This window comes from Streptomyces sp. WAC 01529, from assembly GCF_003945545.1.
Lineage (GTDB): Bacteria > Actinomycetota > Actinomycetes > Streptomycetales > Streptomycetaceae > Streptomyces > Streptomyces anatolicus.
Window position 1 is genome coordinate 7,542,671 of the sequence record NZ_CP029617.1, and the last position, 57,671, is coordinate 7,600,341.

The 57,671-nt window shown below is 70.8% G+C and carries 47 protein-coding genes, 1 tRNA gene and 1 pseudogene (2 of these 49 running past the window's edge); 31 read left to right on the plus strand and 18 right to left on the minus strand.

What is annotated here, in order from left to right:
- A protein-coding gene (locus DMA15_RS33470) for a GAF domain-containing SpoIIE family protein phosphatase (RefSeq protein ID WP_125516417.1) crosses the window boundary here: on the minus strand, positions 1-675 show its 5' portion. Its footprint begins 810 nt before the window's first position; 675 of the gene's 1,485 nt are visible here — the first part of the coding sequence; the start codon lies at positions 673-675; its stop codon lies beyond the left edge, outside the window.
- 252 nt (positions 676-927) lie between these two features.
- Here DMA15_RS33470 and DMA15_RS33475 point away from each other — a divergent pair, with 252 nt between their 5' ends.
- Complete coding sequence (locus tag DMA15_RS33475) at positions 928-1,785, plus strand: SigB/SigF/SigG family RNA polymerase sigma factor (protein ID WP_125516418.1); 858 nt, start codon at positions 928-930, stop codon at positions 1,783-1,785.
- Positions 1,786-1,876: 91 nt separating this feature from the next.
- Here DMA15_RS33475 and DMA15_RS33480 read toward each other — a convergent pair whose 3' ends face one another.
- Complete coding sequence (locus tag DMA15_RS33480) at positions 1,877-2,233, minus strand: STAS domain-containing protein (protein WP_125516419.1); 357 nt, start codon at positions 2,231-2,233, stop codon at positions 1,877-1,879.
- 702 nt (positions 2,234-2,935) lie between these two features.
- Here DMA15_RS33480 and DMA15_RS33485 point away from each other — a divergent pair.
- Positions 2,936-6,913: a SpoIIE family protein phosphatase gene (locus tag DMA15_RS33485; RefSeq protein WP_240660319.1), complete on the plus strand. Its 3,978-nt coding sequence runs from the start codon at positions 2,936-2,938 to the stop codon at positions 6,911-6,913.
- Entirely contained in the window at positions 6,913-7,200 is a 288-nt protein-coding gene (locus tag DMA15_RS33490) for an STAS domain-containing protein (RefSeq protein ID WP_125516421.1), read from the plus strand. Before DMA15_RS33485 ends, DMA15_RS33490 begins: the two co-directional genes overlap by 1 nt.
- Before the next feature lie 42 nt (positions 7,201-7,242).
- On the opposite strand, the gene DMA15_RS33495 is transcribed toward DMA15_RS33490, so the two are convergent.
- Positions 7,243-8,052, minus strand: coding sequence for an SDR family NAD(P)-dependent oxidoreductase (locus DMA15_RS33495; RefSeq protein WP_125516422.1), 810 nt, complete (start codon positions 8,050-8,052; stop codon positions 7,243-7,245).
- A gap of 475 nt (positions 8,053-8,527) precedes the next feature.
- Here DMA15_RS33495 and DMA15_RS33500 point away from each other — a divergent pair, with 475 nt between their 5' ends.
- Positions 8,528-10,060 (plus strand): PqqD family protein, encoded by a 1,533-nt coding sequence (locus DMA15_RS33500; RefSeq protein WP_240660074.1) that lies wholly within the window; start codon positions 8,528-8,530, stop codon positions 10,058-10,060.
- A 5-nt stretch (positions 10,061-10,065) separates the two neighbouring features.
- Complete coding sequence (locus DMA15_RS33505) at positions 10,066-11,334, plus strand: ATP-grasp domain-containing protein (protein ID WP_125516423.1); 1,269 nt, start codon at positions 10,066-10,068, stop codon at positions 11,332-11,334.
- Here DMA15_RS33505 and DMA15_RS33510 read toward each other — a convergent pair.
- Positions 11,304-12,266 (minus strand): carbon-nitrogen hydrolase family protein, encoded by a 963-nt coding sequence (locus DMA15_RS33510; RefSeq protein WP_125516424.1) that lies wholly within the window; start codon positions 12,264-12,266, stop codon positions 11,304-11,306. The two genes, DMA15_RS33505 and DMA15_RS33510, sit on opposite strands and share 31 nt — an antisense overlap.
- 76 nt (positions 12,267-12,342) lie before the next feature.
- Between DMA15_RS33510 and DMA15_RS33515 the strand changes: the two genes are divergently transcribed.
- The 4 genes from DMA15_RS33515 (at position 12,343) to DMA15_RS33530 (ending at position 16,803) form a co-directional block, all read left to right on the plus strand.
- Positions 12,343-12,834 carry a YbaK/EbsC family protein gene (locus tag DMA15_RS33515; RefSeq protein ID WP_125516425.1) on the plus strand — a complete coding sequence of 164 codons (492 nt, stop codon included), beginning with the start codon at positions 12,343-12,345 and terminating at the stop codon, positions 12,832-12,834.
- 138 nt (positions 12,835-12,972) lie between these two features.
- Positions 12,973-13,794: a GNAT family N-acetyltransferase gene (locus DMA15_RS33520; protein WP_346428937.1), complete on the plus strand. Its 822-nt coding sequence runs from the start codon at positions 12,973-12,975 to the stop codon at positions 13,792-13,794.
- Between the two features lie 27 nt (positions 13,795-13,821).
- On the plus strand, positions 13,822-14,955 hold the full coding sequence (gene menC, locus DMA15_RS33525; RefSeq protein ID WP_206302890.1) for an o-succinylbenzoate synthase: 1,134 nt from the start codon (positions 13,822-13,824) through the stop codon (positions 14,953-14,955).
- A gap of 345 nt (positions 14,956-15,300) precedes the next feature.
- Positions 15,301-16,803 (plus strand): UDP-N-acetylmuramoyl-L-alanyl-D-glutamate--2,6-diaminopimelate ligase, encoded by a 1,503-nt coding sequence (locus DMA15_RS33530; RefSeq protein WP_125516426.1) that lies wholly within the window; start codon positions 15,301-15,303, stop codon positions 16,801-16,803.
- A 14-nt stretch (positions 16,804-16,817) separates the two neighbouring features.
- On the opposite strand, the gene DMA15_RS33535 is transcribed toward DMA15_RS33530, so the two are convergent.
- The 3 genes from DMA15_RS33535 to DMA15_RS33545 form a co-directional block, all read right to left on the minus strand.
- Positions 16,818-17,240: a hypothetical protein gene (locus DMA15_RS33535; RefSeq protein WP_125516427.1), complete on the minus strand. Its 423-nt coding sequence runs from the start codon at positions 17,238-17,240 to the stop codon at positions 16,818-16,820.
- Positions 17,241-17,375: 135 nt separating this feature from the next.
- Positions 17,376-18,317, minus strand: a complete 942-nt coding sequence (locus DMA15_RS33540) for a cation diffusion facilitator family transporter (protein ID WP_125516428.1) — start codon at positions 18,315-18,317, stop codon at positions 17,376-17,378.
- A gap of 74 nt (positions 18,318-18,391) precedes the next feature.
- On the minus strand, positions 18,392-19,483 hold the full coding sequence (locus DMA15_RS33545) for a mechanosensitive ion channel family protein (protein ID WP_125516429.1): 1,092 nt from the start codon (positions 19,481-19,483) through the stop codon (positions 18,392-18,394).
- A 344-nt stretch (positions 19,484-19,827) separates the two neighbouring features.
- Here DMA15_RS33545 and DMA15_RS33550 point away from each other — a divergent pair, with 344 nt between their 5' ends.
- The 4 genes from DMA15_RS33550 to DMA15_RS33565 all read left to right on the plus strand — a co-directional run bounded on the left by DMA15_RS33550 (position 19,828) and on the right by DMA15_RS33565 (position 24,182).
- Positions 19,828-20,961 carry an amidinotransferase gene (locus tag DMA15_RS33550; protein WP_125516430.1) on the plus strand — a complete coding sequence of 378 codons (1,134 nt, stop codon included), beginning with the start codon at positions 19,828-19,830 and terminating at the stop codon, positions 20,959-20,961.
- Positions 20,962-21,128: 167 nt separating this feature from the next.
- Entirely contained in the window at positions 21,129-22,385 is a 1,257-nt protein-coding gene (locus tag DMA15_RS33555) for a sugar ABC transporter substrate-binding protein (RefSeq protein WP_164551882.1), read from the plus strand.
- Positions 22,382-23,317, plus strand: coding sequence for a sugar ABC transporter permease (locus tag DMA15_RS33560; RefSeq protein ID WP_125516431.1), 936 nt, complete (start codon positions 22,382-22,384; stop codon positions 23,315-23,317). Before DMA15_RS33555 ends, DMA15_RS33560 begins: the two co-directional genes overlap by 4 nt.
- Complete coding sequence (locus DMA15_RS33565; RefSeq protein ID WP_240660075.1) at positions 23,310-24,182, plus strand: carbohydrate ABC transporter permease; 873 nt, start codon at positions 23,310-23,312, stop codon at positions 24,180-24,182. The genes DMA15_RS33560 and DMA15_RS33565 overlap by 8 nt, the downstream gene beginning before the upstream one ends.
- A 231-nt stretch (positions 24,183-24,413) precedes the next feature.
- On the opposite strand, the gene DMA15_RS33570 is transcribed toward DMA15_RS33565, so the two are convergent.
- Entirely contained in the window at positions 24,414-24,728 is a 315-nt protein-coding gene (locus DMA15_RS33570) for a hypothetical protein (RefSeq protein WP_125516432.1), read from the minus strand.
- 926 nt (positions 24,729-25,654) lie between these two features.
- Positions 25,655-25,914: pseudogene (locus DMA15_RS38165) on the minus strand (IS630 family transposase); the annotation flags it as partial.
- A 155-nt stretch (positions 25,915-26,069) separates the two neighbouring features.
- Between DMA15_RS38165 and DMA15_RS33580 the strand changes: the two are divergent.
- Positions 26,070-26,801 carry an alpha/beta hydrolase gene (locus DMA15_RS33580; protein ID WP_125516433.1) on the plus strand — a complete coding sequence of 244 codons (732 nt, stop codon included), beginning with the start codon at positions 26,070-26,072 and terminating at the stop codon, positions 26,799-26,801.
- Between the two features lie 376 nt (positions 26,802-27,177).
- Here the strand turns inward: DMA15_RS33580 and DMA15_RS33585 are convergent, their stop codons facing one another.
- From DMA15_RS33585 to DMA15_RS33595, 3 genes are all read right to left on the minus strand, one after another.
- Positions 27,178-27,453, minus strand: coding sequence for a S1 RNA-binding domain-containing protein (locus DMA15_RS33585; RefSeq protein ID WP_240660076.1), 276 nt, complete (start codon positions 27,451-27,453; stop codon positions 27,178-27,180).
- A 76-nt stretch (positions 27,454-27,529) separates the two neighbouring features.
- Positions 27,530-28,243: a DUF6083 domain-containing protein gene (locus DMA15_RS38170; protein WP_346428938.1), complete on the minus strand. Its 714-nt coding sequence runs from the start codon at positions 28,241-28,243 to the stop codon at positions 27,530-27,532.
- Positions 28,150-28,716 carry a hypothetical protein gene (locus DMA15_RS33595; RefSeq protein ID WP_125516435.1) on the minus strand — a complete coding sequence of 189 codons (567 nt, stop codon included), beginning with the start codon at positions 28,714-28,716 and terminating at the stop codon, positions 28,150-28,152. Before DMA15_RS33595 ends, DMA15_RS38170 begins: the two co-directional genes overlap by 94 nt.
- A gap of 263 nt (positions 28,717-28,979) precedes the next feature.
- Here DMA15_RS33595 and DMA15_RS33600 point away from each other — a divergent pair, with 263 nt between their 5' ends.
- From DMA15_RS33600 to DMA15_RS33610, 3 genes are all read left to right on the plus strand, one after another.
- Positions 28,980-30,338 (plus strand): radical SAM protein, encoded by a 1,359-nt coding sequence (locus tag DMA15_RS33600; RefSeq protein ID WP_125516436.1) that lies wholly within the window; start codon positions 28,980-28,982, stop codon positions 30,336-30,338.
- 346 nt (positions 30,339-30,684) lie between these two features.
- The gene (locus DMA15_RS33605; protein WP_125516437.1) at positions 30,685-31,413 is read left to right on the plus strand and encodes an SDR family oxidoreductase; all 729 of its coding nucleotides are present in this window, start codon (positions 30,685-30,687) and stop codon (positions 31,411-31,413) included.
- A 69-nt stretch (positions 31,414-31,482) separates the two neighbouring features.
- Positions 31,483-32,037: a GNAT family protein gene (locus DMA15_RS33610; protein ID WP_125516438.1), complete on the plus strand. Its 555-nt coding sequence runs from the start codon at positions 31,483-31,485 to the stop codon at positions 32,035-32,037.
- Between the two features lie 12 nt (positions 32,038-32,049).
- On the opposite strand, the gene DMA15_RS33615 is transcribed toward DMA15_RS33610, so the two are convergent.
- Complete coding sequence (locus tag DMA15_RS33615; RefSeq protein WP_164551883.1) at positions 32,050-33,585, minus strand: amino acid permease; 1,536 nt, start codon at positions 33,583-33,585, stop codon at positions 32,050-32,052.
- 67 nt (positions 33,586-33,652) lie between these two features.
- The gene (locus DMA15_RS33620; RefSeq protein ID WP_125516439.1) at positions 33,653-34,639 is read right to left on the minus strand and encodes a hypothetical protein; all 987 of its coding nucleotides are present in this window, start codon (positions 34,637-34,639) and stop codon (positions 33,653-33,655) included.
- 269 nt (positions 34,640-34,908) lie between these two features.
- Between DMA15_RS33620 and DMA15_RS33625 the strand changes: the two genes are divergently transcribed.
- The 9 genes from DMA15_RS33625 to DMA15_RS33665 all read left to right on the plus strand — a co-directional run bounded on the left by DMA15_RS33625 (position 34,909) and on the right by DMA15_RS33665 (position 45,831).
- Positions 34,909-36,372, plus strand: coding sequence for an FGGY family carbohydrate kinase (locus tag DMA15_RS33625; protein WP_240660077.1), 1,464 nt, complete (start codon positions 34,909-34,911; stop codon positions 36,370-36,372).
- Positions 36,369-37,805, plus strand: a complete 1,437-nt coding sequence (locus DMA15_RS33630; protein ID WP_125516440.1) for an FAD-dependent oxidoreductase — start codon at positions 36,369-36,371, stop codon at positions 37,803-37,805. The genes DMA15_RS33625 and DMA15_RS33630 overlap by 4 nt, the downstream gene beginning before the upstream one ends.
- Complete coding sequence (locus DMA15_RS33635) at positions 37,802-39,025, plus strand: FAD-dependent oxidoreductase (protein WP_125516441.1); 1,224 nt, start codon at positions 37,802-37,804, stop codon at positions 39,023-39,025. The genes DMA15_RS33630 and DMA15_RS33635 overlap by 4 nt, the downstream gene beginning before the upstream one ends.
- A 107-nt stretch (positions 39,026-39,132) precedes the next feature.
- Positions 39,133-40,182, plus strand: coding sequence for a hypothetical protein (locus DMA15_RS33640; protein ID WP_125516442.1), 1,050 nt, complete (start codon positions 39,133-39,135; stop codon positions 40,180-40,182).
- 2 nt (positions 40,183-40,184) lie between these two features.
- The gene (locus DMA15_RS33645; protein WP_125516443.1) at positions 40,185-41,294 is read left to right on the plus strand and encodes a hypothetical protein; all 1,110 of its coding nucleotides are present in this window, start codon (positions 40,185-40,187) and stop codon (positions 41,292-41,294) included.
- A gap of 493 nt (positions 41,295-41,787) precedes the next feature.
- Positions 41,788-42,285 carry a hypothetical protein gene (locus tag DMA15_RS33650; RefSeq protein ID WP_125516444.1) on the plus strand — a complete coding sequence of 166 codons (498 nt, stop codon included), beginning with the start codon at positions 41,788-41,790 and terminating at the stop codon, positions 42,283-42,285.
- 87 nt (positions 42,286-42,372) lie between these two features.
- The gene (locus DMA15_RS33655) at positions 42,373-42,972 is read left to right on the plus strand and encodes a MarR family transcriptional regulator (RefSeq protein WP_125516445.1); all 600 of its coding nucleotides are present in this window, start codon (positions 42,373-42,375) and stop codon (positions 42,970-42,972) included.
- A 36-nt stretch (positions 42,973-43,008) separates the two neighbouring features.
- Positions 43,009-44,196: a thiolase family protein gene (locus DMA15_RS33660; protein WP_125516446.1), complete on the plus strand. Its 1,188-nt coding sequence runs from the start codon at positions 43,009-43,011 to the stop codon at positions 44,194-44,196.
- 120 nt (positions 44,197-44,316) lie between these two features.
- The gene (locus tag DMA15_RS33665; protein ID WP_125516447.1) at positions 44,317-45,831 is read left to right on the plus strand and encodes a long-chain fatty acid--CoA ligase; all 1,515 of its coding nucleotides are present in this window, start codon (positions 44,317-44,319) and stop codon (positions 45,829-45,831) included.
- 28 nt (positions 45,832-45,859) lie between these two features.
- On the opposite strand, the gene DMA15_RS33670 is transcribed toward DMA15_RS33665, so the two are convergent.
- Together DMA15_RS33670 and DMA15_RS33675 are read right to left on the minus strand one after the other, a co-directional pair.
- On the minus strand, positions 45,860-47,935 hold the full coding sequence (locus tag DMA15_RS33670; RefSeq protein WP_125516448.1) for an MDR family MFS transporter: 2,076 nt from the start codon (positions 47,933-47,935) through the stop codon (positions 45,860-45,862).
- Between the two features lie 112 nt (positions 47,936-48,047).
- Positions 48,048-48,584: a DUF309 domain-containing protein gene (locus DMA15_RS33675; RefSeq protein ID WP_125516449.1), complete on the minus strand. Its 537-nt coding sequence runs from the start codon at positions 48,582-48,584 to the stop codon at positions 48,048-48,050.
- 107 nt (positions 48,585-48,691) lie between these two features.
- Here DMA15_RS33675 and DMA15_RS33680 point away from each other — a divergent pair.
- Positions 48,692-48,765 (plus strand) — tRNA-Pro (locus DMA15_RS33680).
- A 209-nt stretch (positions 48,766-48,974) separates the two neighbouring features.
- On the opposite strand, the gene DMA15_RS33685 is transcribed toward DMA15_RS33680, so the two are convergent.
- Positions 48,975-49,496 carry a snapalysin family zinc-dependent metalloprotease gene (locus DMA15_RS33685; protein ID WP_240660078.1) on the minus strand — a complete coding sequence of 174 codons (522 nt, stop codon included), beginning with the start codon at positions 49,494-49,496 and terminating at the stop codon, positions 48,975-48,977.
- 163 nt (positions 49,497-49,659) lie between these two features.
- On the minus strand, positions 49,660-50,460 hold the full coding sequence (locus DMA15_RS33690; RefSeq protein WP_125516450.1) for a trypsin-like serine protease: 801 nt from the start codon (positions 50,458-50,460) through the stop codon (positions 49,660-49,662).
- A 203-nt stretch (positions 50,461-50,663) separates the two neighbouring features.
- Between DMA15_RS33690 and DMA15_RS33695 the strand changes: the two genes are divergently transcribed.
- From DMA15_RS33695 to DMA15_RS33715, 4 genes are all read left to right on the plus strand, one after another.
- Complete coding sequence (locus DMA15_RS33695) at positions 50,664-51,683, plus strand: LysR family transcriptional regulator (protein ID WP_125516451.1); 1,020 nt, start codon at positions 50,664-50,666, stop codon at positions 51,681-51,683.
- Positions 51,684-53,048: 1,365 nt separating this feature from the next.
- Positions 53,049-54,257: a cytochrome P450 gene (locus DMA15_RS33705; RefSeq protein ID WP_125516452.1), complete on the plus strand. Its 1,209-nt coding sequence runs from the start codon at positions 53,049-53,051 to the stop codon at positions 54,255-54,257.
- Between the two features lie 100 nt (positions 54,258-54,357).
- Entirely contained in the window at positions 54,358-55,740 is a 1,383-nt protein-coding gene (locus DMA15_RS33710) for a serine hydrolase domain-containing protein (RefSeq protein WP_125516453.1), read from the plus strand.
- Between the two features lie 462 nt (positions 55,741-56,202).
- Positions 56,203-57,671: the 5' end (the start) of a non-ribosomal peptide synthase/polyketide synthase gene (locus DMA15_RS33715; protein ID WP_240660079.1), read on the plus strand. 17,563 nt of this gene lie beyond the right edge of the window; 1,469 of the gene's 19,032 nt are visible here — the first part of the coding sequence; it begins with the start codon at positions 56,203-56,205; the stop codon falls past the right edge of the window.

A 57,671-nucleotide genomic window follows, 5' to 3' on the forward strand; every position in this document is an offset into this window, starting at 1 on the left:
GAACGCCGCGATGGCCGCCTTGTCCTTCTCCGCCTGCTCGCGCGCCGCCCGTTCCGCCTCGGCCCGCGCTCGTTCCCTCTCGGCGTGCAGGCTCTCCGCCGTCCGCCGCTCCTGCTCCTCGCGCAGTGCGTTCAGCGCGGACAGCCGCAGCTCCATCTCGTCCATGACGATCGCCGCCAGGTCGGACAGGGTGGCGATGTCGTCCTCGGTGATGGAGCGCGGCTTGGTGTCGAGGATGTTGACGGTGCCCAGCCGGTGGCCCTCGGGAGTGGTGATCGGTGCGGCGGCGTAGAAGCGCACCCCCATCTCTCCGGCGACCAGCGGATTGTCCGCCGCCACGGGGTCGTGGAGGGTGTCGGGTATCACCAGGGCGTCGTCGCGCAGGATCGCCGAGCCGCACAGGCCGGGATCGCGGCCGATCTCCTTGACCCCTTCGAGGCCGTGGGTCGCCTTGAACCAGATGCGGTCGCTGTCGACGATCGTGACGGTGGCCACGGGTACGTCGAAGAGGCGACCGGCCAGCGCCGCGATGCGGTCGAACGCGCCGTCGGGCGGCGTGTCGAGGATGTCGTAACGGCGTACCGCCGACAGACGGCCCGCCTCCACATCCGGGTCGGGGACCCGCCCGGCGCCCCGCCCGGGCGGCGGGTCGGCCGCCGAAGCCTGTGAGGTCATCGGCTTTCCTCTCCGTCGATGGCCGCGGCGAGCGGCAGGACCGACGCACCCTAGACCGAATGGAAGACCGAATGCTAATTGCCGGGGCCGACGGGTTCAGCCGCGGCGCCGACGGTTTCAGCTGCGGCGGAGCACCGACCAACCGCGCGTGTGGTCACGGACTCAACTCGTCACATGTCTCCTGTTTGGGCAGCCGATGGCGGGGAAGACGCGGGAGGCGACAGAGCCGGCGACTAAGTAAGGGTGGGGCGCATGATCACCGTGACCGACACGGAACAGACCGCGACGCAGACCGAGCAGGACCTGGTGGAGCGTTCGTACCTGGACCCGGCGTCGGTCGCGCCGCGGGACGCCAGGGCCATCTCCAAGCGCTTCTTCGACCGGCTCGGAGAGCTGGAGGAGGGCACGCACGAATACCAGTACGTGCGGAACTGCCTGATCGAGATCAACTTGTCCCTGGTGAAGTACGCGGCATCGCGGTTCAGGCACCGGGGCGTGCAGGAGATGGAGGACATCGTCCAGGTCGGCACGATCGGATTGATCAAGGCGATCGACCGGTTCGAACTCTCCCGTGAGGTGGAGTTCGCGACCTTCGCCGTCCCGTACATCACCGGTGAGATCAAGCGGTTCTTCCGTGACACCAGCTGGGCGGTGCATGTGCCGCGCCGCCTTCAGGAAGCCCGCCTCGAACTGTCCAAGGCGACCGAGGAACTGCGCACGCGCCTGGGCCGCACGCCCACGATCGCGGAGCTCGCGGAACTGATGCAGCTGGACCCGGCCGAGGTGAGCGAGGCGCAGAAGGCGTCGAACGGCTACGCGTCCGTCTCGCTGGACGCCGCCATCGGCGGGGAGGACAGTGACACCGAGTCGGCCCTGACCGACTTCATCGGCGTCGAAGAGGACCGCTTCGACCTGATCGACAACTTCCACGCCCTGGCCCCGCTGATCGCCGGACTCGACGACCGGGAGCGCCGGATCATTCACCTGCGCTTCGTCGAGGAGCAGACGCAGACCCAGATCGGCGAGCTGCTGGGCTGCTCGCAGATGCACGTCTCCCGTCTCATCACCCGGATCGTCGCCAAGCTCCGCGCGGGCCTGAACGCGGCCTGACGGCCTGGCGCCCCTGCCGAGATGCGCCGCGCCTAGCCGCCTTCAGTGGCCCGACAGCCGCCCGCTCCGCCCCGTGCGGAGCGGGCGGCGATCAGTGGCGTGCTGCGGCGAGCGCGGCCTCGGTGGTGGGGTAGAGGCTGAGCACCTGGTCGAGCCCCACGATCTGGAAGACGCGGGTGAGACTGTCGCTGAGACCGGCGAGCTTGAGGGAAGACCCGGCGGCTCGGGCACGGTGATAGGTGGTGACGAGCACCGTGATGCCGGTGGAGTCGCAGTAGGTGAGGCCCGAGAGATCGATCACCAGAGGGGCGCCGGGGGAGAGAGGGGCGTCTGCCAGTGTCCGGGTGAGCTGGGGCGCGGTGTGGTGGTCGAGTTCGCCGGTCGCCGTCAGCAGGACGGGACCGTCCTCATGGATCAGCTGTTCGACGGTCAGGGTGCGATCGGTCACCGGTTCTCCTGCTGGGCGAGGCGGGTGGTACGGGTACGGAGAGGGCGAGCGGCGCGGCGAGCGGCGCTCGGAAAAGCGCGCCGGGAAGCGCGGGACGCGTGTCCGGCCTCGGCGCGTCGTGCCTGTGCGGCGACGACCGGGCGCGGAGCGGACAGGCGCAGTCGAGTTCCGCCGTGACCGGCGACGCCAGGTCCCGGGCGCCGAGTCGGCCGGTGGTGGGACGGCAGGGCAAGGAGACGTGCCGACGCACTCGCAGTCATGGGCTGGCCTCCGTTCAGGGGGGATTGTCCACCAGTCGAGTGCTGGCGCCCCATCTCGTCCGCCTATCCTACGAAGCGCTCCTCTGTACGAGGGCGGGACGGCCACGCTACCCGAACGCGACGGCACGCCGGCGGGCTGATTCACGCGACGGTCGGCGGGGAAACGGCACCTCGTCGGCGGACACGAGGCCGCGGGCCGCTACGGTGCGGTCGACGCGGTGGCCGGACTTCGACGGTGTGTACGAGAGGGTTTCCTGTGGCGCGACTTGCAGATGCTGAGCACCCGTCGCCCTCCGCGTCAGCCGGGGTCTTCGCCGCCGACGCGGAGGTCGGTGCGGACCTTGCCGCGGTGGACTGGGCCGCCACTCCGCTCGGTCCACCGGCGGACTGGCCGCAGAGCCTGCGGACGGCGGTCAGCATCCTGCTGTCGTCCCGGTTCTCCATGTGGATGGCGTGGGGCCCGGAGCTGACGTTCTTCTGCAACGCCGCCTACCGCCGGGACACCCTGGGGCAGAAGTACCCCTGGGCCCTCGGCCGGCCGGCGAGTGAGGTGTGGGCGGAGATCTGGGACGACATCGGCCCCCGGATCGACGCGGTGCTGGCCACGGGCGAGGCCACGTGGGACGAGGCGCTGCTGCTGTTCCTGGAACGCTCGGGGTATCCGGAGGAGTCGTACCACACGTTCTCCTACAGCCCGCTGTGGGATGACTCCGGCGCGGTGGTCGGGATGCTGTGCGTGGTCAGCGAGGAGACCGAGCGGGTCATCGGCGAACGGCGCATGGCGACGCTGCGGGACCTGGGCTCGGACCCGAGCGTCGTGCGGACCGAGGAGGAGATGCTGGCCTTCGCCGGTCAGCAGCTCAGCCAGAACCCGCGGGATCTGCCGTTCACGCTGACGTACCTGTTCCAGCCGGACGGCACCGCGCGGCTTTCGCGCTGTACCGGGCTGACGGAGGCGCACCCCGTGGCGCGGGCAGAGCTGCCGTCCGACGCACAAGGCGCTGCTCCCTGGCCGATCGCCGCCCTGGCCGCCGGTGGGTCCGGGGTGATCGACCTCGACGGCGTCCTGACGACCGCCCTGCCCGCCGGGCCGTGGCCCGAGCCGCCCGCCCAGGCGCTGACCGTGCCCCTGCCGCAACAGGGCGGCGCTCCCTACGGGTTCCTGGTGGCGGGCCTGAACCGCTACCGCCCGCTGGACGCGGGCTACCGCGGCTTCGTCGAACTGGTCGCCGGGCACATCGCGGCCGGGATCTCCAGCGCGCGCAGCTACGAGGCACAGCAGCGCCGGGCCGAGGAGCTGGCGGAGCTGGACCGGGCGAAGACCACGTTCTTCTCCAACATCAGCCATGAGTTCCGTACCCCCCTCACCCTGATCCTGGGACCGGTGGAGGAACTGCGCGCCCAGTTCGAGGGGGGCGACCCCCGGGTGCGCGAGGAATTGGAGGCCGTCCACCGCAACGGTCTGCGGCTGGGCAGACTCGTCAACAGCCTGCTCGACTTCTCCCGCATCGAAGCGGGCCGGATGCGGGCCAGGTACGAGCCGGTCGACCTGTCGGCGATCACCACAGAACTGGCCAGTGTCTTCCGCTCGGCCGTGGACAAGGCCGGTCTCGCTTACGAAGTCGACTGCCCCACGCTGGACGAGCCGGTGTACATCGACCGGGGCATGTGGGAGAAGGTGGTCCTCAACCTGCTCAGCAACGCGTTGAAGTTCACCTTCGAGGGATCCATCCGCGTCGCGGTTCGCGCGGAGAGCGATCATGCCGTGGTCACGGTCTCCGACACCGGGATCGGCCTGCCCGCCGAGGAGATGCCGAGGCTCTTCGAACGCTTCCACCGCATCGAGACCGCCCGTTCCCGTTCCAACGAGGGCAGTGGCATCGGTCTCGCGCTCGTCAAGGAGCTGGTCGTTCTGCACGGCGGCACCATCAGCGCCGACAGCACGCCGGACGAGGGCACCCGTTTCACGCTCCGGCTGCCCTTCGGAAAGGAACACCTGCCGGCCGACGCGGTGGAGACGGCCGCCTCCACCGCGGCTGTTTCCGCCACCGCCGAGCCCTATGTCCTGGAAGCCCTGCGCTGGCTCCCCACCGACACGCCCGACACGCAGGCACCCCCGATGCCCACACCGGGCGACACGGCCTATACCTCGGGCCCCGAAGTACCGGCGCGGGTGCTGATCGCCGACGACAACGCCGACATGCGCGAGTACCTCACCCGGATCCTGCGAGGCGCCGGATACCACGTGGAGACGGTCACTGACGGACACGAAGCCCTTCAGGCCGTCCGCGCGGACCCGCCCGACCTCATGGTCAGCGACGTCATGATGCCCCGCCTGGACGGGCTGTCCCTGGTGCGAGAGCTGCGCCTCGACCCCCGCACCGCGGCCGTGCCCGTACTGCTGCTGTCCGCCCGGGCCGGACAGGAAGCCTCCATCGAGGGCCTCCAGGCCGGAGCCGACGACTACCTCGTCAAGCCGTTCGCCGCGGCCGAACTCCTTGCCCGGGTGCGGGCCAACGTGGAACTGTCCCGCCTGCGCACGCACCACGCCCGCTGGCGCACCGCGCTCGTCGACTCCTTGCAGGAAGCGTTCTTCGTCTGCGACGAGGAGGGCACGGTCGTCGAGATCAACGCGGCATTCTCCGACATCCTCGGATACGGCCCCGACGAGCTGCCCTACCGACCGATCCACCCCTGGTGGCCCAAGGCCGACAGCGACCCGGAAGGCCATCGGCAAGTCGCCCTCGCCTTCGCCGGCCTGATGGAGGAGGGGCAGGGGCGCTACACCATTCCCGCCACCCACCGCGACGGACGGCGGCTGTGGATCGACGCCGCCTTCAACCAGACACAGGACCCCGACACCGGACGCCGCGTGGTCGTCGGTACCTTCCGGGACGTCACCTCCGAGCACCACGCCATCCAGCGCGAAAGCGCCCTGGCGGCGCTCAGTCTGAGGGTGTCCCAGGCCACCAGCCTGCCCGAGGCGTTGACCGGCGCCCTGAGCGAGCTGAAGGAACTGTGGCGCGCCCGGCAGGTGACGGCCGTCGTCTTCGGGCATCGCGCGGAACCGGCGGTCACCGCCACGGACGCCGCACCGGAGTGGCGGGATGTGCCCGCCGACCGGCGCGCGGCACTCACCGCCCTGCGCGAACAGCCGCTGTTGGCCCCGGTCACCGATCACACCGGCGCGGGGATCACCGTGGAGCACCCCGAAGGCCCCATGGCGCTGTGGGTGGACGTGGGCTCCGGCCGGCCCTTCACGGACGAGGACCAGCTGCTGCTCTCGCTGCTGGCGGGACGCCTGGCCCAGGGTCTGGTGCGTGCCCACCAGATCGACCAGCAGCGCGAGACCGCCATCGCTTTGCAGCGGGCCATCCTCGGCCCCTCCCACCTGCCCGCCGGCTTCGCCGTCCGCTACGAACCGGCCACCCAGCCACTGGAGGTGGGCGGGGACTGGTACGACACCGTGGCGCTGCCCGATGAACGGATCGGCATCGTCGTCGGCGACTGCGTGGGCCGGGGACTGGAAGCGGCCAGCGTCATGGGCCAGCTGCGCAGCGCCTGCCGCGCCCTGCTCCTGCAGGACGCCGGCCCCTCCCGGACCCTCATGGCCCTGGACCGCTTCGCCGCCGGCATCCCCGGCGCGCTGTGCACCACTGTCTTCTGCGGCGTACTCGACCCCGAGACCGGCCGGCTGACGTACTCCAGCGCCGGACACCCGCCGGGCATCCTCGCCCACCACGACGGCACCACCCACCTGCTGGAGGACGGGCGGTCCCTGCCCCTGGCGGTGCGGCCCGGCAGGGCGCGCCCGGAAGCGGAGTGCACGATCCCCGCCCGCGCCACGCTGCTGCTGTACACCGACGGTCTCGTCGAACGCCGCCGACGCCCGCTGAGCGAGGGCATCGACAAAGCAGGTGAAGCCGTCCAGGACGGCAGGGACGTCACCGTCGACGACCTCGCGACCCAGGTGATGTCCCGCCTGGCCCCCGAGAACGGCTACGACGACGACGTCGCCCTGCTCCTGTACCGGCACCCCGCCCCCCTGGAGGTGACCTTCCCCGCCGAATCGTCACAGCTCGCACCGGTCCGCCAGGCCCTGCGCACCTGGCTCGAACGGTGCCAACTGCCCCCGCAGACGGCCCAGAGCGTCCTGGTCGCGGCCGGCGAGGCCTGCGCCAACGCGATCGAACACGGCCACCGGCACACCCCCGGGGAGCCCGTGCGGCTGCGCGCCGAGGCGTACGTGGACGACCTGCGTCTGGTCATCACCGACTCCGGGCAGTGGAAGATCCCCCAACCCGAGGCCAACGCCCACCGCGGCCGCGGCATGCCCCTGATGAAGGCCATGATGCAGCACGTCACTGTCACCTCCGGCGCGGCAGGAACCACCGTCCAGATGCGCACAAGGATCGCGTGATGACCACCCCGCTCACCCTCACCCCGGGCCGACGGCCCGACGGCACCGCGCTGCTCACCGCCGTCGGCGAGATCGACATGACCAACACCGAGGCCCTCTGCGAGGCACTGGACGCCACGTACGGCCCGGTCGTCCTCGACCTCACCGCCGTCGAATACCTGGACAGCGCCGGACTGAACGTCCTGTTCGCCCGCGCCGACCGGGTCGAACTGGTGGCCACGGCTCTCCTGGCCCCCGTACTGACGATCTCCGGACTCGCCGACCTCACCACCGTCCACGGCCTGTAGCGGCAGCGGAGGCTGCCGGGCCGGCGGCCCCACCCCGACCCTTCAGGCGGCGTGGCCGACGAGCAGCGCGGCCAGCTTGTTGAGGCGCTGGACGGTCCGGACCTCGGTGGCGGCCGCTGCCGGGGCGAGGCGCTCGTCGCGGTCGTAGTAGGCGCCGTTGACGATCTCGGTGGCCGGATCGCAGAGCCGTACCACGTGCGCGGCACCTTCCGCGGGGGAGGTGCCCTGGTGGGCGTAGAGGGGCAGGAGCGCGGTGTCGCAGACCCCGGGGTGGACGGAGACGGCCGTCACACGCGGGTCGGAGGCGAAGACGGTGAGCGCCAGCTGCGACTGGGCGTACGCGGCGAGGCGGGAGTAGCGGCGGGTGCGGTTGGGGTCGCTCCACTGGATGGAGGCGGTGCGGTGCAGGGAGGAGGAGACGTTGACGACCCGGCCGCCGGGGTCACTGGTGAGGGCGGGCTCCAGAAGGCTCGTGAGGAGGTAGTGGGCGAGGAAGTTGACCTGGAACGCGACCTCGTTGCCGTCGGCGGTGACGGTGTGGCGTTCGGGGGCGGCGATGCCCGCGTTGTTCACCAGGACGTCCAGGCAGGGGTGTTCGCCGACCACTTCGTGGGCCATCCGCTCGACCTCGTCGAGACGGGTGAAGTCGGCGGCGAACGCGCGGAGCCGCGTCGCGTCGATGCGGCCGGTGGCGATGAGCCGGCCGACGGCGGCCTGCGCCTCCACGGCGGTACGGCCGTGCACGAGAACGGTGGCACCGCGTTCGGCGAGCTGCCGGGCGGTCTCGTGGCCAATGCCGGAGGTGGCTCCCGTCACCAGGACAGTGCGGGACGAAAGGTCTGCTGCGGGCATGGTTGATCCTTGGGCTCAGGGGTGTGCGGATGCTTGGGTGTACGGATACGGAGAAGGGGCGCCGAACGGAAATCACGGCGCCCTCGTGGCTACGGAAAGCGCGTCAGCGGAGAGCGGACGCTTCCGGGCAGCGGGGCGCACGACGGGGCGATGCCTGATGAGGCGGCCGGTCGAGCAGGAGCCACGCGCTGTTCACGGGACCATGCAACGTGCCGCGACGCTGGGCCACAAGACCGGCCTCCGTTCCCTGACGCCCTTCTGACGAGCGCGAACCGCGAGCAGGCCCGCCCGCAGCGCCCTCATATCCACCCGAATGGAGTAACCACGGACTGTGTGAGGACGGATTTGAGGCCACCACCTCAGTGCTCCGCGGTCTAAACCACCCTGCCGACATGCGGGCGAGATGCACTGGTACGACCGTTGAACCGTTCCGTCCGGGCCCGTTCGCCTGAATGGCCGAACTGGAGGAGGAATCATGGATCCTTCAACGACCGCACGACTCGCGCCTTCCAGCGGCGATGTGGCCGCGTTGCGCAGGCAGGCATTGGACGGATTGCTCAGCTTTCTCTCGCCTTCGGACCAGGAGGCCGCGCGGTCCACGGTGCGGCGTCTTGAGTCGTGTCTCCGAGAGCAAGGAGCCCGGAACGGTGGCACGGTGTTGGTCGCCTACGGCGGAGGGAAGGACAGTAGTTACACGCTGGCCTTCGTGCGCGCGGTGCAACTGCTGTTCACGCGGAGATATGGACGGCCCTTCTTGCTGAGGTCCGCCACGAACCGGCACGCGGGCATGCCCGCAGCGGTGATGGAGAACATCGACCGGGCCTACCGCGCGCTGGGCATGCACCAGGATCCGGCCTGTGAACTCCTGACCATCGACGGCAACAGGGTGCGGCCTTTCCAGGTCGACGCACCGCAGTCGGAGGCGGTGGCGGCCCGTAACCGGGCGGACATCCTGATGACAGGGCACCGCACGGCAGCCGAGGCCCGGCCGACCTTCTGCAACGCCTGCAACCTGAGCATGGCCAACGCTTTCGGGCTGGCCGCCGCCTACCGCGACGGAGCCGACCTGATCGTCACCGGCGACTCGGCCGATGAACAGCGTGCCTACACGGCATGGATCCACCGCCTGGCGCGGCAGGTGCCCCGCGGTGGTGACGGGCGGGAAAGGCGCGGCTTCCCGGCGGTGCTGGGTGCGCTCGACGACGTGGCCAAGGCCTATTTCCGCGACATCCACGGCGATGACCCAAGAGGTACCGAGCCGGAACACGGTGTCGCCTTCGACGTGCCCGCACGACTGCGATTCTTCTCCATCTACGGAGAGACGTCCTACGACGCGGGCAGTCACTGGAAACTCCTCACCGAACACCTGGGATTCGTCTTCGACGACCTGGCGTTCAGCTTCACCGAGTCCGACTGTGCCAATCCCGCGCTGATGGCACATCTCAGAGGGCTCAAGGCGGAGCACATATTCGGCAGGAAGTATCGGGAGGGGTTGCAGGAGTACGCCGATTTCGCCCTGCGTCTGATGCGAAGGAAGGAATTCCCGCAGCACCTGATCGATGTCATGGCCGAACGGTACGCAAGGCCCGAATCCCACGAACTGCTGCGCGCGAGGGTCAACTCCTTTGCCCGGGACGCGTACGGAATCAAAGAAGAGCAGCTCGTCTGTATGGTGCACTCGCCCTTCACGTCCCGCGGGAGCGGACTCGGCCGCTACCTGAAAGGGCAGGCCCCGCATCTCGTGAGGCACCAGCCGGCCATCCATGACCTGCTGCGGCACCCATCAGCGGACGGAAACGCCCACGCGCCGCACGGTCGGCAGGGGCTGGAGCAGGAGCTGGAGAAGCTGAGCGGTCTCACGCTGGCTCAGCTGCGATGGCTGTACGCGAGCGACATGTTGCCGTCGTTGGTGCTCAGTATCCTCAAGGGCGATCCGCACAAGGCGCCGATACGTACCCGGCACTCCCCGGACGGCCCCGAAGTCACCGAAACCATCTCGGGGCGGTGACCACGATGAGCGACGCGATCAACGCCTTCGTCCAGCTCGGCGCCGCACGCGACGGACTCGACCCCTACCTGGAGTGTGCCCGCCGCCGGGGCATGCCCGCCGTGCTCGTGGACACCCCCGCGTTCCTGAAGTGGCGCCGGCACCTCGGTCTGAAGCCGTTCGACATCGAGATCCCGGTGGCCGTCCCCGAATCCGCCGACCAGGTGTCGCTCGCACTGCGTGCTGCCCGCGTCCTACCGGCGTTCACCCTGGCCGGCTTCGAGCGCTACGCACAGAGCGCTTTCCTCCTGGCCGGCCAGGAACGCATCGCCCCGTGGCCGCACTGCGGAATGAGTTTCACGCCGCCGGACAAGGCGTCCCAGCGAGAGGCACTGGCCCTGCGGGCACCTGAAGTGCTCCAGCCCGCATACGTACACCTGGGTCTCGACGCCCCAGTTCACTGCCTCGACCACTTGGCTTTCCCGCAGGTGGTCAAACCGGTGGACGGCGCCGGAGGACTCGGGGTCTACCTCGTGCGGGACGAGTCGGAGCGCGACCGTGCGCTGCGCGAGGCCGCCGCTACCCGCAACTACGGAGGGGCCGCCTTCACCGGGCTCCTGGTGGAGGAGTGCGTGCAGGGCACCGAGTACTCCCTGCAGTGCCTCGCCTTGGAGGGAAAAGCGCGAATACTGTCCGTATGCGAGAAGGTCGTGCTCCCGGAACACGAAGGTGTGCTGCCGGGTTTCAGGGAAGCCGGCCACATGGCGGCGCCCGGAGACCACGCGCCCTGTGAAGTGAAGGCGCTCGCGCAGTCATGCCTGGACGCGACCGGCTACGAGGAAGGCCCCTTCCACGTCGACCTCATCCGGGGCGGGCGGGGGCCGTACTTCCTGGAAATGGGGTTCAGGCTCTCCGGGTTCGGCCTGGTCTCCCTCGTCGAGCGGGCTACCGGAGTCTCCTGGGCGGAAGCCACCTTCACCGCTCACCTCGACCGCCGAGAACCCCTCTGGCTGGATTCGGGAGGCACTCGGCAGGCCGCCGGTCAGCTCGTCGCCACGGACCCCCGCCAGCTGGCGCGCGCTCACGAACTCGCCGCCAATCACCCGGGCGTCCACGTACAGGCCGCCCCTGCCCTTCCGGACCAGGGACAGTTCTCCGCGCGTGAGCTGGAGACCCTCGCCTCGGACCGCCGACGCCATGCCGCGATCCTGGGGCGGGTGACGCTGCGGGCCGACAGCGAGGACGAGGTGCGCGGCCTGCTGCGTCACTGCGCGGCGGGCGGGCAGGGGGGCTGATCACCGTGGTCACACAGGACAATGCCCTCCTTCGCGCGCTCGTCGACGTGCAGGGAAAAGATGTCGGGCCTGCCGTAGTGGCCGGTCACGTCGAGGTCGAAACGTGCCCGGGCGAGTTCGCCGAGATCCAGTTCGGCGGTGAGGATGCCCTCTCCGTCACGCAGCGGACCGGCGAGCACCTCACCGAGCGGCGAGACGATGACGCTGCCCCCGCCGATGAGCACCGTATCCGGGTCCTCACCCTGCACCGGGTGGACGTCCGCGGGCAGGTCGGCGCGGAGCAGGTACTGGCAGGCGCTCAGAACGAAGCATCGCCCCTCCAGCGCCACGTGCCGCATCGTCGCCTGCCAGTTGTCCCGGTCGTCCACCGTCGGCGCGCACCACACGTCCACCCCCTTCGCGTACATGGCCGTACGGAACAGCGGCATGTAGTTCTCCCAGCAGATCGCCGAACCCAGGCGCGCACGGCCGTTGTCGACGACCGCGAGCGAGGCTCCGTCGCCGAACCCCCAGATGAAGCGCTCGGCGCCCGTCGGCATCAACTTGCGGTGCTTGGCGAGCAACCCTCCCGGGCCGAAGAACAGGGCGACACAGTGCAACGTACGACCACTGCGTTCGACGGCTCCCACGACCACGTGGCAGCCCAGCTCCCGGGTCAGCGCCGCCACGGCGTCCGTCTCGGGTCCGGGCACGTCGACGGCTGAGTCCCAGTAGCGACGGAACTCCTCCCGTCCCGGAGCGGACCGTTGGCCCACGGTGACCCCGAAGTCCAGACCCTTCGGGTAGCCCCCGAGGAACGCTTCGGGGAGCACGATCACTTCCCCGCCCTGCCGTGCGGCCGCCCGGATCAGATCCAGGGTCTTCCGCAGCATCTCGGAGGTGTCGAAGAGGCGGGAGCCCGCTTGCACAACAGCCACTACCAGACGATCCATACCAGAACGTTACGGATCGACCACCGCTGCCGCCACATGGCAATGGAATCGGCCTCTCGCCGAAGGGACCCGGACCATGACCACGACCAAGGACAGCCACGCCCAGCTGATCGAGTACCTGGAGAGGAGCGACGTCAGGTACCGTCTCATCGAACATCCGCCCGAAGGGCGTACCGACAGGGCCAGCGCGGTACGCGGACACCGGCTTGAGCAGGCCGCCAAGTGCCTGGTGGTCCGGGTGGGGTACGCCGACCGTCGGCGCCGCTACCTGCTGACCGTCGTCCCGGGCCACTGCCGAATCGGCTTCCACCGGCTCAAGCACCTGTACGGGGGCACCGATGTCGCGCTCGCCGCACCGGACGTCGCCGAACGTCTGACAGGCTGCGTCCGCGGCTCGATCACTCCGTTCAACTTCAACCCGGACCTCGAACTCCTGGCGGATCCGCGACTGCTGGAGCACCCCGAGATCTACTTCAACGCGGCGTGCCTCGACCGCTCACTGGTCCTGTCGACCCGGGACTACGTGCACCTGGCCCGACCACGGCTGGTATCCCTGGTGGCCCTCTGACACCACCGGCCCGTGTGAGGGCGGTGGGGCGCCGCGACCTAACACCCAACACGGGAGACCGCACGGTCGGTGTGCACGTCATCATTGGCGAAACGCCCCCGCCCAGCTGCTCGCCGCACTCGTCCAGGAGGCCACCCAGTGAACGCCGCCGACATGCCCAAGTCGCCTTCACCGCACGGTCTCGTCGTACGAGAGCTGCACGAGCTGCGCGAACTCGCCGACGTCAACGCCCTGTTCGAGAAGATCTGGGGCAGCGCCCCCGGCAGCTCGCCCATGGGTGTGGAACAGATGCGGGCACTCTCCCACGCGGGCAACTACGTCGCCGGAGCCTTCAAGGACGGTCAACTGGTGGGCGCGTCCGTGGCGTTCTTCGCGGCGCCCGTCGGGGAGTGCCTGCACTCGCACGTCACTGGCGCGCTCCCCGGCCACCGGGCGGGCCTGGCCCTCAAACTCCACCAGCGCGAGTGGGCGCTGGAGCGCGGGCTGCGACGGATCACGTGGACCTTCGACCCGCTGGTGCGGCGCAACGCGCACTTCAACCTCGCCAAGCTCGGCGGGCGCCCGGTCGAGTACCTCACCAGCTTCTACGGGGCGATGGGTGACGTGATCAACGGCGGTGACGACACGGACCGGGCCCTGGTCGCCTGGGAGCTGCGCCATCCCTCGGCGATCACCGCCCCGGCCTCGCACTCCGCTCCCGTGGCGGTCCCCGACGATGCCGCGACCGTGCTGTCGGTGCGCGACGACGGCCTGCCCGTCGTCGGCCGCGATGACGCCGGGACCGTACTCGTCGAAGTGCCGCCGGACATCGAGGCGTTGCGGCGTGTCGATCCGGGCGCGGCCAAGGCGTGGCGTCTGGCGATGCGCGAGGTGCTAGGCGGCCTCCTCGCCGAAGGGGCCCGCGTCACCGGCTTCCACGACCGCACCAGCTATGTCGTCATACGCGACACCAGCGCGTGACCCCGACCTCTCCAGGAGCCAAACACCTTGAAGATCAACGGAATTGAGCTGCGCCGGATAGCGATGCCCCTGCGGGCGCCGTTCCGCACCTCCTTCGGCGTGGAGACCGCCCGCGACGTCCTGCTCGTACGCGTGGTCACGCCCGACAGCGAGGGGTGGGGCGAGTGCGTGGCGATGTCGGAACCGCGCTACTGCTCCGAGTACGTCGAGGGGGCCGCCGACGTGCTGCGCCGCTTCCTTGTCCCCGCGCTGCCCGCCGTGGCGGACGCGTGCGCGGTCAAGCGCGCCCTGAAGCCGTTCAAGGGCCACAAGATGGCCAAGGCCGCGCTGGAGACGGCCGTGCTCGACGCCCAACTGCGCACCACGGGCCAGTCCTTCGGCGGCTTCCTCGGCGCCGGGCGCGAGCGCGTGCCGTGCGGGGTCTCGGTCGGCATCATGGACTCCATCCCCGAACTCCTCGACTCCGTGGGCGGCTTCATCGACGAGGGGTACGTCCGCATCAAGCTCAAGATCGAGCCCGGCTGGGACATCGCACCCGTCCGCGCGGTACGGGAGCGGTTCGGCGACGACCTGCTCCTCCAAGTGGACGCCAACGCCGCCTACACCCTGGCCGACGCCCGGCAACTCGCCAAGCTCGACGCCTTCGACCTGCTGCTCGTCGAGCAACCGCTGGCCGACGACGACCTCGTCCAGCACGCCGCCCTCGCCAAGCAACTGCGTACGCCTGTCTGCCTCGACGAGTCGATCGAGTCCGCCGAGGACGCCGCCGCGGCCATCACGCTCGGCGCCGCCTCCATCATCAACATCAAGCCGGGCCGCGTCGGCGGCTACCTGGAGGCCAAGGCCATCCACGACCTGTGCGTCGCCCACGGCGTGCCGGTGTGGTGCGGAGGCATGCTGGAGACCGGCATCGGCCGCGCCGCCAACGTGGCGCTTGCCGCCCTGCCCGGCTTCACCCTGCCCGGCGACACCTCCGCCTCCCGCCGCTACTTCGCCACCGACATCACCGAGCCCTTCGAACTCGCCGACGGCCACCTCGCCGTCCCCACCGGCCCCGGACTCGGCGTCGAACCCGTCGACGAGATCCTTGAGCGGATGACCACGGCCAAGGAGTGGATCCAGCTCCAGCGGAACTCTCCAGCGGAACTGGAGGGGAGCTGAAGGCCCCAGGCGGCCGATGTGGGCCGCCCCTCGCCGGAACGGCCGTACACTCGGGCTCATGGGTCGTATGGGTTCCGCGAGGCAGCTGCACGAGCACGGCTAGCGATCTAGCCGTCCAGCGCTCCGGCGAGCCGTCAATCCAGTGCTCTTCTCACCGGCACCGGACCGCCGCGTTCCTCACGCCGCGCGCCTGACCCGCCCCCCCGGCCGAGTGGCGGCTCGCTCAGCCCCGCCGGGTGATCTCCGTTCCCGCTCCACATCACCACCGCAGCCTTCCGGTCTCCGCCGGTGCTGCCGCCTGGCTGTGACCGCACCACCGGGTCGCGCCTCTTCGAAGGGACCATTGTGAAGCTGAGCGACTTGCTGGCCGGACAGGATTGTCATGTACTCCACGGTGTGCCGAGCGAGACCGTGATCACCGCGGGGGTGACCTTCGACGTCGAGCGGGTCATGCCCGGTTCCGTATTCGTCGCCGTGCCCGGCCACCGTGAGGGCGGGCCCGGCTCCGTGACCGCCGCCTTCGCCCGCGGGGCCGCCGCCGTACTCGTCGAAGGGGCGGATCCGGCGTTCGGCGCGACACCGCCGCCCGCGGGCCGGTGCGCCGTTCGGGTGCCGGACACCCGACGGGCCGCCGCGGTCGTGGCCTCCCGGTACTACGGCGAACCGGGCCGCGCGATGGACGTGGTGGCGATCACCGGCACCAACGGCAAGACGTCGGTCTCGTACATGGTCGAATCCGTCCTGCGGATCTCCGCGGGGGCGAAAACGGGCGTCATCGGGACGGCCGGCAGCCGCATCGGCGACGAGCTGATCCCCATGCCCCACTCGGTGCTCACCACCCCGGAATCGCCCGACCTGCAGTACCTGCTGGGCCATATGCGCGACCGCGCGACCGGCAGCGTAGTCCTCGAGGCCACCTCGATGGCCCTGCTGAACCACCGGGTGGACCGGACCTTCATCGACGTCGGGGTCTTCACCAATCTCACGCAGGACCACCTCGACGACCACGGGACGATGGCCAACTACCGGGACGCCAAGCTCCGGCTGTTCCAGGGGCTCTGCCGGCGCGCGGTCGCCAACGCCGACGACCCCGTGGGCGCAGGGATCGGGGCGATGATGCCCGGCGCGGTGACCACGTACGCCCTTGACGTGCCCGCCGACTACCGCGCGACCGACCTCGTCGCGAGTGCGTCCGGCACCCGGTTCACCCTCCACCACGGCGGGCGCGCGTATCCGGCGTCGATACCGTTCCCCGGCCGGTACTCGGTGGCCAACGCCCTCGCGACGCTGGCCGCCTGCCACGTCCTCGGCCACGAGCTGGGCGCCCTCATCGCCGCCCTCGGCCAGATGCCGCCCGTCCCCGGCCGGTTCGAACGCTTCGAGACCCGGCAGGGCACCTCCGTCGTCGTGGACTACGCCCATTCCCCCGACTCCCTGGACAAGGTCCTGACCGCCATCCGCGGCTACACGCGCGGCCGGGTCATCACCGTCTTCGGCTGCGGCGGCGACCGGGACACCACGAAGCGGGCCGACATGGGCAGGATCGCCGGGGTCCACTCCGACCTGTGCGTCCTGACCTCGGACAACCCCCGCAACGAGGACCCGGAGGCGATCCTGGACCAGATCGTCCCCGGCCTCGCCGCGACGGGCACGCCGTTCGAACGCCTCGTCGACCGCCGCGAGGCCATCGCCTTCGCCCTGGCGGCCGCCGGTCCCGAGGACACCGTCCTCGTCGCGGGCAAGGGCAGCGAACCGCACCAGACCGTCCGCGAGGAACTGCTTCCCTTCAGCGACATGGCCGTCGTGCGCGAACTCGCCCTGACGGCCGGCCAGCTGTCGAAGCGGTAGGACGACGAGCCCCGCTAGGGCAGGCCCTGCTCCCGGGGCTGGACCATGACGTGCACGGCCGGCGAGACGGCGCCGCCGCCGGTGACGCGCAGGGCGTTGCGGCCCTCGATGCCGAGTACGACCCGCATGGAGTACGTCCCCCGGGGCGTGGTGCGCACCGAGGCGGGCAGGTCCACCCAGCGCGTCCCCTGCTGTTGCTGAAGGGAGACGGGGGTGGCGGGCGGCATGTTCCGGCTCTCCCCGGAGACGCGGAACTCCTGCGCGGCCCGCACGCTGCTCACGGATGTCCGCGCGGTGAGCGTCGGCAGCGAGGAGTCGTCGGCGGCGGACGTCATGCCCGCCGCCGGTCCGAGGAGTACGGCCACGGTCGCGATACCGGAGAGCGAGGCGGCGTACTTGGCGCGGGTCGTGTGCGACTTGACGCGGGTCGTGTGCAATGTGCCATCCCTGTCTGTTCTGGTGGGTCGGTCGTGTTCGGCGGGTGCCGGTCGGTCGTGTATCGCGTGTGCCGGTCAGGTCAGCCGCGTACGGCAGTGCTGGTCAGGGCAACCGCGTGGTGCGGCAGGCTCTCGTCACATGTGCAGCGTCCCGCCCTCCTCCGCGTGCCCCTCGGGCTCCAGCTGGAGCGTCGAGTGCGCCACGTCGAAGTGGCCCGCGACGCACCGCTGAAGCCTCGCGAGGAGGTCCCCGTACCCGGTCGCGAGGGCAGCGTCCGTGACCACCACATGCGCGGTGAGCACCGGCATCCCCGACGTGACGGTCCAGCCGTGCAGGTCGTGGACGGCTCTCACGCCCGGTTCCGCCAGGAGGTGGCGGCGTACCTCCCCGAGGTCGACATCCTGCGGGGTCGCCTCCAGGAGTACGTGGACGGAGTCCCGCAGCAGACCGTACGCGCGCGGCACGATCAGTACGCCGATGACGATCGAGGCGATCGGGTCGGCGGCCTGCCACCCCGTGAGCAGGATGATCAGGCCGCCCGCGATGACCGCGACCGAACCGAGCGCGTCGCCGAGCACCTCCAGATAGGCGCCCCGCAGATTGAGGCTCTTCTCCTTGGCGTCCCGCAGCAGCCAAAGGCCCACCAGGTTGGCGAGCAGCCCGCCGACCGCGACCGCGAACATCAGGCCGCCCTTGACCTCCACCGGCTCGCTGAACCGGCCGATCGCCGACCACAGGACCCAGACGAAGATGGCGACGAGGAGCAGCGCGTTCAGGACCGCCGAGAAGATCTCTACCCGGTAGAACCCGAACGTGCGCCGCGGTGTCGGCGCGCGCTGGGCGAGGGTGATGGCGCCGAGGGCGAGGGAGACGCCGACCGCGTCGGTCAGGCTGTGCGCGGCGTCGGCGAGGAGCGCGAGGCTGCCGGACAGGAGCGCCCCGACCACCTGGATGACGGTGATCGAGGCGCTGATGCCGATGGTCCACAGCAGCTTCTTGCGGTACGTCCCGCTGAGCGTGCCGCCCGTCGCCGTGCCGCCCGCCGCCGCGGTGGACGGGCCGTGGTCGTGCCCCATGCCCGCGAGTGGATCATGACCGTCCGCGGGCCGCCACTCGGCGTTCCGCTCCGGGAACGCATGAGCCCCGTGGCTCAGTGCACCCGCGGCGGCGTCGAGGTGTCCCGCTGGTGCGGGATGCCGAACGCGGGCGGCAGCTCGCCCTGATGGACGGTGACCGTGCGGGCCGGGGCGGGGACCCTGATGCCCTCGGCGCGGTAGCGCTGGTGCAGGCGCTTGATGAACTCGTGCTTGATCCGGTACTGGTCGCTGAACTCGCCGACGCCCAGGATCACCGTGAAGCCGATCCGCGAGTCCCCGAAGGTGTGGAAGCGGATGGCCGCCTCGTGGTCGGGGACCGCGCCCGTGATCTCCTTCATGACCTCGTCCACGACCTCGGTCGTCACCCGCTCGACCTGCTCCAGGTCGCTGTCGTAGCTGACCCCGGCCTGCACCATGATCGACAGCTCCTGTTCGGGGCGGCTGTAGTTGGTCATGTTGGTGCTCGCCAGCTTGGCGTTGGGGATGATCACGAGGTTGTTGGAGAGCTGGCGCACCGTGGTGTTGCGCCAGTTGATGTCGACCACATACCCCTCCTCGCCGCTGCTCAGCTGGATGTAGTCGCCGGGCTGGACCGTCTTGGCCGCGAGGATGTGGACACCCGCGAAGAGGTTGGCGAGGGTGTCCTGGAGCGCGAGGGCGACCGCGAGACCGCCCACGCCGAGCGCGGTGAGCAGCGGCGCGATGGAGATGCCGAGGGTCTGCAGGACGACGAGGAAGCCCATCGCGAGTACGACGACCCGCGTGATGTTCACGAAGATCGTCGCCGACCCCGCCACTCCGGAGCGCGACTGCGTCACGGCCCTGACGAGCCCGGCGACGATCCGCGCCGCCGTCAGCGTCGCCGCCAGGATGAGCAGCGCCGTCAGCGTCATGGTCACGTTGCGGCCGGTCCGCGTGGTGAGCGGCAGCGCGCCCGCCGCCGCGGCGAGCCCGGCGGTGATGGCCGCGCAGGGCACGAGCGTGCGCAGCGCGTCGACGATGACGTCGTCGCCGCTCCACCGGGTCCGGCTCGCCCGCTCGCCCAGCCAGCGGAGCAGGGCCCGCAGCAGCAGGCCGGCACCGACACCGGCGATCACCGCGATGCCGGCCACGATCCAGTCGTGCGGTGTGAGCGCACGGGTCATCAGTTCACCCCCGCCGTAAGGAAGGTGTGCGTCGGCACGCGGGCTATGTGATGTGTCGTCACCTTGAGATACCTGCTCGGTTCCGGGGGCTCGGTCACGCCGGAACGGGGGAGCGGCCCGGCGCGGACGTCATCCTGCCCCATCCGCGCACGGCGGGCGCGCCTACCCCCACCTGGATCTTCACGGACAGGGCAGGTCTGTCAACCGGTCGGCCGTGACGTGGTGTCAGAGGTGGCGCTGGCATGGATATCGCGGATGCTGGTACTCGACGCCTCGCGGGAACTCTTCCCGTGGTGCGTCATGTCCGGTGAGTCGTTGATTTCTGCGAACGGAAGCGGTTGAGCATGACGGTAGTGCGCAGTCCGGGAATTCCGGCAGGGGAGACAGGCCACGAAGCTCTCGTCTCGCCGGTGAATTCACACAATGAGTGGGACCCGCTGGAGGAAGTCGTCGTCGGCCGTCTCGAAGGCTCGACGATTCCCTCCAACCATCCGGTGGTGACCTGCAACATTCCGCCCTGGGCGGCCCGGCTGCAGGGACTCGCCGCCGGTTTCGAGTATCCGCGCAGGCTGATCGAGCCGGCGCAGCAGGAACTCGACCAGTTCATCGCCCTCCTGCGGTCACTCGGTGTCACCGTCACGCGCCCGGAGGCCGTCGACCACAAGCAGCGCTTCGGCACTCCCGACTGGTCCTCCCGCGGATTCTGCAATTCCTGCCCGCGTGACGCCATGCTGGTCATCGGCGACGAGATCATCGAGACCCCGATGGCCTGGCCGTGCCGGTATTTCGAGACCCACTCCTATCGCGAGCTGCTCAAGGACTACTTCCGGCGTGGCGCGCGCTGGACGTCGGCCCCCAAGCCGCAGCTCACCGACGCGCTGTACGAGCAGGATTTCCGTCCGCCCGAGGGCGACGAGCCGATGCGCTACATCCTCACGGAGTTCGAGCCGGTATTCGACGCGGCGGATTTCGTGCGCGCGGGCCGCGACCTGTTCGTCACGCGGAGCAATGTCACCAACCGCATGGGCATCGAATGGCTGCGCCGCCACCTCGGGCCCGGCTACCGCATCCACGAGATCGAGAGCCGCTGCCGCACACCCATGCACATCGACACCACGTTCGTCCTGCTCGCGCCGGGCAAGGTCCTGGTCAATCCCGAGTACGTCGACGTCGACCGCCTCCCCGACATCCTCGGCTCGTGGGACGTCCTGGTCGCCCCCGAGCCCGACCCGATCGACGAGCGGCTGCTCAAGATGACCTCGATGTGCGGCAAGTGGCTCAGCATGAACGTGCTGATGCTCGACGAGAAACGGGTGATCGCGGAGCGGCACCACACCGGCATGCTGCGCGCGCTCGAGGAGTGGGGTTTCGAACCGATCCCGTGCGATCTGCTGCACTACGCGGCGTTCGGCGGCTCGTTCCACTGCGCGACGCTCGACGTCCGGCGCCGCGGCACGCTGGAGTCGTACTTCGACTGACCGGCTCACGCCCGCCGCGGTGCGGCGCGCATGCCGTCGGAGGGGTTCCCGGGCCGGAACGTATGTGGAAGTGTCCTGCGGAACTCGGCGCGAGGGCATGAGCCGCGCACCGCGGCGGCGGGACACCACCGTCGTCCCGCACGCCCTCCTGGGAGGCGGAGGCGCGTATGCGCAGAAGGACTCTGCTCGGCGGGGCGCTGGCCGCCCCCTTGCTCGCCGCCTGCTCCGGCGGGGGCGGCGGCGCGGACGGCGGGGGCGGGACCACACTCTCGTACGGGATGTGGGACCCGGCACAGGCGCCGGGCATGGAGAAGATCATCGCCGCGTTCGAGGAGCGGCATCCGCGGATCTCCGTACGCATCGAGCTGACGCCCTGGGCGAGCTACTGGACCACCCTCAAGACGTCGATGCGCGGCGGGACCGCACCCGACGTCTTCTGGATGAACGCCGTCAACTTCCAGCTGTACGCGGCGGGCGGCGTCCTCGAACCGCTCTCCGGGCACATCGAGGCCGACGCCACGCCCGTGGACCACCACCCGGACTCCCTGGTGCGGCTCTACGCCTACCGCGGCACGCAGTACGGGATTCCCAAGGACTTCGACACCGTCGGCCTCTGGTACAACAAGGCGCTCTTCGACAAGGCGGGCATCAAGTACCCGGACGCGAGCTGGACTTGGGACGACTTACGCGACGCGGCCGCCGAACTCACCGACCCGCGCCGGCGCGTGCACGGCTTCGCCGCCGAGATGGACCGGCAGATGAAGATCTACCCGGCCGTCTGCGGCGCGGGTGGCTTCATCCTGGAGGACGGCCGCTCCGGCTTCGGCGACGAGCGGTCCATCGAGGGCCTGCGCTTCCTCACCGACATGATCGACCGGGGCTGGTCGCCGCCGCAGAGCGCGATGGTCGAGTCCGTCGGACGGGTGCGCTACTGGTCCGAGAAGGTCGCCATGAACTACGACCTGTCCGCGATGGCCGGACAGATGTACGCCGTCCCCGCACTCAAGGACCACGGCGGCATCGCCGTCCTGCCGAAAGGGCGGCGCAGGGCCACCATCATCCACGGCCTGGCGAACGTGATCTCCGCCAAGAGCCGCAAGAAGGCGGCCGCCTGGAAGTTCGTGCACTTCATGGCGGGGCGGGAAGCCGCCGAGATCCAGGCGAAGGCAGGGGCCACCATCTCCTCGTACGCCGGTACACAGGACGCCTGGCTCAAGTCGATGCCGGAATTCGACCTGAAGCACTTCATCGAGATGCAGAAGTACGCCGTTCCCTACCCGAGCTCCGAGAACACCGCGGTCTGGGAGAACCTCCAATACCCGCTCCTCGGCGCCGCGTTCAGCGGAAAGGGCGGCATCGAGAGCGCGGCACGCACGCTGGGCGAGCAGATGGACCGGGCCCTGGAGGAGGAGCGCGCCTCATGAGTGTCTTTCCCTCCACGGCCGCCTCGAAGGCGGCGGGACGCACGGCCGCCACCCGCTCCAAGCCGCGGGGCCAGCGCACCGCCTACCTCTTCATCGCGCCGCTCGGTCTTGGCTTCGCCGTCTTCTACTTCTGGCCGCTGCTCCAGACCTTCTATTTCAGCTTCACCGAATTCGGGGCGTTCGGCGGCCATACGTTCATCGGTACCGACAACTACCTCCGCGTCGTGAAGGACGTGACCGTCTGGCAGGCGCTCGGCAACACGCTCTTCTACAGCCTCATCGGGCTCACCGCGCTACCGGTCGCGATCGTCGTCGCGTCCCTGCTGAACCGGCGCGGCCTGCGGGGCGTCGCCGTATACCGCGCCCTGTACTTCGTGCCGTTCGTGACGCTCCCCGTCGCCGTCGGTCTCGTATGGAACTGGCTCTACAACGGCGACTTCGGGCTCCTCAACGAAATGCTGAGCCGGTTCGGCGTCGACCGGCACTACTGGGTGTCCGACCCCTCCACCGCCGTCTACGCGATCGGCACGGTGATGGTCTGGTCGTCCACCGGCTACTACCTGATCATTTTCATGGCGGGCATCAAGGGAATCCCGCGGGACTACTACGAAGCCGCGGAGATCGACGGGGCGGGGGCGCTGCGCCGCTTCTTCACCATCACGCTCCCTCTCCTCAGCCCGACCATCTTCTTCGCCTCGGTCATCTGCATGATCAACTCTCTGCAGACCTTCGACCTGATCTACATCATGATGGCCGAGAAGAATCCCGCGATCGGTGATACGCAGTCCGTCGTCGGCCTCTTCTACAAATGGGCGTTCATCGAGAACGCGCAAGGAGCCGCGGCCGCGCTCGCCTTCCTGCTCATGCTCCTCATCGCCGCCCTGACGTATCTGCAGTTCCGGCTCCAGAAGAGGTGGGTGCACTATGGCTGACACCCGAAAGCGGGGGAAGCGGGGGAAGCGCGGGATGCGGGGGAAGCGCGGGCGGGCCGGGTCCATCGCCACCCATGCCGTCCTTTCGCTGGGGGCGCTCGTGATGGTCTTCCCGTTCCTGTGGCAGCTGCTGACGGCGCTGAAGACCCTCGCGGAGACCTCGCGCGTGCCGCCCACCTTCCTTCCCGACAAATGGAATGGGGCGAGCTTCGAAGAGGTCTTCACGGCGCTGCCGTTCCGCGAGATGCTCACCAACAGCGTGCTCAACACGGTCGGTCGCACCCTCGGCCAGCTCGTCTTCTGCTCGCTGGCCGCCTACGCGTTCGCCCGTATGCGATTTCGGGGCCGCAACGTCCTGTTCGCGCTCTTCCTCTCCGTCCTGATGGTGCCCAGCTCCCTGCTCGTACTGCCGCAGTACGACATCATCCAGGGGCTCGGCCTGCTGAACTCGGCGCCCGCGCTGTTCCTGCCCGGCATGTTCAGCGCGTTCGGCACGTTCATGCTGCGCCAGTTCTTCCTCGCGCTCCCCAAGGAACTGGAGGAGGCCGCCCGCATCGACGGCGCGGGCTCCTTCCGCGTCTTCTGGTCCATCATGCTGCCGCTGCTCAGACCCGCGCTCGCCGCGCTCGCCGTCATCACGGCGATGTGGTCCTGGAACGACCTGCTGTGGCCCCTGATCGTCAACACCGACCCGGCGAAGATGCCGATCAGCGCCGGACTGACCTCCCTGGAGGGCCAGTATGAGACCAACTACCCCGTGATGATGGCCGGTTCACTCATCGCGAGCCTGCCGATGCTGCTCGTCTACGTCTTCCTCCAACGGCACTTCGTCCAGAGCGTCGCGTTGTCGGGCACCAAGGGGTGAGTCTCTTACCTGGGCGGAGGGGCATTCAACTCGCGGACTAACGGGTCAACCGGTCGACGCTGCGGCGAGAGTCGGGACGTCGGAGTCGCCTCCCGCGAGATCAGCAGGAAACCAGGGGACCTGGACGACCTTGCCGCGATCCTTGCATCGAGGTGCCGACGGTTACCTCGCCTGAACACCACAGCGCCCCGGCTCGCGTGCGCGGGCCGGGGCGCATCGTGGTGCTAGGGGCTAGCTGGCGTCCGGCAGCTCTGTCAGCCGATACGGCTCCGGAAGCGGCGGCATCGACACCCGCAACGCCGCCCCCAGCATCGAACGAGCCACCATCTTCCACTCAGCGGCAGGCCGCCCAACAGGCCGCACCAGCAGCACCGAGCCGTCCTCACCGACACACGCCCCGCCGGTGAAACGGGGCCCGCCGTCCCTGGAGCACACCTTGACGTTCAAGGCTGCTAGGAGGTCCGGGAGTGGAGTGTCGAGCAGATACTCCGCCGACGGCTCGAAGCCGCACTTCAAGTTGGGATGTGACATGTGCGTAGACTCCACGATGAAGTCCTTTCGTGATGGTTGGGACTCGTTGATCAGCTAGTTCGCGCTAGCTGGTTGGGCGGCCGGGGTGTTCGCGCACCCCGGCCGTTCGCGTTCCGGCGAAGCCAACGGCGACGCGATCCGGCCGTTTCTGTAGACCTGCGGGGTTTCCCATGTGTGCGTGCCCCTCTCTTGCGCCACGGGATCTCACTTGCCGTGTGGCTAGGCTCTTCCTTTCGTTGCAGGCGGGCCTCGGGGCCTTCCGATGGCTGTCGGAAAACTGTGCGAGCTGAAGTGATGGCAATTCAACCAGGGGTGGTGTCCGGCGTGGATCATATTCAGCGCCACCCGGGAAGCAATCCATATGGGTCGTAAGTGCAGGTCAGGGGCCGAGTTCTCTCGTGTGGAAGGCTTCTGACCTCCCCCTTTCCGTCACGTGGGAATGGGTTCATGTTGCTTAATTGGATTTCAATATGCACTTTAGTTGTTCTTGAAAGTGGCCGGAAATATCCTTCGAATTGCAGGGCTGGAAATACCGAATCCGGCACACCGCGCCAGTGGGCGTCGGCCTCTAGGCTGGCGCGGGGTAGATGTGCCTTGTCGCTCGCGTCGACTACGAGTCTTCCGGCGCTGGAAGCCCTCGAGCTCCTACTCGCGGATGATTCGCAAGATCCACTGTTACCTCTCTGTTATCTACGGCTGGGGTGCTTGGCCCGCTCAAGCCAACCGTCAATGCGCGTGGTTGTCCGGCGCGAGAGGAAAAGCGACACCTTTCGACACCCCCTCGGCACTGTGACCAGCCAACCACGCTGCGACAGGGTCGGGTTTGCACAGAACTCGCACAACGGCCCGACCAGCCCGGTCGCAGTGTTGTTGGAGGTGGCCCGGCGCCTGGGGCGGGGTTCGCGAGAGGTGCTCGACCCGGGACTTGATGTCGTCGACCACCCCTCGGCGACCACAAATTCCGCCAGTTTGGCCAGACTCCAGGTGGAAAAGAGCAGGCCGTTGTGGATCACATCGCGGACCCGGTCGTCGCTGGTGAACGACACCTCGGCGATCTTCGCCACAGGCATGCCCTCACGGACGGCAGCACCATCAGGGCCCGCCGTCAGGCCGCCACCGACCCGGTCCCCCTGCGGATAATCCGCAGAAGCCGCCGCCCCTCGTCATCATCGATCTCGCGGACATGTACTCGTTCTGCCACCCGAAGAGGATGACGGCCGCGCGCCGCCCGCACAGCGGTCGGACGGCGCGTCCCACTGTGACTAAGCGTCCTCGCTGGCCGGCATCTCCGCGTCTCAGCGCCGGGATGGCCCGCCTGTAGAGTCGGTCCGAGGAGAGTGCTGATCTGGGGGACTCATGACGGCGACGGGTGCACCGCCCATCATCTTCGTACACGGAACGCGGTTCAACGCGGGACAGTGGAGCCCACAGCTCGCCGCACTCCAAGAGGACTTCCAGGTAGCCGCTGTTGACCTACCGGGCCACGGCGCCCGCTCTGCTCAACCCTGGAGCCTGAACGCGGCGACGGAGATCATCGCTTCCGCAGTGGACTCGCTTGACAGCGGACCGGCTCTGATCGTCGGGCACTCGCTCGGCGGATACGCCTCGCTGGAGTTCGCGCGGCGCTGCCCCGAGCAGCTGCGGGGGCTGGTCCTTGCTGGGGCCAGCGCCTCAACTCGTGGCCCATGGGCAACGCCGTATCGGTGGGTCGCCGGACTCGTCCCTCGCCTACCGGCGGACCGGCTGGCCCGGTGGAACGACCGGTTGCTGCGCCGGCTCTATCCCCCCGAGGTGGTGGAGGCGACCATCCGCTCCGGCTACGCCTTCCACACCCTGCCGGCCGCCTGGGGCGAGGTGCTGGGCCGCTTTGACGCGGGTGCGATGCGTCATGTGGCGGCTCCCGTGCTCATCTTGAACGGCGAGAAGGACGCCGTCTTCCGGTCCGGCGAGATGAACTTCGCCCGCGCGCATCCGCACGCCCGCGTCGAATTGATTCCGCGGGCAAGACATCTCGCGAACTTCGACGATCCAGATGCCTTCACCGATGCTGTCCGCCGCTTCGCCCGGCAGCTACCTGTTCGCAGCTGAGCGCGCCAGAGTCGGGTCCACCTGGGCCGTCCGAGCCCAGTAGACGCGAATGCTCAGGCTGACAAATCGCGCGCTCACTGGTCAACTGCGGTACTGAGTCAAGATCACGACAGGGCGAACGTTGCCTGATACGGCACTAGGACTTGTCCGGGCGATCATGTGACCGCTGCGTGTCCGGGGCGTCGGTGCGGGCATGGGGCGGGGTGATCTGACGGATGCGGAATGGGCGCAGCTTGAGCCGTTCCTGCCGGTCAGCAAAGGCCGTTAGGGCCGACGGAACCTGGGAACAACCGCTGGGGCGGCGGCCATTCGCTGAAGTTCTAGGCGACGCTTTCGGCTGCCAGGACAACACGGGTCCGTTCCAGATCGACGGCAACTATCCGCACCGATATGGGTTGGCCCTCGCGGACACCTTCGCAATGTCCGCGACTGGCTCGGTGAGCGGAACGAGCCCTTCGACGCAGTCGGCGATACGTACGAAGAAGCCGATCGGCACGATTTTCGTGACGCGTCCGGTGACAGTCTGACCGACGATGACCTCACCGGTGATCGAGGTACCGACAGACAGAGAGCGAACCGTCTCAGGCCAGGCCGCGGAAGCACCGGCTGCTTGGCAGCTGCCGTTCCCGGAAGGCCAGGAGTACTCGCTCATGCGCTGATCATGGCAGGCACGAGCTGCCTCCTAAACGTGGCCCGAGGCGCCGGTCATGATCGGCCGGGTGCGGCTCTTAGCCTGCGTCGGCCAGAGGCTCACCGCCGGGCTGAAGAGGCAGCTTCTGCGACTCGCGCTCCGCCCTACGCGCGTTCTCCTGCCGCAGTGTCGTCAACCACGCCCACAAGTCCGGTAGTTGCTGCCCCGGACATGCCAGCGCATGCTCGATCCGGCATCGCTGAAAGGGATCCGGCGGACACACGCCGTACACCGTCACCCGTCCATCACCCAACTCAATCCAACCGCAGTATGGACACGTCAGTTGACCGCCATCTAGCCTGCGCACAGGCCTGCTCGGATCCCCCATGCAGTGAGCGCGTGCCGCCAATAGGCCCGCCACAGGGCAGCAACCGGACGGGACGACGGAGTTCTGCGGAGCCGCACCGCACCCCACGAGGCGCACTCGGCGCCGGCAGCGGTGGAGCCTCAAGGCGGCGCCTTCCAAGAACGCCCCGTGCAGGACGCGGAAGATCGCGCCCTCACCGATGCCCGCGGCTGATCCATTCGCGGCGCTGCTCCGGCGGCATGCCGGGGGCGCGGCGCCGCGTGGTCTGCTTCTTCTCAGGTGGTGTCGTGACCGCGAGAGTGGGGAGGGAGCGCTCCAGCCGCACAGCTCCGGCCCGCGCCCTCGTCGGATCACTGACCCGACGACAGCAAGGTCCGGCGGCGGTAGTAGGCGAGCGCGAGAGCGATGGTGATCGGTCCCCATGCCGTCAGGGGGGCGACGCATACCGTCGCGAGCGCCTGCCAGGCGTCGCTGGTGTATCCGACGGTGTGGGCGATGCCGTACAGGGTGAGCCTGCGGCCGTCACCGAGTGGGACGTCGGTGAACAGCAGGGTGAGAATCAGGCCGCCGAGGATGGCGGGGGCGGCGGCCGCCATCGGCCGGATCCGTCTGCCGCCGATGATCGGGATCCAGGTGGGTGCGACCTCGCCCCAGCCGCGGACCAGCCCGATGGTCAAGATCGCGGTCACTTCCGACAGCACGCTGAGCCCGAGGACGTACGGGATGGTCACCCAGTAGGGCGGCATGCCGAGATCCTGAATCTGCCCCATGTCGAAGTGCAGGGCGAAGGGCAGCCGCCACAGGCACGACGGCAGCAGGAGCAGCGGAAGCGCGTAGGCCAGGCGCATGGCCCAGCGGGGGACCGGCTGCTCGGTGTCACCGGCGGTCGGGGGCGTGTGGAAGATCTTCAGCTTCATGGCTTCACCTTCGTGAAGCAGGCACAAGCAGGCATCAGCCCTGCGGGCCGGACCTCTCCCCCGTGCGAAGGATCATCGCCGGCCGGCCCGTCATCAGCTCCGGCACGGTCCCTCCCCGGGGCGGGGGAGGCGGGATGGCATGTCGTCCAAAGCCTAGACCTGGGGTGGATGCCGCCTGCGACCGGAGTCGGATCCCGATCGGATCGGGAGGGTATTAGCGTGGACGGGACAGATCGACCCACAGGATCCGAGGTGCCCGGCCCATGCCAAGCCGCAGCGAGAGCCGTACCCAGCTCATCGAGTCACTCATGGAGCGGTTCCCGCACGTGCCGCGGGAAGCCGTGATCAAGGAGGATCTGCTGCGCGGCGGCATCGCCTTCGACGAGTCGGCGCTCAGTGACAACGAAGGCGGCGAGGTCAAGCCGAAGTCGTACTTCATCTTCTCCTTCGACCACGGCACCCTCCCCGAGCTGGGAGCCGCCGCGCTGCGCCGCCCGCCGGAGGAGATCGTCCTCACCGGCGGCCCCTACGAGCTGCGCCGCACCGTCGTCTCGGTGCGCGTCAACCCGTCCTCGCCCTACCGCGTCGCCGCCGACGACAACGGCGTCCTCGGCCTCTACCTCGACGGCGTCCGCATCTCCGACGTGGGCCTGCCGCCGATGCCGGACTACTACCGGCACACCCTGGAGAACGGCAAGTCCGTGATGGAGGTCGCGCCCACCATCCAGTGGGGCTACCTGATCTATCTGACGGTCTTCCGCGTCTGCCAGTACTTCGGCGCCAAGGAGGAGTGCCAGTACTGCGACATCAACCACAACTGGCGCCAGCACAAGGCGGCCGGGCGGCCCTACACGGGTGTGAAGCCGGTGGAGGAGGTCCTGGAGGCCCTCGCCATCATCGACAAGTACGACACCAACAAGTCCTCTACCGCGTACACGCTGACCGGCGGTGCCATCACCTCCCAGATCGGCGGCAAGGACGAGGCCGACTTCTACGGTCAGTACGCGAAGGCCATCGAGGAGCGCTTCCCGGGCCGCTGGATCGGCAAGGTCGTCGCCCAGGCCCTGCCCAAGGCGGACGTGCAGCGCTTCCACGACTACGGCGTACGGATCTACCACCCCAACTACGAGGTGTGGGACCCGTATCTCTTCGAGCGGTACTGCCCCGGCAAGGAGCGGTACGTCGGCCGTGACGAGTGGCACCGGCGGATCCTGGACTCCGCGGAGGTGTTCGGCCCGCGCAACGTGATCCCGAACTTCGTGGCGGGCGTGGAGATGGCGGAGCCGTTCGGCTTCAAGACGGTCGACGAGGCCATCGACTCCACCGTCGAGGGGTTGCAGTACTTCATGTCGCGGGGGATCACGCCGCGCTTCACCACGTGGTGCCCGGAGCCGACTACTCCGCTGGGCAAGGCGAACCCCCAGGGGGCCCCGCTGGAGTATCACGTGCGTCTCCTTGAGGCCTACCGCGCGACGATGGAGGCCAACGGGCTCACCTCGCCGCCCGGGTACGGGCCGGCCGGGCCCGGCAACGCGGTCTTCTCCGTCAGCTCCTTCATGGACAGCCTGCCCGCGGAGGAGGCCGCCCCGGAGGACGTCGTCGTCCCTGCGCGGGGGCGGTAGGGCCTCCTGGGGGCCTGGTTCTGCTTGGCTCGGGGTCCCTGCGTCCCTGCCTGGCCGCCGCTTCGCGGCTCCCGGGTTCCCCGCCCTGGCCGCCGCTTCGCGGCGATTCTCCCACCCACCCACCCGTTTACCCGGCGCCGAGTAGACCCAGGTCGGGCTACCTCGCTGCTCGATGCGGGGTGAACGGGTGGGTGGGTGGGAAACATCGCCGCGAAGCGGCGGCCGGGGCATCAGCTCGGCGCACCCGGCAAGACCCGGCAAGAGAGGCCCGGGGCGGCAGCTGGGCGCGCACCCGGCAAGATAGGCCCCGGGCGCGCAGAGTCAGCCAACCCGACCGGAGGTCCCCGTGCACCACCCCCTCACCGTCGTCACCGGCGGCAGCCGCGGCATCGGCGCCGCTGTCGGTGCCCGTCTCGCCGAGGACGGGCACGACGTCGTCATCGGCTACCGCTCGGACGAGGCCGCCGCGGAGAAGGCCGCCGATGCCGTACGTGCCTTCGGGCGCCGCTGCCTGACGGTGCGGGTCGACACCGCCGACGAGCGTGACGTCGACCGCCTCTTCGATTCCGCCGCGGAACTCGGGCCCGTCACCGGCCTGGTCAACAACGCGGGGGTGAGCGGCCCCGTCGGCCCCCTCGCCGACGCCGACGCCGAGGGGATGCGCCGGGCGCTCGAAGTGAACGTACTCGGGTATCTGCTCTGTGCCCGGCGTGCGGTGCGGGAGCTGAAGGCGCATGGCGGCGGCGCCATAGTGAACGTCTCGTCGTCGGCGGCCACCCTCGGCGCGCCGGGCGAGTACGTGCACTACGCGGCCGCCAAGGGCGCCGTCGACACCATGACGGTCGGCCTCGCCAAGGAGGTCGCCGCGGACGGGATCCGCGTCAACGCCGTCGCCCCCGGCGTCATCTGGACCGAGTTCCACGCCGACCCCGAGCGTCCCGCGAAGCTCGCGGCGGGCATCCCCATGGGGCGCTCCGGACAGCCCTCGGAGATCGCCGCGGCCGTCTCGTGGCTGCTCTCGGACGACGCCTCGTACACGACGGGCACGGTTCTGCGGGTCGCGGGCGGCCGTTGACCCTGACCCTCCCGGGCGGCCCCGGGGAGCCGTTGACCGCCCCGCGCGGACCCCTCGTACGCTGATCGCATGATCGGTGAAGAGGCGGCACTCACGGCGGATGTCCTCATACGGCCCGTCACGATCGACGACGCCGAGGCGCTGGCCCGCGCCTATCGGCGCAACCGCGCCCACCTCGCCCCCTGGGACCCCGGCCGGACCGAGACCTTCTACACCACGGAGGGTCAGGCCGCCCGGGTCCAGGGGCAGTTGGACGAGATGCTGGTGGGCCGGAGCGCGCACTGGGTGTTCGTCGACGGCGGTGAGATCGTCGGGCACGCCGCCCTGTCGAACATCGTGCTCGGCCCGGTCCGCAGCGGGATGCTCGGCTACTGGACCGACGCGGGGCAGCTCGGCCGGGGCCTCGCCTCCGCCGCCACGCGCCACGTCTGCGAGATCGCCGACACCCGGCTCGGCCTGCACCGCGTCGAGGCGGGCACCCTGCTCGACAACACCGCCTCGCAGCGCGTGCTCGTCAAGTGCGGCTTCCAGGAGTACGGGGTCGCGCCCAAGTCCCTCTACGTCAACGGCGCCTGGCGCGACCACCGCCTCTTCCAGCGGATCCTCAACGACCGCCCCGCGTAGGGCGGCCCGGGGTCAGACGATGCCCTCCGCGATCTCGGCCTGCTCGCGGTCCGAGCCGTACGCCTGCGGGGTGCTGTAGGAGCGGCGCGCCACGAACCACCACACGGTCGCCAGGATCAGCACCACGGCCAGCGCGATCGACGCGTAGTTCATCGAGCTGACCGTCACCGGCGAGACCTGCGGCAGGCAGAACAGGACCGTCACGAACGCCACCCACAGCACCGCGATCCAGCCGATGGGCTTGCTCCAGCGGCCCAGGTTCCACGGACCCGGCTGGAAGCGGTCGCCCGCGCGGAGCCGCAGATAGATCGGGATGGCGTAGGCGGGCGTGATGCCGATGACATTGATGGCGGTCACGGCGGTGTAGGCGGTCGCCGAGTACAGCGACGGCAGCGCGATCGCGGCGGCCAGACCCACCGAGAGCCACACCGCGGGCACCGGCACCTGGGTGCGGGAGCTGACCTTGCGCCACAGCGCGGAGCCGGGCAGCGCGTTGTCTCGGGAGAACGCGAACACCATCCGGCTCGCCGCCGCCGTCTCGGCGTTGCCGCAGAACAGCTGCGCCACGATCACGACGAGCAGCAGGGCCGTCGCGCCGGACTCGCCCAGCGCGTCGATCATGATCTGGGCGGGCTGCACGCCGGTCTCGGTGTCCAGGGTGCCCGCGTAGTCCTGGATGGCGAAGGTCAGCCCGGCGAGCAGCACGAAACCGGCGATCCACGACGCCCAGATGGCGCGCACGATGCCGCGCGCCGCGGTCACCGACGCGTTGGAGGTCTCCTCGGACAGGTGCGCGGACGCGTCGTACCCGGAGAACGTGTACTGCGCGAGGAGCAGGCCGATCGCCGTGACGTAGAGCGGGTTGTCCCAGCCGGTGGCGTTGAAGTACCCGCCGCTGCCGAAGACGTCCGACACCGACTGGTGGTGGTCCGGCACGATCGCGAGTGCGCCGACGATCACGCTCACACCCGCCACGTGCCACCACACGCTGATCGAGTTGAGCAGGCTCACCAGACGGACGTTGAACAGGTTCAACAGGGCGTGCAGGAGCAGGATGCACAGGAAGATCAGGAACGTCTTCTCCGGGGTCGGCGTGAAGCCGAACCGCAGGTTGAGGAAGGCCCCCGTGAACAGCGCGGCGCCGTAGTCGATGCCCGCGATCGCGCCGAGCAGCCCGAGGAGGTTCAGCCAGCCCGTGTACCAGCCCCAGCGGCGCCCGCCGAGCCGGTCGGCCATGTAGTACAGGGCGCCCGAGGTCGGATACGCGCTGGTGACCTCGGCGAGCGCGAGGCCCACGCAGAGCACGAAGAGGCCCACACCCGCCCAGCCCCAGAGCATCACGGCGGGGCCGCCGGTCTTCATGCCGAAGCCGTACAGCGTCATGCAGCCGGACAGGATGGAGATGACGGAGAAGCTGATGGCGAAGTTGCCGAACCCGCCCATGCGGCGGGCGAGTACGGGCTGGTAGCCGAGTTCCCTGAGTCTTTCTTCCTCGTCCTTGCGCGGTGGCGCCGGGACGGTGCTCGACGACCAGGTGGTGCGGGACACGGGTGTACCTCCGGGGGGGGGGGGGAAGCGGTGGCGGGGAGCGGGGGGATCCTCTGCGGCGCGGGCCTCAGCCCGGGGCGCGGGAGGCGGCGGCGCAGCGGGCGCGGGCCTGGACGAAGACCTCGGCGGCCGCGTCCGTGTCACCGGGGGAGTGGGTGCGGTAGGTCCACGGCACGACCGTGTAGAAGGGGTCGAGGGCCTTGAACACCCGTAAGGCGTCGTGGAATTGGTGGGCGCCCCATAGCGCGTGCGCCAGGTGGTTGAGGTCGAGGAGCGAGGTCGCCGCGGGCGGCGCGTGGTCGAACCACAGCTGGAGGGCGCGCAGCGCGCCGCGCGTGGCGTCCTCGGAGATCCAGTGCAGGTCCAGCGCGCGTTCGTTGCCGGCCTCCCTGCGGTAGCGCTCGACCCGCACGTACAGCGGAAGCAGGTGCAGCGCCGAGCCCGCGGGAGCGGCGGCGGACGCCCACTGCACGAAGTTGTACGCCTCGGTGAGCGGGCCCCGGGCGCGGCGCCCGTAGACGAACTGAAGCATCCGGTGGTACGCCTCGCGGTTGCCCGGGTCCCGCTTCTCGGCCTCGGCGAGCAGCTGCCAGGGGCCTGGGAAGAGCATCGGCTCCGGAGGTGCCATCCGGTGCTCGTCCCACCGCTGCCCCTCGTCCAGCTGCGCCAGGGCGAGCAGACATATCCACGGCACGGGGTCCTCGGGCGACAGGGCGGACGCGGCGGCGCACGCGGCGACCGCGTCGCGCCACAGGTCGTTGGTCCGCCGGTGCCCCGCCCGGTGGGCGCGCAGCGCACGCTCCACCAGGACCCGGGTGTGCAGCACGGCCGCCGACGCGCTGTGCGGCTCCTCGGCGCGCCAGGCGTGCACCACGTCGGAACCGGCGACGGCGGCCGCCAAGATCTGCGTACGTTGCGTCCACAGCCCCCAGTCGGGCGTCTCGGTCAGCAGATTGCGCGTGGAGACCCAGCGACCCGCCTTGAGGTCCTGGAGCACCGCGCGCAGCGGTTCGTCGTGGCCCGCCGGGTGGTACACCGGGCGACCTGACGGCATGGGCATGAGTCCTCTGTTGGGGGAAGAGGGCGGAAAGCGGAAAAGTACGTGAACTCGGCGGACCCGCAAAGGCGTTGACGATGTTGCTCGGCGGTCAGTGTAGATCCGGCTCTTTACGTTCCAGGGCACTTCCTGGATCTTTTGTGACCGGCTTTTGTCAACACGGCGCGCCGCGCGTTCATTTGCTGTCCTCTCGCGGTCGCCCGGCGTCCCCTCGCCGTCGTGCAGGTCCCTTGACGGCCTCAGCCACCCTGTAGCAGGCTTCCGCGGTGATCAGCGATGAGCGGCCTTCGGCACAGCGGCCCGTGCTCGCCGTCGACCAGGGCACCTCCGGCACCAAGGCCCTCGTGGTCTGCCCGGAGCGCGGCGTGATCGGCACGGGCACCGCCGAGGTGCGCCCCCGCTTCCTGCCCGGCGGCCTGGTGGAGGTCGACCCCGCCGAGCTGCTCTCCTCCGTCGTCGACGCCGGGCGGCGTGCGCTGGCCGACGCGGGCGAACCGGTCGCCGCCGTCGGCCTCGCCAACCAGGGCGAAACGGTCCTGGCCTGGGACCCGGACTCCGGGGAACCGCTCACCGACGCCCTCGTCTGGCAGGACCGCCGCGCCGCCTCGATCTGCGCCGAGATCGCCGACCACGCCGAGGAGTTGAAGGACCTCACCGGGCTGCCGCTCGACCCCTACTTCGCCGCGCCCAAGATGGCGTGGATACGCCGCCACCTCACCCGGCACGGCGTGGTCACCACCAGCGACGCCTGGCTCGTCCACCGGCTCACCGGCGCCTACGTCACCGACGCCGCCACGGCCGGCCGCACCCAGCTCCTCGACCTCGACGACGTCACCTGGTCGCCGCGCGCCCTGGAGATCTACGGGCTCACCGAGGAGCGCCTGCCCCGTGTCGTCGACGCCGCGGGCCCCTTCGGCACCACCACCGCGTTCGGCCCCGAGATCCCGCTCACCGGGCTCCTCGTCGACCAGCAGGCCGCCCTGCTCGCCCAGCACGTGACCGAGCCGGGCAGCGCCAAGTGCACCTACGGAACAGGGGCGTTCCTGCTCACCCAGACCGGCGACCGGCCACGCCGCGGCGATTCCGGTCTGGTCAGTTGCGTCGCCTGGCGGCTCGACGGGAAGAGCAGCTACTGCCTCGACGGGCAGGTCTACACCGCCGCCTCCGCCGTGCGCTGGCTCACCGACCTCGGCGTGATCGGCGGCGCCGAGGACATCGACCCCGTGGGCGGCGCCGTCCCGGACACGGGAGGCGTCACCTTCGTACCCGCCCTCGCGGGCCTCGCCGCACCCTGGTGGCGCGGCGACCTGCGGGGCTCGCTGACCGGGCTCGGCCTCGACACCACCGCCGGGCACCTGGTCCGCGCCCTGTGCGAGGGCATCGCCGCACAGGTCGCCTCGCTCGCCGACGCGGCCGCCGCCGACCTCGGCGAGCCCCTGACGAGCCTGCGCGTCGACGGCGGCCTCACCCGCTCGGCACTGCTCATGCAGACCCAGGCGGACCTGCTCCAACTGCCCGTCGAGGTCTCGGCGTTGCCCGATCTCACCGCGCTCGGCGCGGCCGCCGTCGCCCGCATCGGCCTGGACCCCGCGCTCCCGGTCGCCGAGGCGGCCCCCGCCTGGCGGCCCGCCGCCGTCTACGAACCCCGGATCGGCGCGGACCAGGCGGCCGAACGCCTCGCGGGCTTCCGTTCGGCCGTGACGGCACTCCTGGAACGTACGCCCTCATGAGCGTCGCCGAGAGCGCCGGGCGGGTGCTGAGGAGCGGCGCGCCACCCGACACGGCGTACGACGTCACGGTCATCGGCGCCGGAGTCGTGGGCACGGCCATCGCCCGTGAACTGGCCCGCCACCGCGGGCTGCGCATCGCCCTGCTCGACGCGGCGAACGACGTCGGCGAGGGCACGTCCAAGGCGAACACCGCGATCCTGCACACCGGCTTCGACGCCGTGCCCGGCTCCCTGGAGGCCCGTCTCGTCCGCGAGGGCCGGCGCCTCCTCGCCGCCTACGCCACCGAGTCCGGTATCCCGGTCGAGCCGGTCGGTGCGCTGCTCGTGGCCTGGGACGAGGAACAACGGGCCGCACTCCCGGGCCTGTTGGACAAGGCCGCCCGCAACGGCTACCACGCGGCACGGATCATCGGCCCCGACGAGGTCAGGGCCCGCGAACCACACCTGGGCCCCGGAGCGCTCGGCGCGCTCGACGTGCCCGGCGAGAGCATCATCTGCCCCTGGACGACCACACTCGCCTACGCCACCCAGGCCGTACGCGGTGGTGTCGATCTGCACCTCAACTGCCGTGTGCGGCAGATCGATCCGGGCGGCGGCCTTCACGAGCTGACCACGAGCCGCGGCACCCTGCGCACCCGCCACCTCGTGAACGCCGCGGGCCTGCACGCCGACGCGGTCGACCGGCTCCTCGGCCACGACGACTTCACCGTCACCCCGCGCCGCGGCCAGCTCATCGTCTTCGACAAGTTCGCCCGCGACCTCGTCGACCACATCCTGCTGCCCGTGCCCACCGCACTCGGCAAGGGCGTCCTGGTGGCCCCGACCGTGTACGGAAACGTCCTCCTCGGCCCCACCGCCGAGGAGTTGGACGACAAGACGGCCACCGGCTCGACCGCCGAAGGCATCGCCCTGCTGCGCGAGAAGGGCCGTCGGATCCTGCCCGAACTGCTCGACGAGGAGGTCACCGCGGTCTACGCCGGACTGCGCGCCGCCACCGGGTACGACGACTACCGCGTCAGCGCCCACAAGGAGCAGCGCTATGTCACGGTCGGCGGCATCCGCTCGACCGGGCTCACCGCGTCCCTGGCCATCGCCGCCCACGTCACCGACCTCCTCGCCACCACGGGCCTCGACCTCCCCGCGGCCCGGGACCTGCCACCCCTTCGCATGCCGAACCTCGGCGAGGCCCTCCCGCGCCCCTACCAGCGCGCCGACCTCATCGCCGCCGACCCCGCGTACGGCACCCTCGTCTGCCACTGCGAGCGGGTCACGCGCGGCGAGATCCGCGACGCCCTCGCGGCGGTGGTTCCGCCGGGCTCACCGGATGGGCTGCGGCGCCGGACCCGGGCGGGCGCCGGGCGCTGCCAGGGCTTCCACTGCGGGGCCCAGGTGCGTGAACTCTTCGAAAAGGGTGGGGAGCCGGGGTCCGGATGAGGCGTGAACGCATCGTCGACGCGCTGATCGTGGGCGCCGGACCGGCAGGTCTCGCCACCGCGGCCGGGCTCGCCGCGACGGGCGCGGGCGAGGTCGAGGTGGTCGACAGGGACCAGCAGGCGGGCGGAGCCGCGCGGCACTGCGCGCACGGCGGGTTCGGCCGCTTCGGGATGACCGGGCCGCAGTACGCGGAGCGCTGGGTGGCCGCGGCCGTCGGCGTCGGCGCGGTGCTGCGGACCGGCGTCACCGTCACCGGCTGGTCGGGGCCCCTCACCCTGGACACCACGAGCCCGCGCGGCCTGGAGCGGATCACCGCCCGGGCCGTCGTCCTCGCCACCGGTGCGCGTGAACGGCCCCGCGCCGCACGCCTGGTGCCCGGCACGCGGCCCGCCGGGGTGTTCACCACGGGGGAGTTGCAGCGGGCCGTCCACGGCCACGGGCAGCGGATCGGCACGCGGGCCGTCGTCGTCGGCGCGGAGCCGGTGAGCCTCACCGCCCTCGACACGCTGCGGCAGGCCGGGGTCGAGGTCGCCGCGCTGGTCACGGAGTACCCGCGCCACCAGGCGTCGCGGGCCCGCGCCGCCGAGGCCCGGCTGCGGCACGCCATCCCCCTCCTCACGGACGCCACCGTCACCGAACTCCTCGGGCGGGGCCGCCTGTCGGGGGTGGGGCTGCGGCACCGGGACGGCAGAACGGCGTACGTCGCCTGCGACACCGTGGTCTTCACCGGCGATTTCGTCCCCGACCAGGAACTGGCCCGGCGCGGTGGCCTGCCGCTCGACCCCGGCACGCGCGGGCCCGCGGTCGACGGCGCCTTCCGCACCGCCGAGCGCGGTGTCTTCGCGGTGGGCAACGTCCTGCACGCCGTCGAACCGGCTCGGGTGGTGGCCAGGGAGGGCGCGGCCGCCTCCGCCGCGGTCCGGCGCTATCTCCGCGACGGCGACTGGCCCTCCGCCTCGGTGCCGCTGCGGGTCACGGCCCCGCTCGGCTGGGTCGCCCCCAACCGCCTCGCCCTCGACGAGCCGGGCGACGGATTCACCCTGCGGACCACGGAGTTCGTCACCCACCCCACCCTGGTGGTCACCCAGGACGGCAGGACCCTCCACCGCGCCCGCCGCCGTCGCCCAGCGGTCCCGAACCGGCCCTTCCGTATCCCCGGCGACTGGACCGGCCGGGTGGACGCGCGGGGCGGCGCCGTACGGATCGCCCTGGCCGACTGAGCCACGGGCCCGCCCCGCGGCCGCCAGGGCCGTGATGGCCGGATGCCGCCTGTGCACGGGTGTGCGAACGCCCGTAGGCTGTGCGACCTTCGCGGTCTGGGGGGCTTGTGAACAGTCTTCGTACGGTCGTTGTCTGCCTGTTGATCGCGTGCGCCACTCTGGTGTCGCCCGCCGCGGCCGTGACGCCCGGCTGGTCGGCTCTGCCGGTACCGGCGGCGGCCCCGCCGGTGACCGTGAAGGACCTCGCCGCCCGCGGGCCGGGCGAGGCGTGGGCGAGCGGGTACGAGCACGCCGCCGACGGACTGCGGCCCATGCTCTACCGGTGGGACGGCACGGAGTGGAGCCGGGACACCACCTTCCCTGGCGCCGGTGAGCAGGGCTGGCTCGGCAAGGTGCAGTTCGTCGGCAAGGAGGTGTGGATCTTCCACAACCGCGCCGGCGAGGGCGAGATCCTGCGCCGCTCGGCGGAAGGGTGGAGCGCCCTCCCGCTGCCGCGGACCCTGCGGATCTACCAGGACTTCGCCGCGGTACAGGGTGCCGCGTGGGTGGTCGGTGAGGACGACACCGGGCTGAAGGTGCTGCACTACGACGGCTCCGCCTGGACCACGCAGGCCGCCCCGGAAGACGTGCACTACGTGATGGGCATCACGGCACGTACCGCCACCGACGCCTGGGCCTGGGCGGACACCAGCACCGGGACCACCGTCCTGCGCTGGGACGGCACCGCGTGGCGCGACGCCAAGGTGCCCCTGCCGTCGCGCGCCAACGTGCACACGATCCTGCTCGAACCGTCCGGCCGGGCCGCCGTCAGCGGCAGTCAGCACACCGACGACGGGGTCCGCGCCTACCTGATGACCTGGAACGGGCATGCCTGGCGCACCACTTACCCCCCGCTGGGCGACACCTACACGGAGGCCTTGGTGCGCGGCCCGGACGGCGCGCTGTGGCTGCCGGTGCGCAGCGACCGCGCGTTCCAGTCGAAGTACGCGCGCGTGGACGGCGCCCGCACCACCTTCTCCTACGGGCCCCAGCGCACGAACGCGATCGACGTGAAACCACGCGCCATGGCGAGGGCCGGGTCCTCCCTGCTCTCCTTCGGGACCGTCGAGATCTACGGCTCGAAACCGAATCTGATGAGCGAGCGGCTGGGAGGCTGACCATGGCACGCCGACTTCTCGTCGCGGTCCTCGCCGCCGCCATGACCCTCGTGGCCGTCATGAGCGCGGCCGCGGCGGAGACCCGCTCCTGGGAACACGTCCCGGTCCCGGCGGAGGTACGTCCACAGGCCGGGCTGAACCAGGCCGTGGCCTTCGGGCAGGACCGGGCGTGGGCGGTGGGCACCGACGCCGTCGGCCGCGACGCGCCGGGCTTCCCCCTACTGCTGCGCTGGGACGGAGGCTCGTGGCAGCGCCAGGGCCTGCCCGAGGTCCGCTGGCAGGGCGAGCTGCTCTCCGTCGCGGCGACCTCACCGACCTCGGCCTGGGCGGTCGGCCGCGACTCGGCGGGCGGCACCCGTCTGCTCCGCTTCGACGGCGACTCCTGGAACGAGCGCAGGCCGCCACGCGGTGTGGACGTGACCCAGGCCGTCGCCGGTGGTGGGGAGACCTGGCTGATCGGTACGAGGGACGGCGCGCAGGCGCTGCTCCGCTGGGACGGCCGCGGCTGGCGGGACGTGCCGGTGCCGCCCGGTGCGGTGTACGGCCTGCACATCCTGTCGGCCGACGACGTCTGGGCCGCGGGCTCCACCGAGTCGGCGGCGGCCGTGTCGCACTGGGACGGGAAGGCGTGGCAGCAGACGATCGTGTACGGGTTCCCGCGGTCGGCCGTGGGAAGCGTGCTCGCGGTCTCGCCGACGGAGGTGTGGGCGGGCGGCACGGCCGGGTTCATCGGCGGCCCCGCGGGCAAGCCGATCCCGCCCCTGCTCGTCCGCTTCGACGGGAAGACGTGGAGCCGCGTCACCATACCGACGGACTTCGGCGGGATCACCTCGCTGGCGCCGGACGCGTCCGGCGGGCTCGGCTGGGTCGCGGTGGCCCGCTCGCAGAAGTGGGGCCCGCCGGGCTCCTATCCGCCGATCGTCCCCGGCCCCGATTTCCTCGCCTGGAACGGAGAGTCCTTCACGGGGTACAGCGAACCGGAGGTGGCCGGAGAGGGTAAGTCCTCCGTGATGCGGCTGGCACCGGTGCCGGGCACGGCGACGGTGTGGTCGGTCGGCAGGGCCGCGGGCCCCGAGGGCACGTTCGCCCCGCGCATCCTGCGGTTCGGCTGACCCGCCGAGGGCGAGCGGGGCGGCGGCCAGGGGCTGCCGGGGGGCGCTGAGGGGCAGTCGCCCGCTCTCACTGAAGTACCGGCCGAAGAACCGGCACCCCGTCCTCCGCCTCACCTCATCGCGCCGGGCGCGGAGCACATCACCCCTGGCGAAGAAGCCGTCGGCCGCGATGCCGTGCAGGCCGTACTCGACGCGCTCGGCGCGCAGACGTCACGCGCATCGGTGGGCTCATCCTCAGAACGGCCTGGGCTGTCGCCGGGTGGTGCCACGATGGCGCCGGTGCCTCTCCCTCGCCTGAATCCCCCTTCCCAGCTGCCGCCGAAGGGCGTAGGGCTGCGTCCTCACCACGGGGTGAACCATGCGTGACGCCATCAATGGCTCGCCATGGTGCCATGGGTGTGCCATGATGGCGCCATGAAGGGCGCGCGCTCCTCGGTCTCCGCCGACCAGGGGGTGCGCGTTTCCGCGGAGGAGCCATCGGAGGGGTCGGATCATGGAGACAGCACGGAGCCAGCAGCAGACGGCCCCCGGCGCCTTCGCCGCCTTCGCCCGCTTCGTGCTCTGCGGCGGCGGAGTGGGGCTCGCCTCCAGCTTCGCCGTGGCGGGCCTCGCCTCCTCGATCCCCTGGGCCCTGGCCAACGCCCTGGTCACCGTCGTCTCCACGCTCCTCGCCACCGAGCTGCACGCCCGCTTCACCTTCGGCGCGGGCGGGCGCGCCACCGGGCGCCAGCACGTGCAGTCGGCCGGGTCGGCGGCGGCCGCGTACGCGGTGACCTGCGTGGCGATGTTCGCCTTGCAGCAGCTCGTGGCGGCGCCCGGTGCGGTGCTGGAGCAGATCGTCTATCTGTCGGCCTCCGCGCTCGCCGGTGTCGCGCGGTTCGCGGTGCTGCGCCTGGTCGTCTTCGCGCGGAACCGTTCGCAGGCCGCGGTGACCGTCCGTACCGTGGCGCGCGGCTCGGCCCCGGCCCCGGTGCTCTGCCGCGCCGCATGACCTGGCCGGGGGCCTCGTGCGCCGTCGTATGCGCGTGAACGCACAGGGAACTTACATAAGCAGGCGGGGCGTTCCTAGAGTGGCGCCATGTCGAACGACGAACCACGCGCGGCCGCCGACGCTCAGGGCGAGGCCCACGGCACCCTGGACCCCAGTGCCCACGGCACCCCGGACCGGGGCGCCCCTGACTCCGCCCTGGACGTGGAAGCCTTCACCTCCGCGATCGAGGACTTCAACCGGTTCTACATCCGGCTCCCCGTCCTGGAGAAGCTGCCGTTCACGACCCTGTCGGTGCTCGACACCCTCGCGTTCGGCGGCAGCCCGCGGCGGCTGACCGAGCTGACGAAGACCGAGCAGGTCAGCCAGCCCGGCATCACCCAGCTGGTCACCCGCCTGGAGCGGGACGGACTCGTGGAGCGCCGCCCGGACCCGAGCGACGGCCGCGGCGTCCTGGTCCACATCACGGAGGCGGGCCGGGAGATCGGCCGCTCCCGCCGCGCCGACCGGGCGCGGCACCTGCGACCGCTCCTCGACCAGCTGGCCCCCGAGCAGCGCCGCGCGATCGCGGACGCCCTGCCCGCCCTCACCCGCCTCGCGGAGCTGGGACGCGCCCGGTCGCAGACGGCGGGAACCCCTTCCCACGGCCCCGCCTCCCGCATAGACTCCAAAACTAGCAGCGCTAATTAACGCAGCGAGACCCGCAGAACGATCCGGAGCCGTATCGTGCGCACAGTCCACTTCGCCGCCGCCCGCCGCACCCCCATCGGCAAGCTCCGCGGCGCCCTGTCCTCCGTCCGCCCCGACGACCTCGCCGCGGACGTCGTACGAGGACTCCTCGCCGACCTGCCGCAGCTGGACCCCGCCCGGATCGACGACATCTACTGGGGCGCCGCCAACCAGGCGGGCGAGGACAACCGCAACGTGGCCCGCATGGCCGCCCTCCTCGCCGGCCTCCCGGAATCCGTGCCCGGAGCGACCGTCAACCGGCTCTGCGCCTCCGGACTCGAAGCCGTCACCACCGCCGCGCGCACCATCGCCGCGGGGGAGGCCGACATCGTCCTCGCGGGCGGCTCCGAGTCGATGAGCCGCGCCCCCTTCGTCCTGCCCCGCCCGGACGAGGTACTGCCGCACCGCATGGAAGCCGCCGACACCCGCCTCGGCTGGCGCCTCACCAACCCGAGGATGAAGGACCTGCACGGCGTCCTCGCGATGGGTGAGACCGCCGAAGAGGTCGCCGAACGCCACGGCGTCCCGCGCGAGCGCCAGGACGCCTTCGCCCTCCGCAGCCACCAGCGCGCCGCCGCCGCCCGCAAGGACGGCCACTTCCAGGACGAACTGCTCCCCGTCACCCGGCCCGACGGCGTCGTGGTCGACACGGACGAATGCGTGCGCGAGGACACCTCGTACGAGAAGCTCAGCAGTCTGAAGCCCGTCTTCCGCAAGGGCGGCACGGTCACCGCGGGCAACGCCTCGCCGATGAACGACGGCGCCGCGGGACTGCTGCTCGTCAGCGAGGAGGCGCTGAACGACCTGGGCCTGGAGTCCCTTGGCCGGTACGCGGCCGGGGCGTCGGCGGGCGTGCACCCGGACGTCATGGGCCTCGGGCCGGTGCCCGCCACACGCAAGGTGCTCGACCGCCTGGGCTGGAGAGTCGAGGACATCCAGGAGGCGGAGTTCAACGAGGCGTTCGCCGCCCAGGCCCTCGCCTGCGTCGACGCCCTCGGCTTCGACCCGGAGCTGGTCAACCCCTCCGGCGGCGCCATCGCGCTCGGCCACCCCCTCGGCTGCTCGGGCGCCCGCATCCTCACCACACTGCTGCACCGCATGCGCCGTACGGGCGCCTCGCGCGGCCTCGCCACCATGTGCGTGGGCGTGGGCCAGGGCACCGCGCTCCTCGTCGAGCGCGACTGACCCGCGCCCGGCGCACCACCGCCGACCGGGGCGCCCGGCGCGCCCCGCGCGCCACACAGCAGCGCGCCGCGCAGCAGTCCGAACCACCGCAAGGCCGCACGGAAACGGAGCACACCCCCCATGGCAACGCTGTCCCTCGCCACCATCCTCGCCGAGCCCGCCCGCCGCCACCCGGACCGCACCGCCCTCGTCGAGGGTGAACTGCGCCTCTCCTTCAGGGAATTGTGGCGTGAGGCCCGCGCCCAGGGCGCCGCCCTTACGGAGCTGGGCGTGCGGCCGGGGGACCGCGTGGCCCTGATGGCGCCCAACGTGGCCGAGTTCCCGAAGGCCTACTACGCGATCCTCGCCGCGGGAGGCGTGGTCGTCCCCGTCCACCTGCTGCTCTCCGCGCAGGAGGTCGAGCACGTCCTGCGCGACAGCGGCGCGAGCCTGCTCCTGTGCCACCCCACGAAGGCGCCGACGGGCCGAGCGGCCGCCGAGGCCACCGGCGTACGCATGCTGGAGCTGGGCGCCGGGGGCGAGTGGGAGACCCTGGCCCGCGAGACCGAGCCCCTAGCCTCGTACGTCACGCGCGACGCCGACGACCCCGCCGTCATCTTCTACACCAGCGGCACCACAGGCATCCCCAAGGGCGCCGTGCTCAGCCACTTCAACCTCGTGATGAACGCGACCGTCAACGCCTTCGACGCCAACGACGTCCGGCCCGACGACATCGTGCTGGGCGCGCTGCCCCTCTTCCACGCCTTCGGCCAGACCGTCTCCATGAACTCCACCTGGCGGGCGGGCGCCACCCTCGTCCTGCTGCCCCGCTTCGACGCCGCGCGCGCCATCGAGCTGATGGTGGCGGAAGGGGCGAACACCTTCCACGGCGTGCCCACCATGTACGTGGGTCTGGTGGCCGCCGCCGCCACCGCCCCCGAGCTGCCCCGGCTGCGCCTGTGCATCTCCGGAGGCGCCTCGCTGCCCGTCGCCGTCCTCGAACGCTTCGAAGAGGCCTTCGGCACACCGGTCTACGAGGGCTACGGCCTCTCCGAGACCTCCCCGGCCGCCTCCGTCAACCAGCCCGACCTCGGGACCAAGGCGGGCACCATCGGCCACCCCCTGTGGGGCGTCGACGTCGAGATCGCCCGCGCCGACATCGACGACCGCGTCGAGCTGCTGCCCACCGGCGAACTCGGCGAGGTCGTGATCCGCGGCCACAACGTCTTCTCCGGCTATCTGGGCCGCCCCGAGGCCACCGCCGAGGCGCTGGTCGACGGCTGGTTCCGCACCGGCGACCTCGGCACCAAGGACACCGAGGGCTTCCTGACCATCGTCGACCGCAAGAAGGACGTCATCATCCGCGGCGGCTTCAACGTCTATCCGCGCGAGGTCGAGGAAGTCCTGATGCGCCACCCGGACGTGGCGCAGGCCGCCGTGATCGGCCTGGCCCACCCCGTCCACGGCGAGGAGATCTGTGCCGTCGTCGTCCCGGCGCCCGACGCGGCCAAGGACGCGGACGCGATCATCGCGTGGTCGAAGGAGCACCTGGGCCGCCACAAGTACCCGCGCCGCCTGGAGTTCACGGACGCCCTCCCGCTCGGCCCCAGCATGAAGGTCCTCAAGCGCGAGCTGCGTACTCAGTACACCGTGTAGACGCGCTGGGTCCAGCGGGCCGGTCGGCTCAGCGCGACGCGAACGAGGTGCCCGCCGTCTCGGCGGCGAGCCCCTGCTCCAGGTCCTCCGCGAGCAGCCGCTTGGCGATCGTGTCCACCGCGGCCGTCAGCTCCTCGTCCGGCGGCCGCCCGAGGTCCTTCTCGATCTCCTCGGCCAGCCACGACGACCACGCCCCGGCGATGACCTCCGCCTCGCGCTCCCCGGCGGGCGTGTGGGAGAAGTATGTGCCGGTGCGGGTCAGATACCCCTCCTCGACCATGCGGTCGAAGACCGGCACAAGCACCTCGGCCGGGATCCTGCGCCGCGCCGCGATCAGGCCGAGGCTCGCGTGCCCCACCATGCGGGTGAAGAGCGAGACCTGCATGACCGCCCAGGCGCCCGCGATGTCCAGCCGGGTGTCGGAGCCCTTGATGATGCCGCGCGCGGTGTTCATGCCGACATTGCGTACGATCCCGGCGACGCTCCGCTCCAGTACGTGCCCCGAGTCGCCGCTGGACGGCTGCGCGAAGCCCTCACCCATGTCGGGCGCGCCCATCCGCGCGCTGTCGCGCAACTCCACCTGTTTGAGGAAGAGCGCCACCAGGAAACCGAGGAACGCCACGGGGACGGTCCACAGGAAGACGGTGTGCAGGGTGTCCGCGTACGCCTCGACGACCGGCCCCGCCGCCGCGTCCGGCAGATCGTGCACCCCCTGCGGGCTCTGCGCGGCCTTCGCGATCGCCGCCGGATCCACGACGCCGGTCCCCGCGGCCCGGGCGACCCCGTCCTTGAGGTTGGGCTCGAGGGTGTTGGCGTAGATCGTCCCGAACACCGCCGTGCCGAACGAGCTGCCCAGCGTACGGAAGAACGTCACGCCCGACGTGGCGGTGCCCAGATCCGCGTACGGGACGGTGTTCTGCACGGCGATCGTCAGGACCTGCATGCACAGGCCGATGCCGACGCCGAGGACGAACATGTACAGCGACTCCAGCCACGCGCTCGTGGTGCTCCCCATGAGCGAGAGCAGATAGAGCCCGAGCGCCATCACCAGCGCGCCGATGATCGGGAAGATCCGGTACGTCCCCGTCTTGCTGACGACGTTGCCGCTGAAGACGGACGCGATGAGCAGCCCGACCACCATGGGCAGCGTCCGCACGCCCGAGATCGTGGCCGAGTCCCCGTCGACGTACTGGAGGTAGGTCGGCAGGAACGTCATCGCGCCGAGCATCGCGAAACCCACGATGAAGCTGAGGATCGAGCAGACCGTGAAGACGGGGTTGCCGAAGAGCCGCATCGGCAGCATCGGTTCGGCGGCGCGCGTCTCCACGACGCAGAACAGCGCCAGTGCGATCAGGCCGCCGGCGAAGAGGCCGATGATCGTGGGTGACCCCCACGCGTACTGATTGCCGCCCCAGCTCGTGGCGAGGATCAGCGCGCTCGCCCCGACGGCCACGAGCGCGATGCCCAGGTAGTCGATGACCGGCCGCGCCACGGACTTCACCACGGGGATGGTGCGGGCCGCCGCGATGACGACGACGATCGCGATGGGCACATTGACGTAGAACGCCCAGCGCCAGCTGAGATGGTCGGTGAAGAGCCCGCCGAGCAGCGGCCCGATCACGGTGGAGACCCCGAAGACGGCGCCGATCGCACCCTGGTACTTGCCGCGCTCGCGCAGCGGGATGACATCGGCGATCAGCGCCATGGACGTGACCATCAGGCCGCCCGCGCCGATGCCCTGCATCGCCCGCCAGGCGATGAGCAGCGTCATGTTCGTCGACAGGCCGCACAGGAACGACCCCGTGATGAAGATGACCGCCGAGACCTGGAAGACGACCTTCCGCCCGAACAGGTCGCCGAACTTGCCGACCAGGACCGTGGCGACGGTCTCCGCGAGCAGATACGACGTCACCACCCACGACATGTGCTCCGCCCCGCCGAGATCCGACACGATCGTGGGCAGCGCGGTGCCGACGATGGTCTGGTCGAGGGCGGCGAGCAGCATCCCCAGCATGATCGTCACGAAGACGACGTTGCGGCGCCGCCGGTCGAGCACGGGCGGCGCCGGTGCCGCGACGGCGGCCGACTGATCGCTCAAGGTCACCCGCCCACCCTCACACCGGCCCGGCGCGGGTGCATGCGGGGCGAGGCCGGTCTGGTGATGGGGGGCGGGGGGCCGTGGCGGGTGTCCGGGGGTGCTGTGGTGTGCCGGGTGGCTAGCGCTCCGCGCCGCCGCGCAGCCGTGGCGCGTGGGCGCCCGCGTCCACCGCGGTCTCCTCCCGCTCCAACAGCTCCGCCAGCGCCCCGGCCCAGCGGATCACTTCCGCGAGGTCGATCCCGTACGGCCGCTCCGGCCGCTCCGGGCCGCTCCCGCGCCAGTGCTCGACCGCCCCCGCACCCCGGAGCAGCAGCCGCGCCCCGCCCTTGGTGTTGCCGCGGGCCGCGTGGGTCAGGCCGACGGCCAGCTGGGCCAGCCCTTTCCACAGGTCCCGCTCCGTCTCCGGGCCGGATTTCCACGCGTCCTCGAAGACCTCGTGCGCGTGGAAGGGCCGCCCCGCGTCCAGCAGGGCCTGCGCCTCGGAGACCGACTCCTCGGGCGCGCGCACGACGCCCTCGGGCTGCCGGGCCACGCCGTCCGCGCCATAGGGCAACGGCCGGCCTAGCCCGTCGCGCGGCCGCTGGTTACGGGCCCGGCCCTCCTCGTCACGATCACGGTCACGGCCACTGGCGTACGGTCCGGGTGCGGTGCTCATACGAGGATTGTCGCGCGTACCTGACGGCGGTCACCGGGGAACGGAGCACCCTCACACGTGGGGTAGAGTTCTACCTGTGATCACGCGGGACACCGCAGAGAACACACCGGGACGTGGCGCAGCTTGGTAGCGCACTTGACTGGGGGTCAAGGGGTCGCAGGTTCAAATCCTGTCGTCCCGACTCGAAAGAGTCGCAGGTCAGGGGCCGTTTCAGAGTAATCTGAAACGGCCCCTTGATCGTTTTGGGGACCCGCTGGGGACCAGGCCCGGCCATTGCCTTTCCCGCTGCTTCAGCCGGCACGGCTCCTGCCGACCCCCCACGCGGGTGACGATGCCTGACCGCGGTATGGCTGAGGCCAGGCATCGTCACGTAGGGGTGACCCTTGCCGACTAGGGCGCGTCCACCAGCACGCGCCCGCCGGTCCGGGTGTGCGCCGCGGCGCCGTTCGCGTACGCGTTCTCGACACGTGAGCGTTCCGCCGCGTCGGGCACCGCGTTACGGCAGCTCGTACCGGCGCTGGAGCCCGACATCAGCTGCGAGCAGGGGCCGGGCTTGGTGTCCGGCAGGCCCAGGTTGTGGCCGAGTTCGTGGGCGACGATGCGGGTTTTGTCATAGCCCTGGGAGACCGCCTGGCTGCCGAGTTCGACCCGGGCCCGGCCGCCCGGCCTGACCGGTCCGAGCGTGGCCTGGGGCCAGCCCGTGGTGGCCACGATCTGGATCTCCGCTCGGCTGCCAGGGGCGGCTTTGACCAGCTTGACGTTGCCGACGTTGCCGTTCCACGAGGCGACCCCGGCGGAGATCGCCTGCTCCCAGCCTGCCGCTCGGCTGGCGTCGTAGCGGAGCGTGACCTGCGCGGCCACGTGCTTCGGCGTGGTGGGCTCGGCCGCGGACACGGCGTGCGCCGCCGGCATCGCGGTCAGGAGCACCCCTGTCGCGGCACCGGCTATACCTAACCGTAGGTAGTGCACCATCACTGTCCTTTCATGCGGGAGGAGTCGGACCCCGAGGGGTCCGAGAGGAGAGGACCAAAAAGAGTGGCGCGAACATGACAACTAGCGCCTTGCGGGGTCGAGGTCAACCGTTGGAGACCGCGGACTGTATCCAGTTGGTGTACGCGGCGGTGGCCGTGTAGTTCGACCTGGACTGCCGGTCGCTGGTCGAGGCCACTCCGACCAGGGCGCCGCCGGCCATCGCGGGCCCGCCGGAGTCTCCGCCGGCCGCGACACCGTCGACGCCCTGAAGGCCGATCGCGGTGCCGCCGTAGTAGTCCGTGGTCAGACCGGTCATCCGCATGGTGGCGGTCTTCAGGACGGGGGACTGGCAGGTGCTCTCGTTGTCCCGGCAGGTGGCGCCCCATCCGTAGACGGAGACGTTCGTACCCGTCTGGGGGTAGGCGCCGGCGATCCTGGCAGGCGTGAGGGTGACGTCCCGGTCCAGCTTCACCATGGCGAGGTCGGCCGACGGGTGCAGGGTGATGCGTGCGGCGGCGGCCACCGTGCCGCCGCTCGACGCGTAGGTGCTGCCGATACGGAAGGTGTACTGCGCGGACTGGTTCACGCAGTGCTTGGCGGTCAGGATGTGACGGGCCGACACCAGGGTCGCGGTGCACATGCCCTGGCCGTTCCTCAAGACGCGGGCGTGGTAGGGCTGCGCCTGTGTCTCCCTGCCGCCGATGATGGGCTGTGCGCCGGTCTTCTTCGGTGACACGGCCGCCGTACCGAAGGCGCCGGTGGTGGAGGCTGCGGCGGCGGTATACGCCGGGGTGTCGGCGGGAGCGGGGGCCGCGGTGGCCTGGCCGACGGCGCCGAGGACGAGCGTCGCGGCAAGTCCGGTGGCGCAGGCGGTTGCGCGCACGGACAGTTTGCGAACCTGCATGGTGGGGGGTCTCCTCGCTGTTTCGTCTCGGGGGAAGCCGAGTACGGTGCGCGATGAGTGTGTACTCCGTGTCAGACGGCGGGGGAGGCTGCTAACGCCCGATAGCCCAGGCCTATCGGACGGAAAGACGCTGTTGTGCCCGAGGGGCGTCCGCAGCCGCCAAACTGTTGGCGAACGTTGAATGTCGCCCTACTCTCGCCCCCATGGATCTGGAGATTCGGCATCTGCGCGCGGTGACCGCCATTGCCGATGCCGGCAGTCTGCACAAGGCGGCACGCGTGCTGGGAGTGGCCCAGCCGACCTTGACCGCGCAGTTGCGCCGGATCGAAGAGAGTCTGGGCGGGGCGCTGTTCCTCCGGCTGCCCGACGGCTGCCGCCCCACGCCGCTCGGCCACCAACTCCTCGCCCGGTCCCGGTCCGTACTGGCCGACATCACCCACTTGACCGCCGAGATGCGGGCAGCGGCCAGCTCCGCGCGGACACCCCAGCTGCGCATCGGCTCCACACCCACCTCCGTGTTGCCCCTGTGGACGCGGCGTCTGGGCGTCCGGTACCCCGAGGCCCAGCTGACCGCCCAGGCGGACGTGTCCTCCAACACGCTGCTGCGGATGGTGGCCGCCGGCCAGCTCGACGTCGCCCTCGTGCACGAGATGGAGGGAACGCATCTGCGCGTACCGGAAGGGCTGCGGCTGCTGGTCTTCCTGGAACGCGAGCCCGCGTTCCTGTCCATCTCCGAGCGTCACCCCGCCGCCTGCCGGCAGACCGTACCGCTTCAGGAACTGGCGGACGAGCAATGGATGATGGACAAGGCGGCCGACGGCGAATGGGAGATCCTGTACCGGACACTCCTGGCAGCCGGTCTGACACCACGGGTCCTGCACGGCGACTACTCCACCAACAGACTGCTGGTCACCGCCGGGCAGGCCGTCACCCTGTGCCAGGCCACCTCCCCCGGCGCCGACGGCGTGGTGCCACGCCGCCTGGAAGGCGACCCGATCGGGTACCGCTGGCTGTTGGCGGCACGGAGCGACGCCCAACTGGTCTCTGTGCACGACGACTTGCGTGCCGCTTACCAGGAAGCAGTGGAACAGGCCCCGCTCTACCAGGCGATGGGCCCCCTGGCCTTCGGACCCGCTCCTTCCACCACGCCTTCGCGCACCTCCGCACCGCGCTGCTCGGCCCCGGATGAAGGGGCGGCAGAACCCTCTCCGCGGGTGCCCTGATCGGGCAGTTAGCGGGAGAACACGGCCACGTCATAGCGTTCGAGGACCGGCCGTGGCGCGTCCCGCGCCTCGTCGTACGCCGCGGCCAGTAGTCGTAGAGCACCGCGTCCAGCCGCTCGCGGAACGTGGTGCGGACGACCGTTCTCCCGTCGGCGCGCACCACACGGGCCAGTTCGCGGGCGACCCGGGCCCGGGCGGGGATGTGGTGGATCCATGGGCACGGCTCATGCGACCGATCCTCACTCAGGGATCAGGTCCGGACAACGGTCTCGACAAGAACGCCAACGCCCCAACGCCCCTACGCCCCTACGCCCCGACGGCCCGCCGGCTCCGCCGGCTCCGCATCGGCGGGGCTGCGATCGATACCCCCGCCGGTCCGTTGCGCGGGCGCACGCCAATTGGCCGGATCTGTGCGGTGGGAGCGGTGTGATGTTCCGTCCGGGCGGGGAGCGGGCGGGCGAGGCGGCGGAGGTGCGGAGCCGACCGGGACACATCGGCCGCGGAGTGAATACGTCTACGGCGTGTTGAGCCACCGTCCCGTCAGCGGGGTCCGAAGTGCCCGCTGGCCAAATCATCACCCCAGATCAGGGAGATCTGGGCCGACATGTCGACGGCGCGGCGGAGCCTCCGGCCGGTCCGGCCCGGCGGCGTTCGACGGGCCCGTCCACGCACTGGCCGCGTTCTTTTCGACACAGACCGGTTTGCGGGGGAGGTCCCTGGGCACACGCGGCGGTGCGGCATTCGACGGTCGTCCTCGGTACGAGGTCGGTCGGACGAAGTGGCCGAGCGGTGACGCAAAAGCACCGGCAGAGCACTCTCCGTTCAACCTCAGGGGGTTGCTTGCAGGTGACTCGCCGTGAAGACTGTGGCCGAGTTCCATCGAAACGAAGGTGTTCCGAGGGGCGCAGCATGCCAATCGCGGCACAGGACGCGCTGTGATTGCGTACTCTCACACCCGTTTTCGAACGGCCGGGACTGGGGGGTCCACTGTCCGTCCAGGAGCCGGGAGGGTCCCGCGTGTTCGGTGCGCGGGAGGTATCGCCGAGGGGGATGGGTTATGTCGGGTTGGCGCGCCGCACGACTGGGCCGACTGCGGGGCCGTGGTCGGCCGTGCAGCCGCCGCGGCATCCCGCACCGCATGTGTTGAGGGCCGGGAGCCCGCCTTGACGTCGGACTGACGCCGATCGACCGCCCCGGCGCACGAGGGCCCCGCGGGGCGCGTGCCGTTCCTCCTCAGGTCCAGGCGACAGCGACACAGCCGTGCCCGAGGCCGCCCCGACCGGCCGGCCCGGCCCGCTCCACCCCACCCCTGTGCGCGTGAATCCACTGTGCCCGCACGCGCAAGCCGCTAGCAAGGGAGACAAGGTGATCAGCAAGCAACCGACGGGCGAGCGGCCCCTCTTGGAGGAGTTGCCCGACCGCTGGCGGGGCTTACGCGAGACCGGGCCGGTGCGCTACGACGAGACCCAGCGCGTCTGGCAGGTGCTTGACCACGAGACCGTCTCCGCCGTGCTCGCCGACCCGGCGACGTACTCCTCGGAGCTCTCCACGCTCGCACCCACCCAGTCCGACTTCGAGACCTTCACCCAGGGCAACTTCGTCGGCATGGACCCGCCGGAGCACCGCAAGCTCCGCACCCTGGTGAGCCAGGCGTTCACCCCGCGTGTCGTACAAGGACTCGAACCCCGCATCGAGGCGGTGTGTGCCCGGCTCCTCGACGACGTGGCCGACCGCGACCGGTTCGACCTGGTCGATGTGCTGGCCTACCCGCTGCCGATCATCGTCATCGCCGAACTGCTCGGCATCCCCGCGGAGGAGCACCGGCTCTTCCAGGAGTGGGCGAGCGTCCTCTTCGGCGGCGACCAGCTCGGCGAGGCGCCCGACATGGCCGACCTGGAGCGGGCGCTGGAAGCCATCGCCCCCACCGTGCGCGAGATGAACGGCTACATGCTGGACCACATCCGCGCCCGCCGCGCCGACCCCGGTGACGACCTCACCAGCAGACTCATCGCCGCCGAGGTGGACGGTGTCCGCCTCGGCGACCAGGAGATGGTCGGCTTCGTGGCCCTGCTGCTTGTGGCCGGGCACATCACCACGACCGCGCTGCTGGGCAACGCGATCGTCGCCTTCGACGGCCAACCCGACACGGATGCCGCGCTGCGCGCCGACCCCACGCGCGTCCCGGCCGCCGTCGAGGAGGTGCTGCGCTGGCTGCCGCCCTTCCCCGAACTGGGCCGCAGGGTCACCCGGCCCGTGGTCCTCGGCGGCCACGAGATCCCGGCCGACACGATGCTGATGGCCCATCTCGGCGCCGCCAACCGGGATCCCGCCCGCTTCACCGCCCCCGACGTCTTCGACGTGACCCGGAGTCCCAACCCCCACTTGACCTTCGGGCACGGCATCCATTTCTGTTTCGGCGCGCCGCTGGCCAGGCTGGAAGCACGGATCGCTCTTCACATGTTGCATGAACGATTCCGCAAACTGGTGATCCCCTCCTACGAGGACATCGTCTACCAGAACCCTGCCGTCATCGTCGGCGTACGACATCTGCCCGTAGAGGTCGGCAGAGCGTAGTCCCGGCGCACGCAGCGCCCCGGCCGGCCCGGAACCGCTCATTCCCGGGCTGGATCGGCACACCCGCACATGAGACCCACCCAACGGGAGTCCTCTTCTCATGCCGTACACCGTCCCCACCGCTCCGGTCGCCTTCCGGCCTCCGTCCCTGATAAGCCGTGAGCCATTAGGCCGTGAGGCGTTCCGTCGTGAGCTGCAAGACCGTCTCGATGAGCTGGCCCGGACCCACCGGGTACCCGGCGCCCAACTGGTCCTGGACACCGGCAGAGACGTCGTCGCCGTACACACCGGTACCGCCGACGTCACCACCGGCAGCCCCTTCACCGCGGACACCGCGGTTCCGCTGGGATCGCTGACCAAGCCCTTCACCGCCGCGCTCGTCATGCTCCTGGCCGACGACGGCGACCTCGACCTGGACGAACCGGCCGCCGAGCACCTGGCCGAACTGGCCGGCACGCCGCAGGTGACCGTGCGTCAACTCCTCAGCCACACCAGCGGATTGCCCACGGGCCCCGACTCCGACACCGCCGCCGCGACCACCCCGGCGCGCTATCTGAGGGCCGTCTGCACCTCCCGCGATCTGCTGTTCACGCCCGGGACCGACTTCTCCTACTCCAACGCCGGCTACGTCGCCGCCGGTCAGCTGGTGGAGAGGGTCACCGGCATGCCGTGGCCCGAGGCCGTGCGGGCGCTGCTTCTCGAACCCCTCGGTGTCCTGCCCGCGTTCGTCACCGATGCCGCGCCCCTGCGCCCGGTGGCCGCGGGGCACGCCGTCAACACCGCCACCGGGCAGGCCGTCGCCGCCCGGCAGAACCTGGCGCCGCTGGAGGCACCGGTCGGCGCGCTGCTCGCGAGCGCCCTGGACCTGGTCGTGTTCGGCAACGCGCTCACCGGCCGCTCGGATCTGCTGCCGCCCGCCGTCGCCAAGGAGATGCGCCGGGCCGAGACCGCCGCCGACCCGGGGGCGCTCGCCGACGGCTGGGGTGCCGGACTCGCCCTGTACCAGCGGGACGGCCGGGTGTGGTGCGGCCACGACGGCAACGCACAGGGCACGTCCTGCCATCTGCGGACCGACCCGGAGAGCGGGGTCGTGGTGGCCTTCACGGGCAACGCCGGTGGCGCCACCGCTCTCTGGCGCGACCTCGCCGAGGACCTGGCCCGGCTGACCGGAATCCGGGTGCCCGTCGACGCGCTCACCGCGGACCGGGGCCTTCCCGTCGGCCTGCCCGGCTGTGCGGGCACCTACCGCAACGGCTCCACGACCTACCGCGTCGCGCCGGGACCCGACGGAACGCCGGCCCTGTCCATCGACGGGGACCTGTCCCTTCCGCTGGTCTGCTACGCCGACCTGTCCTGCGATCTGCGCGATCCGGCCACGGGGCGTCTCGAACCCGGTGGCCGGTTCCACCGCGATCCGGCCACCGGCACGATCGACCGGGTGCAGATATCCGGGCGCACGGCGCGGCGCGCCGACGACGGCTGAGCCGCGACCCTCGCTGCCCCCCGGCCCGGTGGGTGCGTCGGTTCCGGGTTCCTCGGGGTCGATGCGCGTAGCCGCCTCGCCGTGTGGCACCGGTTCCGTGGGCCGATGGGCCGAGCGGTTCCTTTGGGCCCTGGAGTCGGGGTTACTGCGGGCGGGGGGTCCGGGGCGCCGTCAGTGTCCGCTGGCACCGCACGCTCTGGCTCATCCGGCGGTCCCGGTGGTGACCCGCTGCCCGGACCGGTGAGTCGTTCGCCGCAGCCGCGGCTCCGGCACCGGCCCATGCCCCTCCTCGGCCACCGCACCACCCGCCGTATCCCATCCGCTCCGCATCAGGGCACCACCCCGCACCGCCGCGCACACTCGGTGTGTCACGTCCGATCCAGCGCACCGCCCACGAGGCGAGGCCCGGATCGTTCGCGTGGCCCGCGCCGCATCGCCCCGCTCTCCAGAAGGACTTCACCCATGACGGACCTGCACGACAAGCCCGCACCGGCGTCCTCCCTGTCGCAGGGCGGCCCCACCGCAGACGCGCCGGAGAACGCGGCGGCTCCGGCGTATCCGACGCTCGGCGAGCTGTTCACCACCTGGGTGACCCGGACCCCTGACGCGCCGGCGCTCACCGACGGACGGCGGACCTGGACCTACCGTGAACTGGCCGACCGTACCGACCGGTTGGCCGCGCACCTGACAGGCCGGGGGGCGGGGCCGGACCGGGTGGTGGCCCTGGTGCTGCCGCGCTCCATGGAGCTGATCGCTGCCGAGCTGGCCGTCGCCCGGGCGGGCGCCGCCTTCCTGCCCGTGGACCCCTCCTATCCCGCCGAGCGCCGGGCGCTGATGCTCGCCGACGCCGCGCCCGCGCTCACCCTCGACGATCCGCGCCGGGTGGGCGAACTCCTGGACGCCGAGGACCCGGAAGGCATAGCGGGACACACGGCGGGCGTCGACGCCGACCACGCGGCCTACGTCATCTACACCTCAGGTTCCACCGGCACCCCCAAGGGCGTGACGGTGACCCACCGCGGCATCGGCGGCTTCACCGCGGCCGCCGCCGAACGGTACGCGGTGGGCCCCGGCGACCGGGTGCTCCAGTTCTCGTCGCCGAGCTTCGACGCCTCCGTACTGGAGCTGTTCGTCTCCGTCCTGGCCGGTGCCACGCTCGTCGTACCGCCGCACGGGCCCTGGCTGGGCGACGAACTCGCCGCGGTCCTGGACGAGCACCGCATCACCCACGCCCTCATCCCGCCCGCCGCGCTGGCGTCGCTGCCCGACCCCGCGCGGGGCACCGCCCGCCACCTGCGCACGCTCATCGTGGGCGCCGAGGCGTGTTCGGCCGGGCTCGTGGACCGCTGGGCACCGGGCCGCCGGATGATCAACTCCTACGGTCCGACCGAGACCACCATCGTCGCCACCTGGACCGGGCCGCTCACCGCGGGCAGCGGTACGCCGACCATCGGCGGCGCTCTGCCGCACACCCGGGTGTACGTCCTTGACGCCGCGATGCGGCCCGTGACGCCCGGCGCGGACGGCGAGTTGTTCGTGGGCGGCGACGCGGTGGCGCGCGGCTACCTGGGCCGCCCCGGTCTTACGGCGGCGCGGTTCGTCGCCGATCCCTTCGGCGCGCCGGGAGCGCGTCTGTACCGCACCGGGGACCGGGTGCGGTGGACCGCCGAGGGAGAGCTGGAGTTCCTCGGCCGGCTCGACCGGCAGGTGAAGATCCGCGGCTTCCGTATCGAGCCGGGCGAGATCGAGGCGGCGTTGCGCCGGGCGGGCGACGGTGCCGTCGGCGAGGCGGTGGTCGTGGTCCGTGAGGATGTGCCGGGCCATCAGCGCCTCGTCGCGTACGTCACCGCAACCACGCAGGCCGGTCCCGCTGGCCCCGCTGACCCGGGCAGTCCCGGCAGCCCCGCTGGCCCCGTCAGCTCTGCCAGTTC

Excerpts from the sequence above, each read along its gene's own strand:
- DMA15_RS33475 (WP_125516418.1), top strand. The coding sequence starts at position 928 with ATGATCACCGTGACCGACACGGAACAGACCGCGACGCAGACCGAGCAG.
- DMA15_RS33485 (WP_240660319.1), top strand. The coding sequence starts at position 2,936 with ATGTGGATGGCGTGGGGCCCGGAGCTGACGTTCTTCTGCAACGCCGCC.
- DMA15_RS33490 (WP_125516421.1), top strand. The coding sequence starts at position 6,913 with ATGACCACCCCGCTCACCCTCACCCCGGGCCGACGGCCCGACGGCACC.
- DMA15_RS33495 (WP_125516422.1), bottom strand. The coding sequence starts at position 8,052 with ATGCCCGCAGCAGACCTTTCGTCCCGCACTGTCCTGGTGACGGGAGCC.
- DMA15_RS33500 (WP_240660074.1), top strand. The coding sequence starts at position 8,528 with ATGGATCCTTCAACGACCGCACGACTCGCGCCTTCCAGCGGCGATGTG.
- DMA15_RS33505 (WP_125516423.1), top strand. The coding sequence starts at position 10,066 with ATGAGCGACGCGATCAACGCCTTCGTCCAGCTCGGCGCCGCACGCGAC.
- DMA15_RS33510 (WP_125516424.1), bottom strand. The coding sequence starts at position 12,266 with ATGGATCGTCTGGTAGTGGCTGTTGTGCAAGCGGGCTCCCGCCTCTTC.
- DMA15_RS33515 (WP_125516425.1), top strand. The coding sequence starts at position 12,343 with ATGACCACGACCAAGGACAGCCACGCCCAGCTGATCGAGTACCTGGAG.
- DMA15_RS33540 (WP_125516428.1), bottom strand. The coding sequence starts at position 18,317 with ATGGGGCACGACCACGGCCCGTCCACCGCGGCGGCGGGCGGCACGGCG.
- DMA15_RS33545 (WP_125516429.1), bottom strand. The coding sequence starts at position 19,483 with ATGACCCGTGCGCTCACACCGCACGACTGGATCGTGGCCGGCATCGCG.
- DMA15_RS33550 (WP_125516430.1), top strand. The coding sequence starts at position 19,828 with ATGACGGTAGTGCGCAGTCCGGGAATTCCGGCAGGGGAGACAGGCCAC.
- DMA15_RS33555 (WP_164551882.1), top strand. The coding sequence starts at position 21,129 with ATGCGCAGAAGGACTCTGCTCGGCGGGGCGCTGGCCGCCCCCTTGCTC.
- DMA15_RS33560 (WP_125516431.1), top strand. The coding sequence starts at position 22,382 with ATGAGTGTCTTTCCCTCCACGGCCGCCTCGAAGGCGGCGGGACGCACG.
- DMA15_RS33565 (WP_240660075.1), top strand. The coding sequence starts at position 23,310 with ATGGCTGACACCCGAAAGCGGGGGAAGCGGGGGAAGCGCGGGATGCGG.
- DMA15_RS33580 (WP_125516433.1), top strand. The coding sequence starts at position 26,070 with ATGACGGCGACGGGTGCACCGCCCATCATCTTCGTACACGGAACGCGG.
- DMA15_RS33585 (WP_240660076.1), bottom strand. The coding sequence starts at position 27,453 with ATGAGCGAGTACTCCTGGCCTTCCGGGAACGGCAGCTGCCAAGCAGCC.
- DMA15_RS38170 (WP_346428938.1), bottom strand. The coding sequence starts at position 28,243 with ATGCGTCGCCCCCCTGACGGCATGGGGACCGATCACCATCGCTCTCGC.
- DMA15_RS33595 (WP_125516435.1), bottom strand. The coding sequence starts at position 28,716 with ATGAAGCTGAAGATCTTCCACACGCCCCCGACCGCCGGTGACACCGAG.
- DMA15_RS33600 (WP_125516436.1), top strand. The coding sequence starts at position 28,980 with ATGCCAAGCCGCAGCGAGAGCCGTACCCAGCTCATCGAGTCACTCATG.
- DMA15_RS33610 (WP_125516438.1), top strand. The coding sequence starts at position 31,483 with ATGATCGGTGAAGAGGCGGCACTCACGGCGGATGTCCTCATACGGCCC.
- DMA15_RS33620 (WP_125516439.1), bottom strand. The coding sequence starts at position 34,639 with ATGCCGTCAGGTCGCCCGGTGTACCACCCGGCGGGCCACGACGAACCG.
- DMA15_RS33630 (WP_125516440.1), top strand. The coding sequence starts at position 36,369 with ATGAGCGTCGCCGAGAGCGCCGGGCGGGTGCTGAGGAGCGGCGCGCCA.
- DMA15_RS33635 (WP_125516441.1), top strand. The coding sequence starts at position 37,802 with ATGAGGCGTGAACGCATCGTCGACGCGCTGATCGTGGGCGCCGGACCG.
- DMA15_RS33645 (WP_125516443.1), top strand. The coding sequence starts at position 40,185 with ATGGCACGCCGACTTCTCGTCGCGGTCCTCGCCGCCGCCATGACCCTC.
- DMA15_RS33650 (WP_125516444.1), top strand. The coding sequence starts at position 41,788 with ATGGAGACAGCACGGAGCCAGCAGCAGACGGCCCCCGGCGCCTTCGCC.
- DMA15_RS33655 (WP_125516445.1), top strand. The coding sequence starts at position 42,373 with ATGTCGAACGACGAACCACGCGCGGCCGCCGACGCTCAGGGCGAGGCC.
- DMA15_RS33665 (WP_125516447.1), top strand. The coding sequence starts at position 44,317 with ATGGCAACGCTGTCCCTCGCCACCATCCTCGCCGAGCCCGCCCGCCGC.
- DMA15_RS33675 (WP_125516449.1), bottom strand. The coding sequence starts at position 48,584 with ATGAGCACCGCACCCGGACCGTACGCCAGTGGCCGTGACCGTGATCGT.
- DMA15_RS33685 (WP_240660078.1), bottom strand. The coding sequence starts at position 49,496 with ATGCCGGCGGCGCACGCCGTGTCCGCGGCCGAGCCCACCACGCCGAAG.
- DMA15_RS33690 (WP_125516450.1), bottom strand. The coding sequence starts at position 50,460 with ATGCAGGTTCGCAAACTGTCCGTGCGCGCAACCGCCTGCGCCACCGGA.
- DMA15_RS33695 (WP_125516451.1), top strand. The coding sequence starts at position 50,664 with ATGGATCTGGAGATTCGGCATCTGCGCGCGGTGACCGCCATTGCCGAT.
- DMA15_RS33710 (WP_125516453.1), top strand. The coding sequence starts at position 54,358 with ATGCCGTACACCGTCCCCACCGCTCCGGTCGCCTTCCGGCCTCCGTCC.